General features: G+C 42.4%; 38 protein-coding genes and 2 pseudogenes. 36 read left to right on the forward strand and 4 right to left on the reverse strand.

The features are described from left to right. Nucleotides 1–159: 159 nt before the first annotated feature. The 4 genes from rpsO (at nucleotide 160) to cls (ending at nucleotide 5,409) form a co-directional block, all read left to right on the forward strand. Nucleotides 160–426: a 30S ribosomal protein S15 gene (gene rpsO, locus ROSEINA2194_RS02165; protein WP_021924165.1), complete on the forward strand. Its 267-nt coding sequence runs from the start codon at nucleotides 160–162 to the stop codon at nucleotides 424–426. Between the two features lie 219 nt (nucleotides 427–645). Beyond that, nucleotides 646–2,739 carry a polyribonucleotide nucleotidyltransferase gene (locus tag ROSEINA2194_RS02170; RefSeq protein ID WP_007882830.1) on the forward strand — a complete coding sequence of 698 codons (2,094 nt, stop codon included), beginning with the start codon at nucleotides 646–648 and terminating at the stop codon, nucleotides 2,737–2,739. A gap of 175 nt (nucleotides 2,740–2,914) precedes the next feature. Beyond that, complete coding sequence (locus tag ROSEINA2194_RS02175) at nucleotides 2,915–3,823, forward strand: S8 family peptidase (RefSeq protein ID WP_044926960.1); 909 nt, start codon at nucleotides 2,915–2,917, stop codon at nucleotides 3,821–3,823. Between the two features lie 50 nt (nucleotides 3,824–3,873). Further along, on the forward strand, nucleotides 3,874–5,409 hold the full coding sequence (cls, locus tag ROSEINA2194_RS02180; RefSeq protein ID WP_007882832.1) for a cardiolipin synthase: 1,536 nt from the start codon (nucleotides 3,874–3,876) through the stop codon (nucleotides 5,407–5,409). Nucleotides 5,410–5,506: 97 nt separating this feature from the next. Here cls and ROSEINA2194_RS02185 read toward each other — a convergent pair whose 3' ends face one another. Further along, the gene (locus ROSEINA2194_RS02185) at nucleotides 5,507–6,772 is read right to left on the reverse strand and encodes a D-alanyl-D-alanine carboxypeptidase family protein (RefSeq protein WP_007882833.1); all 1,266 of its coding nucleotides are present in this window, start codon (nucleotides 6,770–6,772) and stop codon (nucleotides 5,507–5,509) included. A 216-nt stretch (nucleotides 6,773–6,988) separates the two neighbouring features. Here ROSEINA2194_RS02185 and ROSEINA2194_RS02190 point away from each other — a divergent pair, with 216 nt between their 5' ends. The 14 genes from ROSEINA2194_RS02190 (at nucleotide 6,989) to ROSEINA2194_RS02255 (ending at nucleotide 20,827) form a co-directional block, all read left to right on the forward strand. Next, nucleotides 6,989–7,738, forward strand: a complete 750-nt coding sequence (locus ROSEINA2194_RS02190) for a segregation and condensation protein A (protein WP_007882834.1) — start codon at nucleotides 6,989–6,991, stop codon at nucleotides 7,736–7,738. Between the two features lie 29 nt (nucleotides 7,739–7,767). Further along, the gene (gene scpB, locus ROSEINA2194_RS02195) at nucleotides 7,768–8,337 is read left to right on the forward strand and encodes an SMC-Scp complex subunit ScpB (protein WP_007882840.1); all 570 of its coding nucleotides are present in this window, start codon (nucleotides 7,768–7,770) and stop codon (nucleotides 8,335–8,337) included. Nucleotides 8,338–8,373: 36 nt separating this feature from the next. After that, nucleotides 8,374–9,606, forward strand: coding sequence for a D-alanyl-D-alanine carboxypeptidase family protein (locus ROSEINA2194_RS02200; protein WP_007882843.1), 1,233 nt, complete (start codon nucleotides 8,374–8,376; stop codon nucleotides 9,604–9,606). Nucleotides 9,607–9,733: 127 nt separating this feature from the next. After that, on the forward strand, nucleotides 9,734–11,170 hold the full coding sequence (locus ROSEINA2194_RS02205; RefSeq protein ID WP_007882845.1) for an acyl-CoA carboxylase subunit beta: 1,437 nt from the start codon (nucleotides 9,734–9,736) through the stop codon (nucleotides 11,168–11,170). 32 nt (nucleotides 11,171–11,202) lie between these two features. Further along, the gene (locus ROSEINA2194_RS02210; RefSeq protein WP_252832536.1) at nucleotides 11,203–11,949 is read left to right on the forward strand and encodes an OadG family transporter subunit; all 747 of its coding nucleotides are present in this window, start codon (nucleotides 11,203–11,205) and stop codon (nucleotides 11,947–11,949) included. A 64-nt stretch (nucleotides 11,950–12,013) separates the two neighbouring features. Continuing rightward, complete coding sequence (locus ROSEINA2194_RS02215) at nucleotides 12,014–12,385, forward strand: biotin/lipoyl-containing protein (RefSeq protein WP_007882848.1); 372 nt, start codon at nucleotides 12,014–12,016, stop codon at nucleotides 12,383–12,385. 18 nt (nucleotides 12,386–12,403) lie between these two features. Then, nucleotides 12,404–13,552, forward strand: coding sequence for a sodium ion-translocating decarboxylase subunit beta (locus ROSEINA2194_RS02220; protein ID WP_007882850.1), 1,149 nt, complete (start codon nucleotides 12,404–12,406; stop codon nucleotides 13,550–13,552). 15 nt (nucleotides 13,553–13,567) lie between these two features. Further along, a complete protein-coding gene (locus ROSEINA2194_RS02225; RefSeq protein WP_007882851.1) occupies nucleotides 13,568–14,986 on the forward strand; it encodes an oxaloacetate decarboxylase subunit alpha in 1,419 nt (472 codons plus the stop codon). A gap of 157 nt (nucleotides 14,987–15,143) precedes the next feature. Next, a complete protein-coding gene (locus tag ROSEINA2194_RS02230) occupies nucleotides 15,144–16,076 on the forward strand; it encodes a MurR/RpiR family transcriptional regulator (RefSeq protein ID WP_007882852.1) in 933 nt (310 codons plus the stop codon). Then, nucleotides 16,069–17,316, forward strand: coding sequence for a BaiN/RdsA family NAD(P)/FAD-dependent oxidoreductase (locus tag ROSEINA2194_RS02235; protein WP_007882855.1), 1,248 nt, complete (start codon nucleotides 16,069–16,071; stop codon nucleotides 17,314–17,316). The genes ROSEINA2194_RS02230 and ROSEINA2194_RS02235 overlap by 8 nt, the downstream gene beginning before the upstream one ends. 75 nt (nucleotides 17,317–17,391) lie before the next feature. Continuing rightward, nucleotides 17,392–18,063, forward strand: coding sequence for a (d)CMP kinase (gene cmk, locus ROSEINA2194_RS02240; protein ID WP_044926965.1), 672 nt, complete (start codon nucleotides 17,392–17,394; stop codon nucleotides 18,061–18,063). Between the two features lie 56 nt (nucleotides 18,064–18,119). Beyond that, entirely contained in the window at nucleotides 18,120–18,971 is an 852-nt protein-coding gene (ispH, locus tag ROSEINA2194_RS02245) for a 4-hydroxy-3-methylbut-2-enyl diphosphate reductase (RefSeq protein WP_007882864.1), read from the forward strand. Next, nucleotides 18,952–20,049 (forward strand): 30S ribosomal protein S1, encoded by a 1,098-nt coding sequence (gene rpsA / locus ROSEINA2194_RS02250; RefSeq protein ID WP_007882865.1) that lies wholly within the window; start codon nucleotides 18,952–18,954, stop codon nucleotides 20,047–20,049. The genes ispH and rpsA overlap by 20 nt, the downstream gene beginning before the upstream one ends. 1 nt (nucleotide 20,050) lies before the next feature. After that, on the forward strand, nucleotides 20,051–20,827 hold the full coding sequence (locus tag ROSEINA2194_RS02255) for a CheR family methyltransferase (RefSeq protein WP_007882866.1): 777 nt from the start codon (nucleotides 20,051–20,053) through the stop codon (nucleotides 20,825–20,827). A 24-nt stretch (nucleotides 20,828–20,851) separates the two neighbouring features. On the opposite strand, the gene ROSEINA2194_RS02260 is transcribed toward ROSEINA2194_RS02255, so the two are convergent. After that, entirely contained in the window at nucleotides 20,852–21,691 is an 840-nt protein-coding gene (locus tag ROSEINA2194_RS02260; RefSeq protein WP_007882868.1) for a helix-turn-helix transcriptional regulator, read from the reverse strand. Between the two features lie 143 nt (nucleotides 21,692–21,834). On the opposite strand from ROSEINA2194_RS02260, the gene ROSEINA2194_RS02265 reads away from it, so the two are divergent. Further along, complete coding sequence (locus tag ROSEINA2194_RS02265; RefSeq protein WP_007882873.1) at nucleotides 21,835–23,226, forward strand: MATE family efflux transporter; 1,392 nt, start codon at nucleotides 21,835–21,837, stop codon at nucleotides 23,224–23,226. On the opposite strand, the gene ROSEINA2194_RS19530 is transcribed toward ROSEINA2194_RS02265, so the two are convergent. Together ROSEINA2194_RS19530 and ROSEINA2194_RS19535 are read right to left on the reverse strand one after the other, a co-directional pair. Then, the gene (locus ROSEINA2194_RS19530; RefSeq protein WP_081453858.1) at nucleotides 23,223–23,942 is read right to left on the reverse strand and encodes a ribonuclease H-like domain-containing protein; all 720 of its coding nucleotides are present in this window, start codon (nucleotides 23,940–23,942) and stop codon (nucleotides 23,223–23,225) included. The two genes, ROSEINA2194_RS02265 and ROSEINA2194_RS19530, sit on opposite strands and share 4 nt — an antisense overlap. Continuing rightward, nucleotides 23,878–24,327, reverse strand: a complete 450-nt coding sequence (locus ROSEINA2194_RS19535) for a ribonuclease H-like domain-containing protein (RefSeq protein WP_049887971.1) — start codon at nucleotides 24,325–24,327, stop codon at nucleotides 23,878–23,880. Before ROSEINA2194_RS19535 ends, ROSEINA2194_RS19530 begins: the two co-directional genes overlap by 65 nt. Nucleotides 24,328–24,587: 260 nt before the next feature. Here ROSEINA2194_RS19535 and rsxC point away from each other — a divergent pair, with 260 nt between their 5' ends. The 17 genes and pseudogenes from rsxC to ROSEINA2194_RS02355 all read left to right on the forward strand — a co-directional run. Further along, nucleotides 24,588–25,931 (forward strand): electron transport complex subunit RsxC, encoded by a 1,344-nt coding sequence (rsxC, locus tag ROSEINA2194_RS02275; RefSeq protein WP_044926961.1) that lies wholly within the window; start codon nucleotides 24,588–24,590, stop codon nucleotides 25,929–25,931. A gap of 41 nt (nucleotides 25,932–25,972) precedes the next feature. Continuing rightward, complete coding sequence (locus ROSEINA2194_RS02280) at nucleotides 25,973–26,920, forward strand: RnfABCDGE type electron transport complex subunit D (protein WP_081453859.1); 948 nt, start codon at nucleotides 25,973–25,975, stop codon at nucleotides 26,918–26,920. Between the two features lie 3 nt (nucleotides 26,921–26,923). Further along, entirely contained in the window at nucleotides 26,924–27,532 is a 609-nt protein-coding gene (locus ROSEINA2194_RS02285) for an RnfABCDGE type electron transport complex subunit G (RefSeq protein ID WP_007882891.1), read from the forward strand. Next, complete coding sequence (rsxE, locus tag ROSEINA2194_RS02290; protein WP_007882892.1) at nucleotides 27,532–28,311, forward strand: electron transport complex subunit RsxE; 780 nt, start codon at nucleotides 27,532–27,534, stop codon at nucleotides 28,309–28,311. The genes ROSEINA2194_RS02285 and rsxE overlap by 1 nt, the downstream gene beginning before the upstream one ends. Continuing rightward, nucleotides 28,265–28,861 carry an electron transport complex protein RnfA gene (locus ROSEINA2194_RS02295; protein ID WP_007882893.1) on the forward strand — a complete coding sequence of 199 codons (597 nt, stop codon included), beginning with the start codon at nucleotides 28,265–28,267 and terminating at the stop codon, nucleotides 28,859–28,861. Before rsxE ends, ROSEINA2194_RS02295 begins: the two co-directional genes overlap by 47 nt. A 13-nt stretch (nucleotides 28,862–28,874) precedes the next feature. Beyond that, nucleotides 28,875–29,666, forward strand: coding sequence for an RnfABCDGE type electron transport complex subunit B (gene rnfB / locus ROSEINA2194_RS02300; RefSeq protein WP_007882894.1), 792 nt, complete (start codon nucleotides 28,875–28,877; stop codon nucleotides 29,664–29,666). A gap of 394 nt (nucleotides 29,667–30,060) precedes the next feature. After that, nucleotides 30,061–30,912 (forward strand): glutamate 5-kinase, encoded by an 852-nt coding sequence (proB, locus tag ROSEINA2194_RS02305; protein ID WP_007882896.1) that lies wholly within the window; start codon nucleotides 30,061–30,063, stop codon nucleotides 30,910–30,912. Next, nucleotides 30,912–31,185 (forward strand): annotated as a pseudogene (locus ROSEINA2194_RS23430) (DUF896 domain-containing protein). Before proB ends, ROSEINA2194_RS23430 begins: the two are co-directional and overlap by 1 nt. Beyond that, a complete protein-coding gene (locus tag ROSEINA2194_RS02315) occupies nucleotides 31,167–31,679 on the forward strand; it encodes a 5-formyltetrahydrofolate cyclo-ligase (RefSeq protein WP_007882903.1) in 513 nt (170 codons plus the stop codon). The pseudogene ROSEINA2194_RS23430 and the gene ROSEINA2194_RS02315 overlap by 19 nt, the downstream one beginning before the upstream one ends. A 1-nt stretch (nucleotide 31,680) precedes the next feature. Then, nucleotides 31,681–32,946 (forward strand): glutamate-5-semialdehyde dehydrogenase, encoded by a 1,266-nt coding sequence (locus tag ROSEINA2194_RS02320; protein WP_007882905.1) that lies wholly within the window; start codon nucleotides 31,681–31,683, stop codon nucleotides 32,944–32,946. A 103-nt stretch (nucleotides 32,947–33,049) separates the two neighbouring features. Further along, complete coding sequence (gene miaB / locus ROSEINA2194_RS02325; RefSeq protein WP_007882906.1) at nucleotides 33,050–34,492, forward strand: tRNA (N6-isopentenyl adenosine(37)-C2)-methylthiotransferase MiaB; 1,443 nt, start codon at nucleotides 33,050–33,052, stop codon at nucleotides 34,490–34,492. Between the two features lie 27 nt (nucleotides 34,493–34,519). After that, a complete protein-coding gene (gene ruvA, locus ROSEINA2194_RS02330; RefSeq protein WP_007882907.1) occupies nucleotides 34,520–35,131 on the forward strand; it encodes a Holliday junction branch migration protein RuvA in 612 nt (203 codons plus the stop codon). 15 nt (nucleotides 35,132–35,146) lie between these two features. Further along, nucleotides 35,147–36,139: a Holliday junction branch migration DNA helicase RuvB gene (gene ruvB / locus ROSEINA2194_RS02335; protein WP_007882908.1), complete on the forward strand. Its 993-nt coding sequence runs from the start codon at nucleotides 35,147–35,149 to the stop codon at nucleotides 36,137–36,139. Between the two features lie 107 nt (nucleotides 36,140–36,246). Beyond that, nucleotides 36,247–36,753 (forward strand): cell division protein ZapA, encoded by a 507-nt coding sequence (locus tag ROSEINA2194_RS02340; RefSeq protein ID WP_021924140.1) that lies wholly within the window; start codon nucleotides 36,247–36,249, stop codon nucleotides 36,751–36,753. 72 nt (nucleotides 36,754–36,825) lie between these two features. Beyond that, a complete protein-coding gene (locus ROSEINA2194_RS02345; protein WP_007882918.1) occupies nucleotides 36,826–39,024 on the forward strand; it encodes a U32 family peptidase in 2,199 nt (732 codons plus the stop codon). 3 nt (nucleotides 39,025–39,027) lie between these two features. After that, a pseudogene (locus ROSEINA2194_RS23835) lies at nucleotides 39,028–40,423 on the forward strand (FtsW/RodA/SpoVE family cell cycle protein). Beyond that, nucleotides 40,341–41,526, forward strand: a 1,186-nt coding sequence (locus ROSEINA2194_RS02355; protein ID WP_044926963.1) for a penicillin-binding transpeptidase domain-containing protein, incomplete at its 3' end; no start/stop codon positions are given. The pseudogene ROSEINA2194_RS23835 and the gene ROSEINA2194_RS02355, both read left to right, overlap by 83 nt.

Below are 41,526 nucleotides of genomic sequence, written 5' to 3' on the forward strand. Positions count from 1 at the left end.
AATTTGGCTTAATTATAAAATTTTTGTTTACAAATACAGAAAGACTGTGTTATACTATTCAGGCATGAGTTTAGCCCATATTCGGTGAATGGACACTCCGACCTTTCGCTGAGTATCATGTTTTATTGGGTGATTAAGAATAAGAAGGAGGATCATAACATGATCGCAAAAGAAAAGAAACAGGAAATTATCGCTAAATACGGTAGAACAGCAAACGATACTGGATCTCCAGAGGTACAGGTAGCTCTTTTAACAGCCCGTATCACAGAGTTAACAGATCACTTAAAAGAGAACCCAAATGATCATCATTCCAGAAGAGGTCTTCTGAAAATGGTAGGTCAGAGACGTGGTTTACTTGCTTACTTAAAGAAAATCGATATCGAGAGATACCGTGCATTGATCGACAGCTTAGGCTTAAGAAAGTAATAGTAGGTATAAGCAGAATAGAGCGGAGTTTTCACCGCTCTATTTTTTTGCTTGTATATTCCGAATATTTCTAGTACAATAAAACGAGGCAGAAGTCTAAATACCCGAGACCACTGAAGGGTACATGGCGGACAGGCATGTATGGTTCAGTAGTTTCGGTACTTCTGTTTTAGTCACACAGTATGCTGTGGCGTATACAAAATTTAAAGGAGAGAAAACATGTATAAAAGTTTTTCAATGGAACTTGCCGGCAGAACTCTTACGGTAGATATCGGAAGAGTGTGTGCACAGGCAAACGGCGCTGCATTGATCAAATATGGTGAGACAACTGTATTATCTACTGTAGTAGCATCAGACAAGCCAAGAGATGGAGTAGATTTCTTCCCATTAAGCGTAGAGTTCGAGGAGAAAATGTACGCAGTAGGAAAGATCCCAGGCGGTTTCAATAAGAGAGAGGGAAAAGCATCTGAGAATGCAATCCTTACTTCCCGCGTTATCGACCGTCCAATGAGACCATTATTCCCTAAGGATTATCGTAACGATGTTACTTTGAATAACATGGTAATGTCCGTAGATCCAGAGTGCCGCCCTGAGGTGGTTGGTATGATCGGTTCTGCACTTGTAACAACCATGTCAGATATCCCATTCGATGGACCATGTGCCATGACTCAGATGGGTATGGTAGACGGTGAGTTCATCGTAAACCCATCCCAGAAAGTATGGGATGAAGGCGATTTACAGTTAACAGTCGCTTCTACCAGAACAAAAGTTATCATGATCGAAGCCGGAGCAAATGAAATCCCGGAAGAGAAAATGATCGAAGCAATCTACAAATGCCATGATGTAAACCAGACAATTATCCAGTTTATGGATAAGATCGTTGCGGAATGTGGCAAACCAAAACATGAATACACAAGCTGTGCAATCCCGGATGAGATGTTTGCTGCAATGAAAGAGATTGTGACTCCGGAAGATATGGAGAACGCAGTTTTCACGGATGAAAAACAGAAACGTGAAGAGAACATCCGTGAGATCACAGATAAATTGGCAGAGGCATTTGCCGATAAGGAAGAATGGCTTGCTGTTTTAGGTGAGGCCGTTTACCAGTATCAGAAAAAGACAGTACGTAAGATGATCTTAAAAGATCACAAACGTCCAGATGGCCGTGCAATCAACCAGATCCGTCCATTGGCAGCAGAAGTTGATCTGATTCCTAGAGTACATGGTTCTGCAATGTTTACCCGTGGACAGACACAGATCTGTGATGTTGTTACATTGGCTCCATTATCTGAAGTACAGAAGATTGATGGACTTGATGCAAATATTACAACAAAGAGATATATTCATCAGTATAATTTCCCTGCATACTCTGTAGGTGAGACAAAAGTATCCCGTGGCCCGGGACGTCGTGAGATTGGACACGGAGCACTTGCTGAGAAAGCACTTGTTGCAGTACTTCCTTCTGAGGAGGAATTCCCATATGCAATCCGTGCGGTATCCGAGACATTTGAGTCTAACGGTTCTACTTCCATGGCATCTACCTGTGCATCCTGTATGGCACTTATGGCTGCAGGTGTACCAATCAAATCCATGGTAGCAGGTATCTCCTGTGGTCTTGTAACAGGTGATACAGATGATGATTATATCGTACTTACGGATATTCAGGGACTTGAGGACTTCTTCGGAGACATGGACTTTAAAGTAACCGGTACCCATAAAGGTATCACAGCAATCCAGATGGATATTAAGATCCATGGTCTGACAAGACCAATCGTAGAGGAGGCAATTGCAAGAACACGTGAGGCAAGACTTTACATTATGGATGAAGTAATGTCCAAAGCAATTTCAAAACCTCGTAAAGAAGTTGGTGCATACGCTCCTAAGATCATCCAGATTCAGATCGATCCAAATAAGATCGGTGATGTGGTTGGTCAGAAAGGTAAGACCATCAACGAGATCATTGCCCGCACAGATGTCAAGATCGACATTACAGATGAGGGTGCAGTATCTGTATGTGGAACAGACAAAGAGAAGATGGCGGAAGCAATCGACATGATCAAGACGATCACAACTGATTTTGAGGAAGGTCAGATCTTCACCGGAACAGTTGTAAGCATCAAAGAGTTTGGTGCATTTATCGAGTTCGCTCCTGGAAAAGAAGGAATGGTACACATTTCCAAGATTTCCAAAGAGAGAATCAATCGTGTAGAAGATGTTCTTACATTAGGTGATAAAGTAACAGTTGTCTGCCTTGGAAAAGATAAGATGGGAAGAATCAGCTTCTCCATGAAAGATGTTCCAGAGAACAACTAATAAACGAATAAAATAGAAAAAATAATATGTGAGGTGTTTTCCAAAAGTGTTACTTTCGGGGAATACCTCATTTTGTTTGACAATAGAATGTTCGCGGAGCGTGCATGCTATTGTTTTGGCTTTGTCACTGGAAGTTTCTGATTTTCATATACTGATAGAAAAAAGGATAACATTTATGGATCGAGTGAAACGTGTCATTCATTGTGACCGTGCATATAAAATGGGCTTGAACGGCAAAAATATCACTGTGGCGGTCATGGATACCGGGATTGCCCCACATCTGGACTTTGACCAGAGAATTTTACATTTTGAGGATTTCTGCCAGAAGAAACTTGCGGCGTATGATGATAATGGGCATGGAACACATGTCGCAGGAATCATTGGCGGCAGTGGACTGATGTCTAAGGATAAGCGTGGCGTGCGGCTGTTAAGCGGGGTGGCGCCAGGGGTTCGTTTTGTGGTACTAAAAGTATTGGACCAGAAGGGGAACGGAGTTACCAGCCATGTGTTAGAGGGAATGGACTGGCTTTTACAAAACAGGGAGAAATATCAGGTGAAAATTTTAAATATTTCAGTCGGGATGATGGCAAGTGCAGGAAAAAATGAGCAGGAGCAGCTGCTTCACGCTGTGGACGAGGCGTGGAATCAGGGAATCATGGTGGTGACAGCGGCGGGAAATAATGGCCCAAAGGAAAACTCTGTCACAATTCCGGGAATTTCCAGAAAAGTGCTGACGGTCGGAAGCTGGGATGATAATGTGACAGAAACAGGAAACAGTGGGAGACTGACAAAAAATTACAGCGGATTCGGGCCGACGGAATGCTGTATCGTGAAACCGGAAGTCCTTGCACCTGGAACAAATGTGAAAAGCTGCAGTAAAGATGCAAAGGGATATATTGTGAAAAGCGGAACCTCAATGGCTGCACCGGTAGTTTCCGGAGCGATCGCACTTGCATATCAGAAATACCCGGATTATACGCCGACAGAGATGAAACTTAAACTCTATGAAAGTGTATATCCGAGAGGGGAGCAGATTGGCAGAAAATGCTGGGGAATGCTACATGTGAACAATCTTGTAGTTTGACATTTTCATTTTCTGATATTAGAATAATCGGAAAGGGGCGAAGAATACAGATGAAAAAAATAGCACATTTATTATTAGGAAGATTTTCAATCGTTGCAGTTTCCATTATTCTCCAGTTTTTATGGCTTGTAATGGTCATGTATCAGTTCAGTTATCAGTTCACATATGCAAATCTTGCGATCAGGACAATCGCAATTATTGTGGTGCTGGTGATCGTAAACCGTTGGACGAATCCAGCAAATAAACTTTCGTGGACATTCATTATCCTGCTGTCCCCGGTGCTTGGACTGTTATTATATATGATTTTTGGCAGATCAAGTCTTACGAAGAAAACACAGGAACGTATGGATTCCGTGAACCGGGAGGTGAGTGCATGCCTTTATCAGACACCGGAGATCAAAGAACAGTTAGCGAGAGAGGATCTTTCTGTTTATCGTCAGTCCAGATATATCAATGACTGGGCAGGATTTCCGCTTTATCATAATACGTCCACAAAATATTACAGCTGTGGAGAAGAGATGTTCCCGGATATGCTTGCAGATCTGGAAAAGGCAGAACATTTTATTTTTCTGGAATATTTTATCGTAGATCAGGGAGTGATGTTTGACCGCATCGTGGAGGTACTTGAGCAAAAAAGCAAAGAGGGTGTGGATGTCCGGCTGATTTATGACGATATCGGCTGCATCAATACACTGCCGCCAAAATATTATAAGGTATTGCAGGCAAAAGGCATTAAGTGTGCAGCATTTAACCCATTCCGCCCGATCATGTCCGTTGTTATGAATAACCGGGATCACCGGAAGATTTTTGTGGTTGATGGAAAAGTTGGATTTACCGGAGGAATCAATCTTGCGGATGAATATATCAATGTGGCGTCACGGTTTGGCTACTGGAAAGATACAGGGATCCGGTTAGCGGGCGAAGCTGTGTGGAGTATGACTGTGATGTTTCTGGAAATGTGGAATTACATCAACCATTCCTCTGAGGATTACAAACAGTTCATGCCACAGGTATACCAGAAAGAACCTTTTGAGGGAGACGGCTTTGTACAGCCTTATGGTGATACACCGTTGGATCATGAGACAGTAGGAGAGAATATTTATCTGAATATTATCAACCATGCAGAGCGGTATGTGTATATTTTTACGCCGTATCTGATCATTGACAATGAGATGCTGGTGAGTTTGTGCAACGCTGCAAAGCGTGGTGTGGATGTGCGGATCGTGACACCGGGAATCCCGGATAAGAAAATGATTTTCCTTTTGACGCAGTCCCATTATGAACCGCTGCTCAAATGTGGTGTAAAAATTTATCAGTATACACCTGGTTTTATTCATGCCAAGAGTTTTCTCTGTGATGATAAGATTGGAACTGTGGGAAGTATCAATCTGGATTACCGCAGTCTGTTCCTGCATTTTGAGTGTGGTGTGTTTATGTATAAAACGAAAGCCTTGATGCAGTTGAAAGAGGACTGTATGGATACTTTTGCGGCTTCCGAGGAAATGACATTGGAATTCTGCAGAGGTCAGAATGTGTTCATTCGTATTTTCCAGGGCATGATGCGTCTGTTTGCACCGTTGCTGTAAAATGGTAACAAAGGGTGGAGAGCCGGTGATAGGTTTCTCTGCCCTTTGCTTTTTGATACAGTTTATTTACATTTTGTTCCGGTAATAATTCGCAGATTTATGGCAGGTACATTTGCAGTGATTCCATAAAATAATCTTTGTAGACAGCGGCGGCAATATCCTCGCTGCATAAAATGTCGACCGTTCCAAGTTCCCTGTCGCCCAGTTTATAGACAGCGCGCCCGATGACATCACCGGATGCAACCGGGGCTTCCACAGATTCCGGCAGTTCCAGTTCTTTAGTGATACCGGAGAGATCGGAACCGTCTGTAACCACATATTGAAATGGGGAGCGGTAGCAGAGAGAGACTTCATCGGAAATTCCTTTTTTTAATGGGAGTGCGGCGAGTGTGTCGGTGTTCTCATCCGAATAAATCCGACATTTGGAAAAACCGTAATTTAAAAGTGTGGCTGCATCGGCAAACCGGATCTTAAAATCCGGGGCGGCCATGACGACTGCAATCAGTTCCATGCCGTCCTTTACTGCGGTGGCGGAGACACAGTACTTTGCAAGGCTCGTCGAGCCGGTCTTAAGCCCGGTTGCATACTGATATTGCCGGATCAGCTTGTTGGTGTTTGTCAGACCAAATTCCTCCGAACCGCGTCTTGTGACGTGCGTGATCGTATCCATCCAGATGGTAGAATAATCATGGATCTGTGGGTATTTCGTGGTCAGCTCGCGGGACATCAGGGCAACATCATAGGCGCTTGTCATATGTCCGTCAACGTCAAGACCACAACAATTTACAAATGTAGTGTCGTTCATGCCAAGTCCTTTGGCACGCTCATTCATTTTTTCTACGAAAGCGGCTTCACTGCCGCAGATAAATTCCGCCATGGCAACGCATGCGTCATTGGCACTTGCGATGCTGATACATTTGATCATGGTGTCGACGGTCTGCGTTTCATTCGGTTCCAAAAAGACCTGCGAGCCACCCATGCTGGCAGCGTATTCTGACACGGTGACAGTATCTTCTAAAGAAATCTGACCGGATTCGATCGCGTCAAAAATGAGAATTAGCGTCATGATTTTCGTGATACTTGCAGGGCGGAGGACTGTATGGGAATTTTTTTCATACAGAATCGTTCCGGTAGATGCTTCCATGAGAAGAACGCTCGGGGCAGACAGATTGAGAACGTCAGACGAATCAGCCGCCGGAGTGGATTCCGCCGGTGTCTCGGAAAGAACAAAGGTTCTCTCAAAGGAAAAAATGTTTTTTGGGAGAATATTGTCCTGACACAAAAAATGGTACGGTGACAGGAGGGAAAAACTGCTTCCAAGGAGCAGGTTTGCAGAAAGAAGGGCAGAGCATAACAGGCGCATTTGGGATACCTCCGAAAATTTTGGGTTTCAGTGTCACATATCTGCAAAAAGGCGCAGCCTGCGACGTTTCTACTTCATTTTAGCCGGAGAACCTGTACATTATGCTTGCTTTTTTTCGGTTTCCATATAAAATTGATACGTTGCGATTTACAAATTAAATTCTTATGGTTTGTGTCATGGCAGACCGGACGAAACATTGCAAGGAAGTTATCATATATGGAGCTGACGGTAAAACTTCAGGTGTTTGAAGGTCCACTGGATCTGCTTTTACATCTGTTGGAAAAAAATAAAGTGAATATTTATGATATCCCGATTGTAGAGATCACGAATCAGTACATGGAATATATCGCGGAGATGAAGCGGAATGACTTAAATGTCATGAGTGAATTTCTGGTCATGGCTGCCACGTTGATCGATATTAAGTCCAGGATGCTGCTTCCGAAGAAAGAATCCGAGGAGGAAGAGGAGGAAGATCCGAGGGCAGAACTTGTACAGCAGCTGCTGGAGTACAAGATGTACAAGTGCATGGCTTATGAACTCAGGGACAGACAGATGGATGCGGAGCAGGTGTTTTTTAAGGAACCTACGATCCCACCGGAAGTTGCAGAGTATGAGGAACCGGTAGATCTTGCAGAATTAGTCGGGGATATGAATCTGGCAAAGCTCGATCAGATTTTTAAGTCCATTATGAAAAAACAGGTGGATAAGATTGACCCGGTGCGTTCGAAGTTTGGTAAGATCGAGAAGGAAGAAGTTTCACTTTCGGATAAGATGCTGTATGTGGAGGACTTCTGCAAAACACACAGAAATTTCAGCTTCCGCAACCTTCTGGAAGCGCAGGCGAGCAAGGTGGAAGTGATTGTTACTTTTTTGGCAATATTAGAGCTGATGAAGGTGGGAAAGATTTTTATCTCACAGGAACACACTTTTGATGATATTAAGATAGAATCGAAAATGGCCGCTTAACAGGTCTTGATGGCATAGGGAATAGATGAATGGAAGAAAAGAATTATGAAGCGATTGTGGAGGCAATCCTTTTTACCATGGGAGAATCCGTGGAACTGGAAAAAATTGCCGCTGCATTGGAATTAGATAAAAAAGAGACAAAGAAAATTATTGAGAATCTCATGAAAGAATATGAGAAGCCGAGCATTGGCATGAAGATCATCGAGCTGGACGGAGCCTATCAGATGTGCACGAAAAGCGAAATGTATGAGTACCTGATACGGATTGCTAAGCAGCCGAAAAAACATGTGCTCACGGATGTACTTTTAGAGACACTCTCTATTATTGCGTACAAGCAGCCAATCACAAAGGTGGAGATTGAGAAGATCCGCGGTGTTTCCTGCGACCATGCGGTCAACAAGTTAGTCGAGTACAATCTGGTGAAGGAACTCGGCAGATTAGATGCACCGGGACGTCCGCTTTTGTTTGGCACAACGGAGGAGTTCTTAAGAAGCTTTGGTGTGCAGTCCCTGGATGAACTGCCAATGTTAGATCAGGTTCAGATCGAGGAGTTCAAGCAGGAAGCAGAAGAAGAGATGAAAGTAAAACTGGATATATAAGGGAAAAAGCATACCATATTTCATTTCTGCATATAGATGAGTGAAGAGAAAAAATGGGTTCTGGGTTTGAAAAGAGCAATTTCATTTATCATATGTCTTATCATTCTATTTACATATCCAACAAAATTGATGGCAGCGCAGGAGCCGCCGGAAGAAGCGGAGCTTTTCGCAAAGGCGGCAGTCTTAATGGATGGCGGTTCCGGACGTATTTTATATAGTAAAAACGGATCAGAGGCACTTGCCAATGCGAGTACCACCAAAATATTAACCTGCATCATTGCACTGGAAAACTGTGATTTAGAGCAGATCACAGAGGTGTCCGTGCAGGCGGCGAAAGCGCCGAAAGTGCATCTGGGAGCACCGGCAGGACAGAAATTCCGGATGAAAGATCTCATTTATGCGATGATGTTAGAGTCCTTTAATGACTGTGCAGTCGTGATCGCAGAGCAGGTTGCCGGCACAACGGAGCATTTTTCAAAGCTGATGAATGACTATGCAAAAAAGATCGGGTGTAAGGACACTTTTTTTATAACACCCAATGGTCTGGACGCACAGAAGGACATTCAGTTTCATCACACGACTGCGGAAGACCTTGCGCAGATCATGCGTTATTGCATTAAGGAATCTCCAAAGGCAGACCAGTTTTTGAAAATCACCGGGGAGGCAGAGTATACGTTTACGGATGTGAGTGGAAAATATGCCTACCATTGCTACAACCATAATGCATTTTTAAAGATGATGGACGGGGCAGTCTCCGGGAAAACGGGATTTACGGGAAACGCCGGATACTGTTATGTGGGTGCACTGGAACAAAATGGAAAAACATATATTGTGGCACTGCTTGCATGCGGCTGGCCGAACAATAGAACTTATAAATGGTCGGATACGAGAAAGCTTATGGAGTATGGGCTTGCCGCTTATGAGCGCTGCGATCTGGACGATATCGCACTGGACGGGAGCAGATTTGCACCGGTTCCCATTGAACATGCACAGGGCGGCAGAATCGGAGAACAGGTGTACATGAAACTGCATGCCGTCCTGAAAAAAGATCTCTCCCACGTACTGCTCAGAGAGGGGGAACAGGTGACAGTGGAGTATCGGATCGCACAAAAACTGAGTGCACCGGTAAAAAAGGGAAGCTGTGCCGGAGCCATCTATTATAAACTGGGCGGCATGGTATTGCGGGAATATCAGGTGGAGACCACAGAAGATATGGAGAAATTGGATTTTGAGTGGTGCTTAAGACAGGTGTTAAAACTCGCTGTCTGACAATATGTGGTAAAGATCTGGAAAAAATTCTGTCAAAAAATTAACAATGCACTTGAAAATTGTTTGGAAAAGAGGTAATATTATCATAGCGAAATTTGTTAATTTTTTATAGATGGAGGGCTAAAGAATGAGTAGTAGTAATGATAGCTTGGCAATGCAGCGTATTACCAAGTTAGTCGATGAGAACAGTTTTATGGAAATCGGTTCTCTTGTAACAGCAAGAAATACAGACTTTAATCTTGCAGACACAGACACACCATCCGACGGTGTTATCACAGGGTATGGTCTGATCGATGGCAATCTGGTATATGTTTACAGCCAGGATGCATCCGTATTAAACGGAACAATCGGTGAGATGCATGCAAAGAAAATTGCCAATGTATATGACATGGCAATGAAAATGGGCGCACCGGTCATCGGTTTTATTGACTGTGCAGGTATGAGATTACAGGAGTCTGTCGATGCATTAGACGGATTTGGCAGGATTTATGCCAAAGAGATCGAGGCATCCGGTGTGATTCCACAGATCAGTGCCGTATTTGGAAATTGTGGCGGCGGTCTTGCAGTTGTTCCAGCTTTATCTGATTTCGCTTTTATGGAAGAAACCAAGGCTAAGATGTTCATCAATTCCCCAAATGCGATCGAGGGCAACAGAATTGAAAAATGCGATACATCCGCAGCAAAATTCCAGAGCGAAGAGACAGGCTGTGTTGACTATGTCGGCACAGAGGATGAGATCCTCGCACAGATCCGTGAGTTAGTATCCATGCTTCCTTTAAATAATGAGGGAGATGTTTACACAGAGGAATGTGAGGATGATTTAAACCGCGCATGTGCAAGCATGGATGTTATGAAGGGCGACGCAAGATATCTCTTAAGCGAGATTTCAGACGGACATGCCTTCTTTGAGACAAAAGCTGATTACGCAAAGAACATGGTGACAGGATTTATCAAATTAAATGGCATGACTGTCGGTGCAGTTGCAAACTGTACAGAGATCCATGATGAAGAGGGAAAGACAGCAGAGACTTTTGAGGCAGCGCTTACCGTAAAAGGATGCGAGAAAGCATCTGAGTTCATCCGTTTCTGTGATGCTTTCGAGATCCCTGTTTTATCTATCACAAATGTGACAGGATTCAAGGCATGCATGTGTGCAGAAAAAGGTCTTGCAAAGGCACTTGCCCACATGACTTCTGCATTTGCATCTGCAACCTGTCCAAAAGTAAACCTGATCGCAGGCGATGCTTTCGGAAGTGCTTATGTGACCATGAACTCCAAATCGATCGGAGCAGATTTAGTATATGCATGGCCGGAGACCAAGATCGGTATGATGGATGCAGAACTTGCAGCTAAGATTATGTATGCAGACGCTTCCGCAGATGTTCTTGCTGAGAAAGCAAAAGAATATGAAAAATTACAGTCAAATGTAGTGACTGCCGCAAGAAGAGGCTATGTTGATCTGATCATTGAGCCTGCAGATACAAGAAAATATCTTGTTGCAGCATTTGAGATGCTTTACACAAAATGTGTATGCACACCGGATAAGAAACATGGAACAAAATAGAAAGGTGAAGTTATGAAGAAAAATTATCTTTAATGCTTTGTCTTTGCATCATGGCGCTGACACTCGCAGCTTGTGGATCCGCTGATCCGCAGGATGTTGACTACGGCGGAATGAGTTACTCTGATCTACAGAGCAGCGCACAGAACTTGGTAACTTCAATTGCAGCATTTTCTGAGGAGGAGTTATCTGCGGCAATTGAGACAAATGAGCAGTATGCAAAGCAGTATGCAAAACAGTATGGAAGAGAATACACAGAGGCAGAAGCTGTGATCAGTCTTTTACAGTCATGGCTGGACACGACATCTGATGTGGGTACATTTGTTGGTCTGGGTGAGTTCTCTATTGATAAGACAAGCGATACTGTTACCGTTGACCAGATCGTAAATTTTTCTGAGAGAGATGTGGACGTAACATTCGTCTATGAATACAATTATCTGACAGAAGAGATCGAGATGACTGATGCAACAGCAGATATCGTGTATACATTAGGCGAGAAGTTAGAAAAGGCAGCTCTCAATACTTTGATGGGAATGGGAACTGTATTCTGTGTATTAATACTTATCAGTCTGATCATTTACTGCTTTAAGTTTATTTCAAAAGTTGGTGCTCCGAAGAAAGAAACTGCAAAAACAGAAGCAACAAAAGCACCGGCAGTTGAGACAGTAAATGAAAACCTTACAGATGACCTTGAACTTGTAGCTGTTATTTCTGCAGCGATCGCAGCAAGCGAAGGAACATCCACAGATTCTTTTGTCGTTCGTTCTATCCACAGAAGATAAAAGAACCAGTCACAATATGAAATAAAAGATATTGATTACCTTTATGATCAGGAGGATTTATTAAATGAAAAGCTATACAATTACCGTAAATGGAAATGTTTATGATGTTACAGTAGAAGAGAACGGAAGCGTAAGTGCTCCGGCAGCAGCACCAAGACGTGCAGCAGCACCAGCCGCTCCGGCAGCAGCTCCAAAGGCAGCAGCACCGGCAGGTGGCGCAGGAAGCGTTAAGATTGAGGCAGGAGCAGCAGGAAAAGTATTTAAGATCGAAGCTTCTGTAGGCCAGGCAGTGAAAAAAGGTGACGCTGTCCTTGTTTTAGAGATCATGAAAATGGAAACACCAGTTGTTGCACCACAGGATGGTACTGTTGCAAGTATCAATGTAAATGTTGGTGATATGGTAGAAGCAGGCGCTTTACTTGCTACATTAAACTAGTATTTTAGGAGGATAACTATGAGTTATTTTATGGAGACAATGGACAATCTCCTTCACCAGACTGCCTTCTTTAACCTGACAGTCGGAAATTTCATCATGATCCTTGTTGCCTGTGTATTCCTTTACCTTGCAATCGCCAAAGGATTTGAACCATTGCTTCTGGTTCCAATCGCATTTGGTATGCTGCTTGTAAATATCTACCCGGATATTTTTGCAGAACCGGAAATGATGAGCAATGGTGTCGGTGGTTTGTTCCATTATTTTTACACGTTAGATGAATGGTCGATCCTGCCTTCACTGATCTTCCTCGGTGTAGGTGCGATGACAGACTTTGGACCATTGATCGCAAACCCGATCAGCTTCCTGCTTGGAGCAGCGGCACAGTTTGGTATCTTTGGCGCATACTTCCTTGCAATTTTATTAGGTTTTAATGATAAAGCAGCAGCGGCTGTTTCTATCATCGGTGGTGCAGACGGACCTACTTCTATTTTCCTTGCAGGAAAATTAGGACAGTCAGGCCTGATGGGACCAATCGCAGTGGCAGCGTATTCCTACATGGCGTTAGTTCCTATTATCCAGCCTCCGATCATGAAATTATTTACAACCAAAAAAGAGCGTGCGATCAAGATGGAGAACCTGCGTCCGGTATCAAAGCTGGAGAGGATTTTATTCCCTATCGTGGTAACAATTGTGGTGTGTCTGATCCTTCCTACAACAGCTCCACTGGTTGGTATGTTAATGCTTGGTAACTTATTCCGCGAATCCGGAGTTGTCCGTCAGTTATCAGAGACAGCATCCAATGCGTTAATGTATATCGTAGTAATTTTACTCGGTACATCAGTTGGTGCTTCCACGAGTGCAGAGGCATTCTTAAACTGGACAACGATCAAGATCGTTATCCTTGGTCTTGTAGCATTCATGTTTGGTACTGCGGCCGGTGTATTATTTGGTAAATTATTATGCTGGATCACAAGGGGCAAGATCAATCCACTGATTGGTTCTGCAGGTGTTTCTGCCGTTCCAATGGCAGCCCGTGTGTCACAGAAAGTCGGAGCAGAAGAAGACCCGACAAACTTTTTACTTATGCATGCAATGGGACCAAACGTTGCCGGTGTTATCGGTACTGCAGTAGCAGCCGGTGTATTCATGGCAATCTTTGGAATTTAGGAGGAATAGAAAATCATGGCAGAAGTTGTTAAAAAACCTTTAAAAATAACAGAAACCGTTCTGCGTGATGCGCATCAGTCCCTGATCGCAACACGTATGACAACAGAACAGATGCTTCCGATCGTTGATAAAATGGATAAAGTCGGATACAACGCTGTTGAGTGCTGGGGTGGTGCTACATTCGATGCATCCCTTCGTTTCTTAAAAGAAGATCCATGGGAGCGTCTTCGTAAATTAAGAGATGGCTTTAAAAATACAAAATTACAGATGTTATTCCGTGGACAGAATATCTTGGGATACCGTCCTTATGCAGATGATGTTGTAGAGTATTTTGTACAGAAATCTATCGCAAACGGTATTGATATTATCCGTATTTTTGACTGTTTAAACGATATCCGTAATCTTCAGACAGCAGTTACAGCCTGCAATAAAGAGAACGGACATGCGCAGGTTGCATTATCTTATACATTAGGTGATGCATATACACTGGAATACTGGATGGATATGGCTAAGAGAGTAGAAGATATGGGAGCTAATTCTTTATGTATCAAAGATATGGCCGGACTGTTAGTTCCTTCCAAAGCAACAGAGTTAGTTCAGGCTTTGAAAGATTCTACATCTTTACCGATCGAGCTTCATACACACTATACTTCCGGTGTTGCTTCCATGACATACATGAAAGCAGTAGAGGCAGGATGCGATATCATTGATACTGCAATCTCTCCTTTCTCTATGGGAACAAGCCAGCCTGCAACAGAAGTTATGGTGGAGGCATTCAAGGGAACAGAATTTGATACCGGTTTAGACCAGAACTTACTTGCAGAGATCGCTGATTACTTCAGACCAATGAGAGAAGAAGCATTAGAGAGCGGTCTGATGAATACAAAAGTACTTGGCGTTAACATTAAGACTTTATTATACCAGGTACCAGGTGGTATGTTATCCAACATGGTTTCCCAGTTAAAAGAGCAGCATGCAGAGGATAAATACGAAGAAGTATTAAAGGAGATCCCAAGAGTCCGTAAAGACCTTGGTGAACCACCTCTTGTAACTCCTTCTTCCCAGATCGTTGGTACACAGGCTGTATTTAACGTATTGATGGGTGAGCGTTACAAAGTTGCCACAAAGGAGACAAAAGACGTTTTACTCGGAAAGTATGGTCAGACAGTAAAACCTTTCAATCCAGAGGTTGTTGATAAGGTACTCGGCGAGGATAAGAAGAATGCGATCACATGCAGATATGCAGACTTGCTTGAGCCTGAATTAGACAAGATCGAAGCTGAGATGAAACAGTGGAAACAGCAGGATGAAGATGTATTAACCTACGCTTTATTCCCACAGGTTGCCACAGACTTCTTTAAATATAGAGAAGCTCAGCAGAAAAAAGTAGATGCCACAGTAGCAGATACTAAGAACGGAGCATATCCGGTATAAGACAGGACAGAAAAGGGGCTGGTTTTCAGCCTCTTTTTTCTTGCAAAAAAGTTCCTATTTGCTATAATTAGAATGTTGGAATTTTGAAAATGTTCCGAAAGCAGCAGATACTATGTAAAAGCTGCCGGACAGAAATTGGATAACAGGATGGGGAACTATGGGTAATACGCGTGATCTGAGTAATCGTATTAATGAATCTTACAGCAGATTAAGCAAGGGACAAAAGTTATTAGCTACATATATCACAGATAATTATGATAAGGCAGTTTTTCTGACAGCCGCCAGATTAGGTGAAGTAGTTGGCGTCAGTGAATCAACCGTTGTGCGTTTTGCAACACATTTGGGATACAAAGGGTATCCGGAATTCCAGAATGCATTGGAAGAACTTGTGAGAAACAAGCTGAATTCGATCCAGCGTATGGAAGTGACCTATGGAAGGATCAGTCAGTCGAAAATATTGGAATCGGTCCTGCACTCGGATGCGGACAAGATCAATACCACGTTGGAGAAAATCGATCAGGAAGCATTTGAGATCGCAGTGAATACCATTTTAAACGCAAAACATATTTATATTATTGGAATCCGGAGCTGTGCGCCGTTAGCATCCTTTATGGCATTCTATTTTAACCTGATGTTTGATAATGTGCATCTGCTTCAGACCAGCAGCTCCAGCGAGATTTTTGAACAGATGGTGCGGATCGGAAAGGATGATGTGATTATCGGGATCAGTTTTCCACGTTATTCCATGCGGACTTTAAAGGCAATGGAATTTGCAAATAACCGCAATGCAAAAGTGATCACATTGACAGACAGTGTACATTCCCCGATGAATCTTTATTCCTCCTGCAATCTGATCGCAGACAGTGATATGGCTTCGATCGTGGATTCTCTGGTAGCACCGCTCAGTGTCATCAATGCGCTGATCGTTGCACTTTGCATGAAGAACCGCAAAAAAGTTGCAAAAACACTGGAGATGCTGGAAGATATCTGGGATGAATATCAGGTATATGAGAGTGATGAGATCAATTATATTGATGACTCCATTAAAATGCGATATGGAAAAATAGGAGATACCGAATTTAATGAGTAGAGTAGTTGTGATCGGCGGAGGACCTGCCGGAATGTCTGCGGCGATCGCTGCGGCAGAAAACGGTCATCATGTAACATTGTTGGAAAAAAATGAGAAACTGGGAAAGAAGCTTTTTATCACAGGAAAGGGACGGTGTAATATTACCAATTCCAGTGATATGGATGTACTTTTTAACAGTGTCATGACCAATCGGAAGTTTTTATACAGTGCATTTTACGCATATGATAACCAGATGGTCATTGATTTTTTTGAACAGGCTGGGCTGCCGGTAAAAAATGAACGCGGAAACCGCATTTTCCCGGTTTCAGATCATTCTTCGGACGTGATCGCAGCACTGCAGCGTGTATTAAAAAAAGATCAGGTGGAGATCAGACTTCACAGTGAAGTGGACACATTATTATATGAAGATTCCGGGGAAGAGGAACAAAAAAAGGTATGTGGTGTGCGGCTTTCTGACGGAGAGAAAATCCAGGCGGATGACGTGATCGTTGCCACCGGAGGCTTTTCCTACCAGACAACAGGATCAACCGGGGATGGCTACCGCTTTGCAAAAGAGGCAGGACATACTGTGACGGAGATAAGACCTTCCCTTGTGCCGTTTAACGCAAAAGAGGACTATGTCAGGGAGATGCAGGGACTTTCTTTAAAAAATGTCAATGTCCGTATTTACCGTGGAAAGAAGGTACTTTATGATGAATTCGGAGAAATGCTATTTACGCATTTTGGCGTCAGCGGACCATTGATTCTGACTGCAAGTGCGATGATCAGGCCGGATATCGCAAAAGAGCCTCTTGCAATGGAGATCGACTTAAAGCCGGCATTGACGGAAGAACAGTTAGACAAGCGTGTGTTGAAAGATTTTGAGGAAGCAAAGAACAAACAGTTCAAAAATTCCATTGGAAAGCTTTTCCCGGCAAAAATGATCCCGGTCATGATCGGATTATCCGGGATCGATCCGGATAAAAAAGTAAACGAGATCACAAAAGAGGAGCGGCTGAAATTTGTGCGGCTTATCAAGGCTTTCCCGTTAACGTTAAATGGACTTCGTGATTTTAATGAGGCGATCATCACGAAAGGCGGGGTCAGAGTCAGCGAGGTAAATCCATCGACGATGGAGTCAAAACTTGTCAGACATTTATATTTCTGTGGGGAAGTATTAGACTTAGATGCCCTGACAGGTGGTTTCAATCTCCAGATCGCATGGTCTACCGGACATCTTGCAGGGATGTGTGTGGAGTAGAAAAATCGTTGCAGGAACGAGGTACGGGTGAACAGTATCGAAAAACAGATAAAAAATGAGAGGAATGGATATATTATGAGTATGAATATTGCAATCGACGGACCAGCCGGAGCTGGAAAAAGTACAATCGCAAAGAAACTGGCAAAGGAGCTTGGTTTTATCTATGTAGATACCGGTGCGATGTATCGTGCCATGGCATATTATTTTCTGACAAACGGAATCGCCTCTTCGGATGAAGCAAAAATCGCAGAAGCATGTCAGGATGTGGATGTGACCATTGCCTATGAAAATAATGAGCAGCAGGTTATTTTAAATGGTAAAAATGTAAACGGATTTATCCGCACGGAGGAAGTCGGTAATATGGCTTCTGCGACAAGCGTGTATCCGGTTGTCCGTACCAAATTAGTGGAACTGCAGAGAAAACTTGCAGAGAGCACGGACGTTATCATGGACGGAAGAGATATCGGAACATGCGTGCTTCCAAAAGCGCAGGTGAAGATTTATCTGACCGCAGGTTCTAAGACGAGAGCGCAGAGAAGATATGATGAATTGACTGCAAAAGGTGTTTCCTGTGATTTTGATGAGATTGAGAAGGATATCATCGACCGCGATTACCGGGATATGCACCGTGAGACTTCTCCGTTAAAACAGGCAGAAGATGCGGTTTTAGTAGATTCTTCTGAGATGGATATTGATGAGGTCGTGGAAGCGATACGCTCTATTTATGAAGAGAAAAAAGGCTGTTAACAGGAAAACGGCTGAAAGAAACAGGAATCAGAAAACGAATAGATAAGGAATGATTTATGAACATTATTTTAGCAAAAAGTGCCGGTTTTTGTTTTGGCGTAAAAAGAGCCGTGGAAACGGTATACAAAGAGGCAGAAAAAATCAGACACCGATCTATACCTTTGGACCGATCATCCATAATGAAGAGGTTGTTGCAGATCTTGAAAAAAGGTGTGCAGGTCATCCATTCGACCGATGAATTAAAGGGCAGGCCAAAAGGAACCGTGATCATAAGATCACACGGTGTAGAGAGAAAAATCTATGATGAGATCAAGGCACTGGGATTTGAGATCGTAGATGCAACCTGTCCGTTTGTGTTGAAGATCCACCGTCTTGTGGAACAGTACAGCAGAGAAGGATATCATATTATTATTATTGGAAATGAGACACATCCGGAAGTGGAAGGCATTAAAGGATGGTCTGATCCAGCGGAGACAACCGTGATCGGAACATGTGAGGAGGCGGAAAAATTTACGCTTTCATCCGAAAAAAAAGTGTGTATTGTATCACAAACGACATTTAATTACAATAAATTTCAAGAATTAGTTGAAATTGTGAACGAAAAAGGTTATGATATTATTGTTTTAAATACTATCTGCAATGCTACAGAGGAAAGACAGACTGAAGCAGAACGTATTGCAAAAGAAGTCGATGCCATGATCGTCATTGGCGGCAGGGCTAGTTCTAATACGCAGAAGTTATTTGAAATCTGTAAAAAAGAATGTGAAAATACTTACTATATACAAACAATAAAGGATCTTGATTTGACCAGATTAAAATCCACCGATAACGTAGGTATTACCGCAGGGGCATCTACCCCAAACAATATTATTGAGGAGGTTCAAAAGAATGTCAGAAATGAGTTTTGAACAAATGTTGGAGGAATCATTTAAAACAATAAGAAATGGAGAGGTAGTTGAAGGTACCGTTATCGATGTGAAACCTGATGAGATCGTTTTAAATATCGGATACAAATCAGACGGAATCATCACTCGCAATGAGTATACAAACGAGTCTAACGCAGATCTTACAACTATGGTTTCTGTTGGTGATACAATGGAAGCAAAAGTATTAAAAGTAAACGATGGCGAGGGACAGGTTCTCTTAACTTACAAACGTCTCGCTGCTGAAAAAGGAAGCAAGAGATTAGAGGAAGCTTTCGAGAACAAAGAAGTTTTAACAGCAAAAGTTTCTCAGGTATTAGATGGCGGTTTATGTGTTGTTGTTGATGAGACAAGAGTATTCATCCCGGCAAGCCTTGTATCTGATTCTTATGAGAAAGATCTTTCCAAATACAAAGATCAGGAGATCCAGTTCGTGATCAGCGAGTTCAATCCAAAACGCAGAAGAATCATCGGTGACAGAAAACAGTTATTAGTTGAGAAGAAATTAGAGCAGCAGAAAGAACTGTTTGCAAAAATCAAAGTTGGCGATGTCATGGAAGGAACTGTTAAGAATGTAACAGACTTCGGTGCATTCATTGATTTAGGCGGAGCAGACGGATTACTTCATATTTCTGAGATGTCCTGGGGCAGAGTAGAAAGTCCTAAGAAAGTATTTAATGTTGGAGATACTGTAAAAGTATTCATCAAAGATATCAACGATACAAAAATCGCACTCAGCATGAAATTCCCTTCTGAGAATCCATGGAACGGAGCAGCAGAGAAGTTTGCAGTTGGCAATATTGTAAAAGGAAAAGTTGCAAGAATGACAGATTTTGGTGCATTCGTTGAGCTTGCTCCAGGTGTTGATGCATTACTTCATGTTTCCCAGATCTCCAAGGATCATGTAGAAAAACCGGCTGATGTATTAAAGATCGGACAGGAAATCGAAGCAAAAGTGGTAGATTTCAATGAAGATGACAAGAAGATCAGCTTATCAATCAAAGCCTTAGAGGCACCGGAAGAGGATGCTGTAGAAGCTGCTGAAGTTCATACAGAGGAATAATATGCTTGATAATTATGAAAAATTCAAAAAAGATGTATATGTGTTAACTAAGATCGATCTGAACTGTTATAAGGAAAAACAGATGCGTCGTAGAATAGATACGCTTATTAATAAGAATGGGATCACTTCCTATGATGCATATGTGGACCTGATCAAAAAGGATAAGGAAAAATTCGAACAGTTCGTCAACTTTTTGACCATCAATGTCTCTGAATTTTATCGTAATCCGGAGCAGTGGAAGATCTTAGAGGGGGAGGTATTCCCAAAACTGATCAAAACCTATGGAAAGAATCTGAAAGTCTGGAGTGCAGCATGTTCTACCGGAGACGAACCATATTCTCTAGTTATGGCGTTGTCGAGACAGATACCACTTGCTAATATCAAAGTAATTGCTACAGATATTGACAAGCAGGTTTTGGATAAAGCAAGAATGGGACTCTACAATGAGAAGAGTATTGCGAATGTTCCGAAGGATCTAAAGGATAAATACTTCAAGAAAATTGGAACATCCTATCAGATCTCAGATGAGATCAAACGCAGGGTGGAATTCAAAGAACACAATCTGCTGAAAGATCCATATCCGACTGGCTGTAATCTGATCGTATGTAGAAATGTTGTGATCTACTTTACCGAGGAAGCCAAGGATGAGATTTATAAAAAGTTCAATCAGTGCATGACAAAGGGAGGAGTTCTCTTTATCGGAAGTACAGAACAGATTATGAATTACAAGGAACTTGGATTTGTCCGGGATAAATCTTTCTTCTTTGAAAAAGAATAATAAAATAAAAAAGGCGGAAAAACATCACAAAAGGTTTTTCTGCCTTTTTCTGTATTGCAGTGGTGAGAGACCAAATTCTTTCCGAAAAGCATCCCCAAAATAGTTCCCATCATTAAAACCACAGCGGATGGCAATCTCTGTCACGTTCAGGCTGGTATGTGTCAATAATTCTGTGGCCTCGTAGAGGCGTGTCTTTGTCAGGTATTCTTTAAAACCTACCCCGGTAATTTGTTTGAATTTTTTGGAATAATAAGTTGGACTCATATGTACATAATCTGCGACCATATGCAGAGATACAGGTTCCTGAAAATGCGTGGATATATAACGGGCGGATGCCTGAATGGCATTTTCTGCGGAATCGAGATCCTGCAGCTGTATGTGATCTCTGTTTCTTACAAGCAGTGAGAGAATCAGAGAAATATAAGCGGGAATCACAGCCTGACTGCAGGAGTCCTGTCCTACGGTTTCCTGATATAAGGTATCAAATAAGCGCGTGGCATTGCCCTGAAGCAGAGAAGTAAGATGAAGCACAGGATAATGAAATAAATGCTCCAGGATATCCTTTGTATCAGAATGAAAAAGCGAAGCGGCAAAGTCCATTGTGAAAAATAAATTGTAGCGTTTTACTGTCGAATTGCAGTCATACACAAAACGGTGCATGGCGGATTGCGGAATCAGAACAAAATCTCCCGGAACCAGGTGGTAAATAGAATGATTGATCAGTGCACTGCAGTTTCCGGAAAGCAGAAAATAAATCTCGTAATATGGATGGTAGTGAAATCGATCCATATGAAAATCAGCATCGCGTTCTGCAAAGTCAATTTTGTAATCTTTGATTTTATCTGATAAAAGAATCTCTTCCATGAAATTTCTCCTTTTGAAAGTATATGGCAAAAAATCAGTAAAAAATAAAATAACAGCATATAAAAACAGTATGAATACTTATTTTAAAGTTATATCATGGAACTATAGAAAAAGTAAAGTTATTTACATGAGGAGAAGATAAAATGAACGTTGCTTTATCGGAAAAGGATCGGAAATTCCGGGAATTTGCACTGGAAGGATCTATGTGGAAAGTGATTTGGAAAGTATGCTATCCACTTGCAATTTATCAGAGCCTGAACCAGCTTTTTAAAATACTGGACACGATGATGGCGGCGCACATCAGTGCAAATGCAGTGTCAACGGTCGCATATCTGTCACAGATCAACATGGCGATTTCTGCTCTGGGCGGTGGACTTGCGGTTGGAGCGAGCATTAAGATCAGTGAAGCCTATGGAGAAGGAAATTTTGAACTGGTCAAAAGACGTGTGAGCACACTTTTTGCTTTATGTGGATTGCTTGGCATGGCAATTCTTGCAATTTTGATCCCGGTTGCTCCGCAATTTTTACGACTGGCGAATACGCCGGAAGAATTTATCGAGGAGGGGACTGTCTATTTTATTCTGGAACTAGTCAGTCTTGTCATCATCTTTTTTAATAATGTGTATATCGCAATTGAGCGGGCAAGAGGAAATTCCAAACGCATCTTAAATTTGAATATGATGGTGATCGGAATTAAATTGTCACTGACAGCTTTCTTTGTTTATGTGTTAAAAGGTGGGATTAATTATATTTCGATTGCGACGATTGTTTCGCAGCTGACGCTGTTTGGTGCCGCAGTGTTTTATATGAATGCAAAAGAAAATGTTTTCGGTTTTTCCTGGAAGGCAATTTCATTCCGAAAATCGGTAGTCGCACCTATGGTAAAACTTTCCGTTCCGGTGATCGTTGAGAAAATGGCATTTTCACTGGGAAAAGTTGTAGTCAATTCCATGAGTACCGTCTATGGTACACTCACAGTCGGGGCACTTGGAATATCGAACAATATTGGAGGCATTACGACAAATCCACAGAATGGATTTCAGGAGGGTGCTTCTGCGATCATCAGCCAGAATCTTGGTGCAGGAAAGAAAAAGAGGGCGTTGAAGGCTTTCTGGTGTGTGCTTGTCATGAACCTTATCCTCAGTGTGATACTGATGTCGGCTTCCCTGCTCTGCCTGCATCAGATTGCAGATCTGTTTGCAAATGGAGATCATGAATTTGCGGGCAGGATCATGGAAATATACAGAATGGAAGCATTAGGAACGATTCCTCTTGGCGCGAGCGCTGCGGTCATGGCATTTTTGTATGGATATGGAAAAACAAAACTGACACTGCTTTTGAATTTCTCCAGAGTGTTTGTTTTTCGAATTCCGGTGTTATGGGGACTGCAGCATTTCACAGATCTCGGCAACGTGAGCGCAGGCATTGTGATGGCAGTCAGCAATATTATGACCGCGGTGATGTCTTTGGTTATTTTTGCGATTGAGTTCTGCCAGATCCAAAAAGAAGAAAGGACAGACGCAGAGCAAAGCTAATGTTTTGCGGCAAGAAAATGGCGGAAAACATGACTGGTATACTGGCGCAGAAGAGAATCAGAATCCAGAAACTCCCGGGTCAGTTCAAAATAAGTGAGCTTGTCCTTGCTTGATTCTTTGAAAAAAGGCGTGATCAATGTTTCGTATTGTGGAACAAAGATAGCGTCTTTTTTTGTGTAACAGTTGTCGGCAGTTGCTTTTTTACGGAAATCTTTGTCTACATAGGTGGCGACACTTTTGTGGATTGCCATATCTTCTGCCGGAAGATAGTAGTAATCTTCCGGGTGATCGAAGAAAAACTTCAATGTGCCCTCAAACAGATGAATCCGCAATTTGGACTGCATGCCATCACAGATCAGATAAAATGCATCCGTCTGGCAGGAGACACGCTGTGGGATCGGGTATTGGTTTTGCAGCGTGAGGATCAGCTCCTTCTGAGGGATGCCATTGCGGTCTTTGTAAATATTTGTTTCTGTCGAATTCACAGTAAAAGCCCCGTCAAAAAGCTTTCTGTAACTGCGGATGGCAATCAGTCCGGTCATGCCAAGCACATCTTCGTAATTGTGCTGTTTCAGAAAGAACATTGCCTGCTCATCGGGAGTTTTTAAATAATTCTGGTAAACTTCGATCAGTTCACCTCCGGAAAAAGTATCATTTCTGGAGAGACCAAGGAAACGTTCTATGGTTTTCTGTTTGTAGTCTGGCAGTTTGAGCAAAAATTTTTAAGCCAGAAACTTCTTTATAAATATCAATATAGTCTTTTTCGTCAAAAGGGTGTGTAAGACCATATTTTTCACATTTCTTTTTTAAATAAGGAATATCAAATCCAAGTCCGTTGAAGGAGATGACGGTCTGATAGTGGCAGAGTTCCTGCAGAAAGGCAGAGAGAATCGCGCCTTCCTCCTCTTTTGTCTCGGCGAAATACTGTGTGATGATAAAATTGTCACCCACACGGTGCGCACAGCCTATCAGGTAGAGGAAAGTATAGGTGGGAGAGAAACCGGTCGTTTCAATATCAAAGAAAAATGCGTCTTCTGTGAATGTTTCATTTAAAATTAAATTTGTATCGGTTAGATGGTGTGTTTTGTTCCAGATTTTCATAGGTATATCGTTTCCTTTATCGTGTTTTCCACCACAGTTTACCATATCCGGCGAAAAGAATACATAGATTTTATTATGTAAAAATTATTTATATATTCTAAAAAATATGTATATTATTGTTAAAAACTTGTCAAAAGGTTCTAAAAAAAATACAAAAAAAACATATTTCATCTGAGAGAGCTGTGTTATAATCATGCTGATGATATTTTGTGATTCTAGCGCAAAATATAATACTAAATAAGAGAAAGCGGGGCACAAAAATGGGTTTAAAGACATTTAAAGGTGGCGTCCATCCTTATGAAGGAAAGGAACTGGCAAAAGATCAGCCAATCAAGGAAGTTTTACCTAAGGGCGATCTGGTTTATCCGGTATCCCAGCATATCGGCGCACCAGCAAATCCAATTGTAGCGAAAGGTGATACCGTATTAAGAGGTCAGAAGATTGCAGAAGCAGGAGGTTTTGTTTCTTCTCCAATCTACGCATCTGTATCCGGTACCGTAAAAGCCATTGAACCACGCCGTGTAGCGGTTGGAGATATGGTGAATTCCATTGTCATTGAGAATGATGGAGAGTATAAGGAAGCTGAGTTCACTCCATGTGAGGATGTGACAGCTCTTTCCAAGGAAGAAATCATTAACAAAGTAAAAGAAGCAGGCGTTGTCGGAATGGGTGGTGCCGGTTTCCCAACTCATGTAAAACTCTCTCCAAAGGAGCCGGAGAAGATTGAGTACATTATCGCAAACTGCGCAGAGTGTGAGCCATATCTGACGGCTGACTATCGCAGAATGCTTGAAAATCCGGAAGAGTTAGTTGCCGGAATGAAGATTATTTTACAGATCTTTGATAAAGCAAAAGGTGTGTTCGGTGTTGAAAATAATAAACCGGACTGTATCGCAAAATTACAGGAGTTAACCAAAGACGAACCACGTATGGAAGTCTGTCCATTACAGACAAAGTACCCACAGGGTGGTGAGCGTCAGTTGATCTACGCTGTTACAGGAAGAGCAATCAACTCCAAAATGTTACCTGCTGATGCAGGATGTATCGTAGATAACGTAGAGACAATCATTGCAATCTACAACGCAGTAAAATTAGGAAAACCAGTTATGAACCGTGTATCAACAATCACAGGTGATGCGGTTGCAAATCCTGGAAACTTCTTATATTACATTGGAACCAACTATGCAGAATTAGTAGAAGCTGCCGGTGGATTCAAAGTACAGCCAGAGAAGATTATCTCCGGTGGACCTATGATGGGATTCTCTATGTTCTCCTTAGATATCCCGACAACCAAGACATCTTCTTCCCTGTTGTGTTTGGCAGAGGATGAAGTTGCAAAAGCAGAACCATCTCCATGTATTAACTGTGGACGTTGCGTGGAAGCGTGTCCGGAACAGTTGATCCCATCCAGACTTGCAAAGATGGCAGATCATGGTGTAGCAGATGAGTTTGAAAAATGGCATGGACTGGAATGTATCGAGTGCGGAAGCTGTAGTTTCGCATGTCCTGCAAAACGTCAGTTGGCACAGTCCATCAAGACCATGAAAAAACAGGTTCTTGCAGCAAAGAGAAAAAATAAACAGACAATAAAGAGAGTTTTATAAGATTTTATTGTGAAAAAAATACGAAGAAAGAGGTGGATCCCGTGAGTGATTTATATCATGTTTCATCATCACCACACGTACGCTCGAAAGACACAACAAGCAAAATTATGCTTTATGTGATCATGGCATTACTGCCAACCAGTTTGTTTGGTATTTATAACTTTGGTATCAGAGCGTTAATTTTAATTTTAGTAACTATCGCAAGCTGTGTAGCTTCCGAATGGATCTTCAACAAGATCGTACATAAAAAGAACAGCATCGATGATTTAAGTGCCGTTGTAACAGGTTTACTTCTTGCATTAAACCTTCCGGCATCACTTCCTTGGTGGGAGGCAGTGATCGGCGGTGCGTTTGCAATCGTCATTGTTAAGATGATGTTCGGTGGACTTGGACAGAACTTCATGAACCCGGCTCTCGGAGCAAGATGTTTCTTACTGATCGCATTTGCAGCGGATATGACAAACTTCACTGTAGGCGCATACTCAGGAGCAACACCACTTGCACAGATGAGAAATGGGGAAGCAGTGAACACCATGAGCATGCTGATCGGTAAGACAGCAGGTACGATCGGTGAGACATCTGCGATCGCAATTCTGATCGGAGCTATCTTCCTGATTTTAATGGGCGTTATCGACCTTAGAATCCCGGCTTCCTATATTATTACATTTGTTGTATTCATTCTGCTGTTTGGTGGACATGGATTTGACATGAACTATGTGACAGCACAGCTCTGCGGCGGTGGATTAATGCTTGGTGCATTCTTCATGGCGACAGACTATGTAACTTCTCCGATCACACCAAGAGGACAGATCATTTTTGGTATCTGCTGTGGTATTTTCACAGGACTGTTCCGTTGCTTCGGAGCCAATGCAGAAGGAGTTTCCTTTGCAATTATCTTAAGCAACCTCTTAGTTCCTATGATCGAGAAATACACAGTACCAAACGCTTTTGGTGTTGTGAAAACAAAACCTGAAAAGGAGGCAAAGTAAATTATGAATAAAAAGATCGTACATGACGCTTTGGTTTTATTCGCATTTACAGTCGTTCTTGGTTTGATCCTCGGAGTTGTCTATGGAATTACCAAACCTTCCATTGATCAGGTAAATTACGAAAAAACACAGGCTGCCTACAAACAGGTATTTGAAGATGCAGCATCTTTTGAGGAATACAGTGATTTTGATGCAGACGCAGCAGCAGCACTCATGACAGAAAAAGGTTTTTCTGACCAGATCGACAGTGTGAATACAGCACTCGATGCAAGCGGCAATGTGATCGGTTATGTTTTGACCGTTACAGCAAAAGACGCCAGCCAGGCAAGCATTACCTTCTCTGTTGGTATCCAGAATGATGGCACTGTAAATGGCTATTCTATTACAAATATCGCAGAAACACCTGGACTTGGTATGAAAGCACAGGAAGAAGCTTTCTATAGCCAGTTCGAAGGAAAGAACGTTGATTCTTTCACTGTTGTAAAAGCAGCACCTTCTTCTGACAGTGAGATCGAATCTATCTCAGGTGCAACGATCACATCCAAAGCTATGGCAAACGGTGTGAATGCCTGCATCGCATACTTCCAGAATGTATTAGGAGGTACAAACTAATGAACAAAAATGTAGAACGTTTATATAACGGTATTATCAAAGAAAACCCGACCTTCGTTCTGATGCTTGGAATGTGTCCTACTTTGGCGGTTACATCATCTGCTATCAACGGACTTGGTATGGGACTTTCTACAACTGTAGTATTGGTATTGTCCAACTTATTGATCTCAGCGTTCCGTAAGGTCATTCCAAACGGTGTGCGTATGCCGGCTTACATTGTGATCGTTGCTTCACTCGTTACAGTTGTACAGTTTATGATGCAGGCTTATACACCAAGTCTTTCTGACTCTCTGGGTGTGTATATTCCTCTGATCGTTGTAAACTGTATCATCTTAGGACGTGCGGAAAGCTATGCCTCCAAGAATCCGGTTGTTCCTTCTATCTTCGATGGACTTGGTATGGGGCTTGGATTTACACTTGGTCTGACATTGATCGGTCTGTTCCGTGAATTACTCGGTGCAGGACAGATTTTTGGCGCACAGGTTCTTTCTTTAAGCTGGTTCACACCAATCACAATCTTCGTTATGGCACCTGGTGCATTCCTTGTACTTGCATGTCTGGTTGCTGTTATGAATATTGTAAGAGCTAAGATGGAAGCAAAAGGCAAACCACTTGCAAAACCATCCGGATGTATCACTGGTGATTGTGCAGGATGTGGAATGTCTGCAACATGTACCGGTAAAAACCGGAATCAGCAGCAGCTGAAAAAACAGAGTAGGAGGATAGATACAGATGAAAGAATTAATTTTAATTGCAGTCGGATCTGCGATTGTAAATAACGTTGTATTAAGCCAGTTCCTTGGTATCTGTCCATTCTTAGGTGTATCCAAGAAAACTGAGACCGCAGCCGGAATGGGTGGCGCAGTTGTATTCGTTATTACAATTTCATCTTTTGTAACCGGATTGATTTATAAATATATTCTTGCAAATGAATATCTGTTAAGCAAGGGCATTGACCTTACTTATTTACAGACGATCGTATTCATTCTTGTTATCGCAGCATTAGTACAGTTTGTAGAGATGTTCTTAAAGAAATCCATGCCAGCTTTATACAAGAGCTTGGGTGTGTACTTACCACTGATCACAACAAACTGTGCCGTATTAGGTGTTGCACTTACAAACGTTACCAAAGAATATAATATTCTTCAGGGTGTTGTAAATGGTTTTGCAACTGCATTTGGTTTCCTGATCGCAATCGTAATTATGGCTGGACTTCGTGAGAAGATTGAATACAATGATATTCCAAAGCCTTTCCAGGGAACTGCAATTGTACTGATCACAGCATGTCTGATGTCAATCGCATTCATGGGATTCTCAGGAATGATTTAGGAGGAAAAAGACGATGAACGTTACAGCAATTATTTTTGCAGCCGTTGTAGTCGGCGGTGTTGGTATTTTAATTGGATTTTTCCTTGGTGTTTCCGGAGAAAAATTCAAAGTAGAAGTAGATGAGAGAGAAGTAGCCGTTACAGAGGCTCTTCCTGGAAATAACTGTGGTGGTTGTGGATATGCCGGATGTTCCGGACTTGCAGCCGCTATCGTAAAAGGGGAAGCTCCAGTCAATCAGTGTCCGGTTGGTGGAGCACCTGTTGCAGCCAAGATCGGTGAGATCATGGGTGTCAAAGCAGAGGAAGGCGAGCGCAAAGCAGCATTTGTAAAATGTGCCGGAACCTGTGAAAAAGCAAATCAGGACTATGAGTACACAGGAGTTCAGGATTGTGCCGCTATGGCATTTGTTCCAAATGGTGGACCAAAATCCTGTAACTACGGATGTCTTGGATTTGGTAACTGTGTGAAAGCATGTCCATTCGATGCGATCCATGTCGTAGACGGTGTTGCAGTTGTTGACAAGGATGCATGTAAAGCATGTGGCAAATGTGTTGCTGCATGTCCAAAACATCTGATTGAGCTTTTACCAGTGAGCGCAAAACATATTGTACAGTGCAGCTCCAAAGACAAAGGTAAAGATGTTATGAAGGCATGTTCTGTTGGATGTATTGCCTGTCACTTATGTGAGAAAAACTGCCCATCTGATGCAGTTCACGTAGTGGATAATGTTGCATACATCGATCAGGAGAAATGTACAAAATGCGGTCTCTGTGCTGAGAAGTGTCCGAAGAAGATCATTCTCTAGGATAATAAGACAGAGCACAAATATTAGATTTCAAAGAACTTGGGAAAGGTTGCTATGTTAGGTCAGACTTAATATAGCAACCTTTTTAAGCTTATTATGACATATGAATTATTTTAGTCGGATTAAAATATGCACTTTGCTGTGGTAAATGAAAAAAGTATTTTGATATTTGGAAAAAGATATGTTAAAGTTATATTTGACGTGAAGTTCGAAAAACCTATATAAGTTTGAAAGCATTGTGTATTCAAACTTCACCGGAAAAAATGGAAGTTACATAGACAATTGCGAAACTCATAAAAAACTAACTTGAATTTTTTTGTTAATTTCTCACAATTTAAGAAGATTAAGATGAGTTTCGCAATTGCCTATAGACGGTAGCATAAAGAGGGGCAGCATGAGCGAGAAAGAATTTGATTTTACTAAGAAAAAAAGAGTAGTTGTAAAAATCGGTTCCTCTTCTTTGAACAGAGGAGAAACTGGAAATCTGAATTTTACGAAACTGGAACATCTGGTGCGTGAACTCTGTGATATGAGAAACCGCGGAATGGATGTATGTCTGGTAAGTTCCGGTGCAATTGCAGTGGGGCGGCAGACGATCGGTCTGAATGAGCGGCCAAAGGATATTTCCACAAAGCAGGCATGTGCGGCGGTTGGACAGGCAAGACTCATGATGACATATCAGAGAATGTTTGCAGAGTACAACCAGATCGCAGGACAGATCCTGATGACAAAAAATACAATGGTAAACCCAGTGTCGAGAGAAAACGCCCAGAATACATTTGAGGAGCTATTTCGGCTTGGGGTAATCCCGATTGTAAATGAAAATGATACAGTTTCTACTTATGAAATGCAGTTTGGTGACAATGATACATTGTCAGCAATCGTTTCTTCTCTGGTAGGAGCAGACCTTTTGATCCTTTTGTCGGATATCGATGGTTTGTTTACGGATGATCCGCATAAAAATCCAGACGCAAAATTAATTAAAGTAGTAGATAAGATAGACACGAAACTGCTTGGCATGGCGAAAGGTTCTACTGGAAGTGATGTCGGAACCGGCGGCATGGCGACAAAACTCACCGCGGCAAAGATTGCAACGCTTTCCGGTGCAGATATGGTCATTGCCAATGGCGTGGATGTCTGCATTTTACATCATATTATTGATGATGATTTTACAGGAACAATTTTTAAAGCCGATAAGAGCGAAAGCTTTCATATCGCAGATTTTATAATGGAGACAATAGGATAATGGAACAATCAAAAATCGACAGAATTAATGAGTTATACAGAAAATCAAAAGCCGAGGGACTGACCGAGGCGGAAAAAAAGGAACAGGCGCTTCTGCGCAAACAATTTGTGGCGGATGTGAAGAAGAATCTCACGGCACAGTTGAATAATATTGATATCCAAAAATGAGGATGGAACCATAGAAAACCTTGGTGAAAAATATGGAAACAAATCCAAAAAAGCTTTCGTAAGGAACATCTTGCAATCCGAAATGCAATGTCAGAGAAAGAGGTAGCGGAAAAAAGCGGTGTTATTGTAAAGAGGCTGCTTCAAACCGGCTGGTATCAAAATGCGCAGGAAATTTTTGCTTATTATCCGTTGAAAAATGAGGTGGACTGCCGTGCATTGTTTTTACAGGCATGGTCAGATGGGAAAAAGATTGCACTTCCGAGAACAAGGGAAGAAAATCAGATGGATTTTTACTATATAGATGATTTTATGCAGTTGAAAGAGGGCGCATTTCATGTGATGGAACCAATGGAAAACTGTGTCAGGGCAGTTCCGGACAAACAGCCGGTCATTGTTCCGGGAAGCGTGTTTGGCAGGGACGGCAGCCGTTATGGATATGGAAAGGGTTATTATGACCGCTTTTTTGCAAAAAATCCGAAGCTGAAACGATATGCGGTCTGTTATGCAAATCAGTTAGAAGAATCTTTGGTAACCGATATTTATGATGTCGAAATGCATGAAATATATACCGAGACAGAAGTGATCAGAAAGGGAGTATAGAATGGAATTATTGGAAATTTGTAAACAGGCAAAAGCAATTGCACCAAAAATTGGAATACTTGATACAAACACGAAAAATCAGGCACTTCTTGCAGTAGCAGATTTTTTAGTGAAAGAACAAAATTCCATTTTGGATGCCAACAAAATTGATATTGAGAATGGTAAGAAAAATCATATGCCGGAAGGGCTGCTTGATCGTCTGCTCTTGACAGAAGTGCGGATTGCGCAGATGGCGGAAGGACTGCGGCAGGTTGCAGCGCTGGATGATCCGATCGGGGAGGTCCTGGGAATGAAAAAAAGACCAAACGGACTTATGATTGGTCAGAAACGAGTACCGCTTGGCGTTGTCGGAATTATTTATGAGGCAAGACCAAACGTGACGGCTGATGCATTTGCCCTTTGCTTTAAGACTGGAAATGTTGTGATTTTAAAGGGTGGCAGTGATGCGATTCATTCCAATATTGCAATCGTGGAGACAATCCGCAAAGCACTTGTAAAAGAGGGACTTCCAGAGCAGGCAATTGCTTTGATCGAGGATACATCGAGAGAGACAGCAGCAGCCTTTATGAAAATGAATGAATATGTGGATGTACTGATTCCAAGAGGCGGAGCAGGGCTGATCAAAGCTGTTGTAAATCAGGCAACAATCCCGGTCATTGAAACAGGAACCGGAAATTGTCATATTTTTGTGGATGAGACTGCGGATTTTGATATGGCAATGGATATTATATTAAATGCCAAGACACAGAGGATTGGTGTGTGCAATGCATGTGAATCGCTTGTCATCCATGAAAAAATTGCAGATACATTTCTGCCGGAATTAATGAAGCGTCTCGCAGAGAAGAACGTGGAAGTCCATGGAGACGAAAAAGTGATGCAGATTGCAGGTGAAGGCTGCATGAAAAGGGAATTGCTTGTTCCTGCAACTGAGGAAGACTGGGGGAGAGAGTATTTGGATTACAAACTTTCTGCGAAGACAGTTTCCTCCATTGATGAGGCCATTGCCCATATCAATCAATACAACACAGGCCATTCCGAGGCAATCATCACAAACAATTATTCCAATGCGGAGAAGTTCTTAAATGAGATTGATGCAGCATGTGTTTATGTGAATGCCTCGACACGTTTTACGGACGGATTTGAGTTCGGATTTGGTGCGGAGATTGGAATTTCCACACAGAAGCTCCATGCGAGAGGACCGATGGGACTGATCGCCCTGACCAGCACAAAATATATTATTTACGGGAATGGACAGATCCGGAAATAAATGATAAAATACTGACTTGCGGTATGTTCTATAAAAAAACAGAACATATGTTTGCTAAAGCGATAAAAGTATGCTATAATTTAAGAAAAGATAGGATAACACAATGAAAGAAAAGAGAAACATTACCATTATTGATAAAAAGCAGATTCCTTCCGAGGAGCCGGCAAGACAGTATTATTTCATGGATATTGCAAAAAAATATGTTGCAGAATTAGCAGAGCAGAAGGGAGCGCCGCTCACATTCTGCGTGACGACGTTCGGGTGCCAGATGAATGCCAGGGATTCCGAGAAATTAGTCGGTATTCTGGAAAAAATCGGTTATGTGGAAGCACCGGATGAAAAGGCCGATTTTGTCATTTATAATACCTGTACTGTTCGTGAGAATGCCAATAATAAGGTTTACGGCAGACTTGGTTACTTACATGGCTTTAAGAAAAAGAACCCATATATGATGATCGGACTCTGCGGATGTATGATGCAGGAGCCAACCGTTGTTGAAAAGATACAGAACAGTTACCGGTTTGTGGATCTGATTTTTGGAACCCACAATATTTATAAATTTGCAGAACTGATTGTGACAGCACTGGAGTCTGATTCCATGACAATTGATATCTGGAAAGATACTGACAAGATTGTGGAAGACCTTCCGGTCGAGCGGAAGTATTCCTTTAAATCTGGTGTGAATATCATGTTCGGCTGCAATAATTTCTGTAGTTACTGTATCGTTCCTTACGTGCGTGGACGTGAGCGGAGCCGTGAGCCGAAAGAGATCGTGCGTGAGATTGAACATTTAGTGCAGGACGGCGTTGTGGAAGTGATGCTGCTGGGACAGAATGTCAATTCTTATGGCAGGAATCTGGAACATCCGATGACGTTTGCACAGCTTTTGCAGGAGATTGAAAAGATCGAGGGACTGGAGCGTATCCGGTTTATGACTTCCCATCCGAAGGATTTATCGGATGAACTGATCGAAGTGATGAAGAATTCCAAAAAGATCTGCAATCACCTTCATTTGCCATTGCAGTCTGGAAGCAGCCGCATTTTAAAAATCATGAACCGTCATTATGACAAGGAACATTATCTGGAATTGGTGGATAAGATCAGGGCGGCAGTGCCGGATATTGCACTTACAACCGATATTATCGTAGGTTTCCCGGGAGAGACCGAGGAAGATTTTGAGGAGACGATGGATGTTGTGCGCAGAGTCCGCTATGACAGTGCGTTTACGTTTATATATTCCAAGAGAACCGGAACACCGGCAGCGACAATGGATGACCAGATTCCGGAAGAGGTGATCAAGGAACGATTTGACCGTCTGCTACATGAGGTTCAGACAATTTCTGCTGAGAAGGCGGGAAAACTTACAGGTCAGACACTTCCGGTATTAGTTGAGGAAGTGAACGGACAGGATGCATCTCTTGTCACCGGAAAACTGACTAATAATTCAACAGTACATTTCCCGGGAACGGCGGACATGATCGGAACGATCCAGAATGTTGTGCTTGAGGAATGTAAAGGATTCTATTACATTGGCAGACTTGCTTAATGATTCGTGAAAGCAGGATAAAAAAGGATGTATGCATATATAAAAGGAACATTAGAAGAGACAGGCGAAGATTATATCGTGGTCGAGGCTGGCGGGATCGGGTATCAGATCTTTACGACAGGTCAGACCTTTCAGTATCTGCCGTCCATGGGGGAAGAGGTAAAAGTTTATACTTATCTGCATGTGCGGGAGGATGCGATGATCTTATTTGGATTTCTCACCAAAGATGATCTGTTTGTGTTCAGACTCCTGCTTGGAGTGAGCGGAATCGGACCGAAAGGCGCACTTGCGATACTCTCTGTCATGACGACAGATGACCTCCGGTTTGCTGTGCTTGGAGATGATGCAAAGGCAATCGCAAAAGCGCCGGGTGTCGGAGCAAAGACGGCACAGCGTCTGATTCTGGAATTAAAAGATAAATTGAGCCTTGAGGATGCATTTGAGCAGAAACTGGCAAAGAATGATAACCCGGTCCAGAACAAAGCCAAAGGAGCAAAAAATGAGGCCATTGAGGCACTGGTTGCGCTGGGTTATTCCTCCTCAGAGGCATTAAAAGCATTAAACGGTATTGAGATTACAGATGATACCGATGTGGAAGACATCTTAAAGGCTGCATTGAAAAATATGGCTTTTATGTAAAAAAGGACAGGTAACATGGAAAAGAGAGTAATTTCCACTCAGGTTCAGGATGAGGATATTAAAATTGAAAAAAATCTAAGACCGCAGACGTTAGACGATTACATTGGACAGCAGAAAGCCAAGAAGAATTTAAAGGTTTACATTGAAGCGGCAAAACAGCGTGGAGAATCTTTGGATCATGTCCTGTTTTTTGGGCCTCCGGGACTTGGCAAGACCACATTGGCGGGCATTATTGCAAATGAGATGGGAACCCACATGAAGATCACTTCTGGACCTGCAATTGGAAAGCCGGGTGAGATGGCGGCAATCTTAAGCAATCTGCAGGAGGGAGATATTTTGTTCGTGGATGAGATCCATCGCCTGAACCGCCAGGTGGAAGAGGTGCTCTATCCGGCCATGGAGGATTACGTGATCGATATTATGATCGGAAAAGGGGCTACCGCACGTTCCATCCGTCTTGACCTTCCGAAGTTTACACTGGTAGGGGCAACGACAAGGGCAGGTCTTTTGTCTGCACCGCTCCGGGACAGGTTTGGTGTGATCCATCATCTTGAATTTTACACGGTGGATGAACTGAAAACCATTATTATCCATTCGTCAGAGAAGTTAGGCGTTGAGATTGACGAGGATGGAGCCTACGAGCTTGCAAGAAGATCAAGAGGAACACCGCGACTCGCCAATCGTCTTTTAAAGCGTGTCAGAGATTTTGCAGAAGTGAAATATGACGGAAGGATCACAAAAGATGTTGCGTCTTTTGCGTTAGATCTTTTGGAAGTCGACAAGTTTGGTCTTGATCAGAATGACAGGAACATCCTGATGACAATTATTGAAAAGTTTCAGGGCGGACCGGTGGGACTGGACACACTGGCAGCTTCCATCGGGGAGGATTCCGGAACAATCGAAGATGTCTACGAGCCGTATCTTGTCCAGAACGGTTTTGTGATCCGGACACCAAAGGGCAGAATGGTAACAGATCTTGCCTATCAGCATTTTGGAATTGAAAAATAGTGCAAGTTGTTATTGCTTTTACAATATCTTGCTTATATAATATATAACATATACTATAGCTTGTACGTATATTGGAAAAGGCAAAAGCCTGCCGGGAGGAGATCGTTATGTCTGAGAAGTCCAGTGCTGAAGTGATCATTGGCGGTAAAGTTTATACTTTAAGCGGCTATGAAGGAGAAGAATATCTGCAGAAGGTAGCAGCTTATATCAACAATAAAATCAATGAGTTTGATTCCATGGAAGACTATCGGAGATTTCCGACGGATATGAAAGCAACTCTGTTACAGCTGAATATTGCGGATGATTATTTTAAGGCAAAAGCACAGGTGGAGAAGTTAGAACAGGATATTGAGATGAAGGATCGTGAGATTTACAATCTGAAGCATGATCTGATCTCAAACCAGATCAAAACCGAGAGCGATGAGAAGACTCTGACAGAATTGCAGGCTGAGAATAAAGAACTTCTGTTGAGCAAAGCCAAATTAGAGGCTGCGAACAAAGAACTTCTGTTAAACAAAACAAAACTGGAGGCTTCTTTAGAGGATGCCCTGCTTGGAAAAGTTCCTGGTGCAAAGAAGCACGGAGAAGAAAAGAACGCAAAAAAAGAAGAATAGATACGGGGACGATTTTATCGTCCCTTTTTCCTTATAGACAATGTTCAGGTTTGAAAATAAACAGGTGAAAAGATGAAAAAAAATCAATTAGAATTATTAGCACCGGCCGGTTCGTATGATATTTTCAGGGCGGTACTAAATGCAGGGGCAGACGCTGTGTACGTAGGTGGCGGACAGTTCGGCGCCAGAGCGTATGCCAATAATTTTTCCGAGGAAGAACTGCTGCGTGCAATTGACGAAGCACATATACATGGAAAACAACTCTATCTTACCGTAAATACGCTGTTGAAAGAAGAAGAGTTAGAAGCGCAGTTATATGACTATCTGCGCCCATATTATGAGCAGGGATTAGATGCCGTGATCGTGCAGGATATGGGGGCTTTTCAGTTTATCCGTGAGTATTTTCCGAAAATGGATATTCACACAAGTACCCAGATGACTATCTGTAACCGTTATGGTGCGGAAATGATGAAAGAGCTTGGGGCGACAAGGGTCGTGACAGCGCGTGAGATGTCGTTTGCGGAGATTAAGGATATTGCAGATCATGTGGATATCGAGATTGAAAGTTTTGTGCATGGAGCATTGTGTTACTGTTATTCCGGACAGTGTCTGCTCAGCAGTATGCTTGGAGGCAGGAGCGGAAACCGCGGCAGATGTGCGCAGCCATGCAGGCTTCCATATGAAGTTTACGATGCGAAGCGGAAAAAAATTGCCTGTGAGCCATTTGTGTTAAGCCCGAAAGATCTCTGCACGATCGAGGATATCCCAAAGCTTGCAGAGAGCGGTATTTTCTCGTTTAAAATTGAAGGCAGAATGAAACAGGCAGAATATGCTGCCGGTGTTGTGTCTGTCTATCGTAAATATATGGATCGATATTTCGAATATGGTGCGAAAGACTATCATGTATCCAAAGAGGATATGCAAAAGCTTTATGACTTTGGAAACCGGAGTGGTTTTACGAAGGGTTATTATGAGAAACATAATGGAAAAGATATGATTACGTTCCAGAAACCAAACCATGCAAAAGGAAATGAAGCGCTTCAGGAGAAAGTCAGGGAAGATTTCTGCCGTGGTGAAATAAAAGAAAAAATCAATGGAAATTTAATATTATCCCAAGATTCGTCTGCTATACTGGACGTGACAATGGGCGATCTTCGTTATACAGCATGCGGTGATGTGGTACAGCCTGCATTAAAGCAGCCATTATCCATGGAAAAGGTACGTGAGAACATGGAGAAAACAGGAAACACACCGTTTGAGTTTGAGAATCTTACAATTGCGATGAAGGATGCCATTTTCCTTCCGATGAAATCTCTAAACCAGCTCAGAAGAGATGCGTTAGAAGGACTGGAAAAGCTTTGCGTGGAACAGTTCCGCAGGGAGGTGGAACAGGTGGATCGTGCCGGAATGAAGGCGCAGGAGAGTACAGCCGGTACACCAGAGAAATATTTGTCTGCTCTGACAGAGCAGAGATGTCAGTTACAGCCGCTTTTGGAGAATGAACTGGTTTCTGATATTTATCTGGATCAGGCCTGCTACCGCAGAAAGGATTTGTGGGAAGAATTAAAAGCGGATATTGCAAAAATTCATGCGGCGGGGAAAAAGGCATATTATGTGTTCCCATCTGTTTTTCGGAAAAACACCTCGGATTTTTATCTGGGATCCCTGAAACAACTGGACAGCTGTTCTGTGGATGGAGTGGTGGTAAAGAGTCTGGATGCAGTCTGGTTTGTACATAAGTATCTGCCGCAGATGCCAATAATCTTTGATCAGGGGCTTTATACTTATAATCACAGAGCACAGGAAATGTTCCGTGAATTTCATCCGGTCCGTATGACGACACCTTATGAATTAAACCGTGGTGAACTGAAAAAGAGGGATAATACAGACAGCGAGGTGGTACTTTATGGATATCTCCCGTTGATGACATCGGCGCAGTGTGTGCATGCCAATACCGGAAAATGTGATACGACATCTGTAGTAACATATTTAAAAGACCGTTATGGAAAATTTTTCCCGGTCAAAAATAACTGTATGGAATGTTATAATACCATTTATAATACGACGCCACTGATGTTGTTTGGCTATGGGAAGGAGCTGCAAAAAGCAGATTTTTCCAACTTCAGACTGAACTTTACGGTGGAGAGTGAGGAGAAAGTGCGGCAGATCCTTGCGATTTATGAGACTGTATTTTATGAGGGAAGAAAAAACCTCGCAGATGTGTACCAGGGGGAGTATACCAATGGTCATTATAAAAGAGGAGTAGAGTAAAACATGACGAATCTTATCATAGAAATATCAAAATATTTCATGATCTTTATGTTTGCTTTTTATACGTACGAGTGCTTTGCGGCATTTCGTCAGAAAATCAAACCGGAACAAAGAGAACATATTTTAAGCAGACAGTGCGCAGCAATCTTTCTGATCCACTTTGATGCCTTTGGGGTGATCTATCTGGTGACGGAGGATATCAGTATGCTGATTTTTTATGCGGCGCAGGCGGTACTTCTGGCGATGATACAGACCTGTTATCAATTGTTTTACAGCAGATCATCGAGACTTTTGACGAACAATCTGTGCATGCTTTTGACGATCGGGTTTATCATGCTGACAAGGCTTTCTTTTGACAGCGCCAGAAAACAATATTTTATAGCACTGGTGTCGATGATATTTTCGCTCATCATCCCGGTATTGATCAACCGGGTTGGATTTGTGCGGAAATTATACTGGTTATTTGCAATCGTTGGGATCCTGGCGCTTTTGGTTGTGACGATCGCCGGAAATACAAGTTATGGAGCTAAAATTTCGCTCTCCATTGCAGGAATTTCGATCCAGCCGAGTGAGTTCGTAAAAATTTTATTTGTATTTTTTGTGGCAGGCATGTTATATCAGGATACTTCTTTTCAACGTGTGTGTGTGACAACGGTGATCGCTGCGATCCATGTGCTGATCCTTGTGGCATCCCGCGACCTCGGTGCAGCACTGTTGTTTTTCGTGACTTATGTGGTCATGCTTTATGTTGCAACGAAAAAAGTGCTTTATTTTGCGGGCGGACTTGCCGCCGGAAGCGCAGCTTCTGTGGTGGCTTACCATCTTTTTTTCCCATATCCGGGTGAGGGTGAGAGCATGGCAGAATCCGCTGGCATATATCGATAAGGAGGGATACCAGATCTCGCAGTCACTGTTTGCCATTGGAACAGGCGGATGGTTTGGAATGGGATTATATCAGGGTCTGCCGGATAAAATACCGGTCGTAAAACAGGATTTTATTTTTTCAGCAGTCTCAGAGGAACTTGGCGGTATTTTTGCACTGTGCCTGATCATGGTATGTTTTAGCTGCTTTCTGATGTTTTTAAATATTGCGATGCAGATGAAAGATCAGTTTTATAAACTTGTGGCACTCGGACTTGGAACGATTTATGCATTTCAGGTATTCCTGACGATCGGAGGCGTCACAAAGTTTATTCCGTCTACCGGAGTGACACTTCCGCTTGTGAGTTACGGAGGAAGTTCCCTGTTAAGTTCTATGATCATTTTTGCAGTGATTCAGGGATTGTATATTTTGAGACAGGATGAAGGAGAGATAAATGCGTCTAAAAGCAGGAAAAACAGACAAAACAGAAAAAAGACAACCGGATTCGAAAACGCAGACATCGAAAAACTCTCGTAAAAACAACCGGGAATTTACGGTCATTACCTATGCAGTTCTTGTGCTTTTTGTCTGCATGATGGGATATTTTGCATATTTCCAGTTTGTAAAAAGTGAAGATTTTATCAATAGTCCTTATAATAAAAGACAGGATCTTTTTGCAAGGAAGGTGACGCGCGGCGAAATTATTTCTGCCGATGGCCACATACTCGCAGAAACGATCACAGATACGGATGGGACAGAGACAAGATATTATCCGTATGCCAATATGTTTGCGCATGTCGTTGGTTTCTCTACCAACGGAAAGTCCGGACTGGAATCGATTGCCAATTTTAACCTGCTGCGCTCCCACACGATGACTTTGGAGAAAGTGGTCAATGAACTTCAGGGAGAGAAGAACATTGGTGACAATGTGGTGACAACGTTAAATTATGATCTGCAGGATACGGCATACGAGGCATTAGGAAAATATGATGGAGCCATTGTCGTGATGGAGCCATCGACCGGGAAAATACTTGCCATGGTGTCAAAACCGGATTACGATCCAAATAATATCGCAGAAGACTGGGATGAACTGACAGCAGAAGACAGTGAGAGCTCTGTGCTGCTAAACCGTGCGACGCAGGGACTTTATCCGCCGGGATCTGTGTTTAAAATTTTTACGACATTGGAATATGTACATGAAAACAGTGATTATGAAGATTATTCCTTTGACTGCAATGGTAAATTCACAGAGGGGGATTCGGTCATTCACTGTTACAAAAACAAGCGGCACGGACAGGAAGATCTGATCGGCTCATTTGCCGATTCCTGTAATTCTTCGTTTGCATCGTTAGGTCTTACTCTGAATCCGGATTCTTTTACAGAGCTGTGTGACAGCTTGCTCTTTAATACGAGCCTTCCACTCAGGTTTGAATCCTCAAAGAGCAGTTTCTCACTGGATGCGGATGCAGATGTGTCTACGGTGTTAGAGACGTCTATCGGGCAGGGAAAAACGCTGGTGACACCGATGCATATGGCGCTCGTTGTGTCAGCGATCGCCAATGACGGAGTGCTTATGAACCCTTATCTGATCGACCACACGGAAAATTATAATGGTATCGTGGTTGATGCATATGAACCGA

The organism is Roseburia inulinivorans DSM 16841 (assembly GCF_000174195.1).
Taxonomy (GTDB): Bacteria; Bacillota; Clostridia; order Lachnospirales; family Lachnospiraceae; genus Roseburia; species Roseburia inulinivorans.

Coding starts and splice junctions, on each gene's coding strand:
- ROSEINA2194_RS02205 (WP_007882845.1), top strand. CDS start 9,734: ATGAGTAGTAGTAATGATAGCTTGGCAATGCAGCGTATTACCAAGTTA.
- rsxE (WP_007882892.1), top strand. CDS start 27,532: ATGAACAAAAATGTAGAACGTTTATATAACGGTATTATCAAAGAAAAC.
- ROSEINA2194_RS02265 (WP_007882873.1), top strand. CDS start 21,835: ATGAACGTTGCTTTATCGGAAAAGGATCGGAAATTCCGGGAATTTGCA.
- ROSEINA2194_RS02340 (WP_021924140.1), top strand. CDS start 36,247: ATGTCTGAGAAGTCCAGTGCTGAAGTGATCATTGGCGGTAAAGTTTAT.
- ROSEINA2194_RS02235 (WP_007882855.1), top strand. CDS start 16,069: ATGAGTAGAGTAGTTGTGATCGGCGGAGGACCTGCCGGAATGTCTGCG.
- ROSEINA2194_RS02320 (WP_007882905.1), top strand. CDS start 31,681: ATGGAATTATTGGAAATTTGTAAACAGGCAAAAGCAATTGCACCAAAA.
- ROSEINA2194_RS02230 (WP_007882852.1), top strand. CDS start 15,144: ATGGGTAATACGCGTGATCTGAGTAATCGTATTAATGAATCTTACAGC.
- ROSEINA2194_RS02345 (WP_007882918.1), top strand. CDS start 36,826: ATGAAAAAAAATCAATTAGAATTATTAGCACCGGCCGGTTCGTATGAT.
- cls (WP_007882832.1), top strand. CDS start 3,874: ATGAAAAAAATAGCACATTTATTATTAGGAAGATTTTCAATCGTTGCA.
- ROSEINA2194_RS02215 (WP_007882848.1), top strand. CDS start 12,014: ATGAAAAGCTATACAATTACCGTAAATGGAAATGTTTATGATGTTACA.
- cmk (WP_044926965.1), top strand. CDS start 17,392: ATGAGTATGAATATTGCAATCGACGGACCAGCCGGAGCTGGAAAAAGT.
- ROSEINA2194_RS02210 (WP_252832536.1), top strand. CDS start 11,203: ATGCTTTGTCTTTGCATCATGGCGCTGACACTCGCAGCTTGTGGATCC.
- ROSEINA2194_RS19535 (WP_049887971.1), bottom strand. CDS start 24,327: ATGAAAATCTGGAACAAAACACACCATCTAACCGATACAAATTTAATT.
- ROSEINA2194_RS02285 (WP_007882891.1), top strand. CDS start 26,924: ATGAATAAAAAGATCGTACATGACGCTTTGGTTTTATTCGCATTTACA.
- rpsA (WP_007882865.1), top strand. CDS start 18,952: ATGTCAGAAATGAGTTTTGAACAAATGTTGGAGGAATCATTTAAAACA.
- ispH (WP_007882864.1), top strand. CDS start 18,120: ATGAACATTATTTTAGCAAAAAGTGCCGGTTTTTGTTTTGGCGTAAAA.
- ROSEINA2194_RS02295 (WP_007882893.1), top strand. CDS start 28,265: ATGAAAGAATTAATTTTAATTGCAGTCGGATCTGCGATTGTAAATAAC.
- ROSEINA2194_RS02220 (WP_007882850.1), top strand. CDS start 12,404: ATGAGTTATTTTATGGAGACAATGGACAATCTCCTTCACCAGACTGCC.
- rsxC (WP_044926961.1), top strand. CDS start 24,588: ATGGGTTTAAAGACATTTAAAGGTGGCGTCCATCCTTATGAAGGAAAG.
- ROSEINA2194_RS02175 (WP_044926960.1), top strand. CDS start 2,915: ATGGATCGAGTGAAACGTGTCATTCATTGTGACCGTGCATATAAAATG.
- ROSEINA2194_RS02260 (WP_007882868.1), bottom strand. CDS start 21,691: ATGGAAGAGATTCTTTTATCAGATAAAATCAAAGATTACAAAATTGAC.
- ROSEINA2194_RS02225 (WP_007882851.1), top strand. CDS start 13,568: ATGGCAGAAGTTGTTAAAAAACCTTTAAAAATAACAGAAACCGTTCTG.
- ROSEINA2194_RS02190 (WP_007882834.1), top strand. CDS start 6,989: ATGGAGCTGACGGTAAAACTTCAGGTGTTTGAAGGTCCACTGGATCTG.
- ruvA (WP_007882907.1), top strand. CDS start 34,520: ATGTATGCATATATAAAAGGAACATTAGAAGAGACAGGCGAAGATTAT.
- proB (WP_007882896.1), top strand. CDS start 30,061: ATGAGCGAGAAAGAATTTGATTTTACTAAGAAAAAAAGAGTAGTTGTA.
- ROSEINA2194_RS02170 (WP_007882830.1), top strand. CDS start 646: ATGTATAAAAGTTTTTCAATGGAACTTGCCGGCAGAACTCTTACGGTA.
- rnfB (WP_007882894.1), top strand. CDS start 28,875: ATGAACGTTACAGCAATTATTTTTGCAGCCGTTGTAGTCGGCGGTGTT.
- rpsO (WP_021924165.1), top strand. CDS start 160: ATGATCGCAAAAGAAAAGAAACAGGAAATTATCGCTAAATACGGTAGA.
- ROSEINA2194_RS02185 (WP_007882833.1), bottom strand. CDS start 6,772: ATGCGCCTGTTATGCTCTGCCCTTCTTTCTGCAAACCTGCTCCTTGGA.
- ROSEINA2194_RS02255 (WP_007882866.1), top strand. CDS start 20,051: ATGCTTGATAATTATGAAAAATTCAAAAAAGATGTATATGTGTTAACT.
- ROSEINA2194_RS02315 (WP_007882903.1), top strand. CDS start 31,167: ATGTCAGAGAAAGAGGTAGCGGAAAAAAGCGGTGTTATTGTAAAGAGG.
- scpB (WP_007882840.1), top strand. CDS start 7,768: ATGGAAGAAAAGAATTATGAAGCGATTGTGGAGGCAATCCTTTTTACC.
- miaB (WP_007882906.1), top strand. CDS start 33,050: ATGAAAGAAAAGAGAAACATTACCATTATTGATAAAAAGCAGATTCCT.
- ruvB (WP_007882908.1), top strand. CDS start 35,147: ATGGAAAAGAGAGTAATTTCCACTCAGGTTCAGGATGAGGATATTAAA.
- ROSEINA2194_RS02200 (WP_007882843.1), top strand. CDS start 8,374: ATGAGTGAAGAGAAAAAATGGGTTCTGGGTTTGAAAAGAGCAATTTCA.